Origin of the sequence: Kribbella sp. NPDC050241, assembly GCF_044459685.1 — a bacterium.
Taxonomy (GTDB): Bacteria; Actinomycetota; Actinomycetes; order Propionibacteriales; family Kribbellaceae; genus Kribbella.
This window is the reverse complement of sequence record NZ_JBITJE010000006.1, coordinates 110610-166663: the sequence shown is the minus strand read 5'-3', so window position 1 is coordinate 166663 and position 56054 is coordinate 110610. Positions and strand designations below refer to the sequence as shown.

Below are 56054 nucleotides of genomic sequence, written 5' to 3'. Positions count from 1 at the left end.
CACCACAAGACCGACGGGTCGAAGGCCGCGGTGGCCGGACTGATCGAGTTGCTGGACGACGAGTACGCCGCCGACCGGGTGCTCGACATCCAGTGGGTGACGGACCACCTGGCGACGCTCGGCGCAGTCTCGATACCGCGCGAGGTCTATGTACGCCGGGTCGCGCAGGCCGTCACAGTGCCGCTGCCCAAGGCCTTCAGCTGAGGCCGATGAACTTCGCCATCTGCCGGGTGGCCGCGTCGTAGAAGTCGTCCGCCGGATCCATCGTCCCGACCAGCTGACCGAACAGCTCGAAGCTGATCATCCCGAACAGCTGCGTCCAGGCGATCACCACTCGCAGCAGGATCCGGTGCGGTACGCCGGGAGCGATCGCCGCAATCACGTCGAGCTGTTCGGGCAGCTTGCCGGTGGGCTCCGGCGCGTCGCCGAGAAGCTTGAGCCAGCCTTCCGCGTGGGCCTGGCTAACGATGCGCAGCAGGACGATCGGCGTCCGCGCGGCGGGCTCGACCGTCGCCTGCGGTGCCTGGTAGCCACTGATCGGTGAGCCGTAGATGAGGGCGTACTCGTGTGGGTTGGCCCGTGCCCACTCGCGGAGAGCGGCGCACACCGCCAGCCAGGCCTGGATCGGGTGCTCGTAGTCCTTCGCCGCGGCCGACTCGGCCGCCGTACCGAGCGCGTCGTACGCGTCGATGATCAGGGCGGTGAGTAGGTCGTCGCGGCTCGGGAAGTACCGGTAGAGGGCGGACGAGACCATGCCGAGCTCGCGGGAGATCGCGCGCAGCGACAGCGACTCGGCTCCCTCGGTGGCGAGTTGCCGGCGGGCGGCTGCCTTGATCTCCTCGGTCAGCTCGGCGCGGGCTCTCTCGCGTGCGGTGCGTCCGGCGTTCATAGAGGAAGTGTGCCACAAAACCGAGAGCAGTGCTCTTGACAGGGAGCGGTGCTCCGGTATTCACTGATCACAACAGAGAGCACCGCTCTCGCAGACTTGGAGAGGCACCACGATGCCGGAGTACAAGCAGACCTACGACGCCAACCGCGTGATCACCGCTGCCGACGGCAGCATGCGGATCTTCAACCGGATCGTCGCGCGCTTCACCAAGCTCGGGATCAGCCTGATGGGCAGCCGGGTCCTGTCGGTTCGCGGCCGTAAGACCGGCGACTGGCGGAGCACCCCCGTCAACCTCCTGGTCCTCGACGGACAGCGCTACCTGGTGGCGCCCCGCGGCCACACCCAGTGGGTGAAGAACCTCCGCGCCAGCAACGAGGGCCGGCTCCAACTGGGCCGCAAGATCGAGACCTTCCGCGCCGAAGAGATCCCTGACGCCGACAAGCTCCCCGTCCTCCGCCTCTACCTGAAGAAGTGGGCCTGGGAGGTAGGGACCTTCTTCTCCGGCGACGTCACCAAGAACTCCCCCGAAGAAACCCTCCTCCACATCGCCCCCGGCGTCCCCGTCTTCAAGATCCACGCTGTGTGAGCCGGCATCAGTGGTACGCGGTGGCCTGGATCCGATACAGCTCGGCGTACTGACCGTTGCGCGCCATGAGCTCGTCGTGCGTTCCCGTCTCGACCAACCGGGCACCGTCCAGGACGACGATCAGATCGGCCATTCGCACCGTCGAGAAGCGGTGTGAGACCAGAATCGTGATCCGTCCGTCCGTGCTGTTCCTGGCCGCCGCCGCATAGCGTTCGAACAGGGCATGTTCGGTCTCGGCATCCAGCGCCGCGGTCGGTTCGTCGAGCACCAGAAGCAGTGGCCGATCCCGCATGAAGCCCCGGGCCAGTGCCAGCTTCTGCCACTGCCCGAAGCTGATCTCGGCTCCATCCGGCCAGGTCGAACCGAGCTGGGTGTTCAGCCCGGCCTCGAGCCGCTCCACGACGTCCTCGGCACCGGCACGGCCGACAGCGGAGGTGACGGCCGCTTCATCGTCCAGCCTCGGCAGATCCCCGAGCCCGACGCTGTGGTCGGCCCGGAACTCGAACCGGAAGAAGTCCTGGAAAGCGCCGGCGATCTTCAGCCGCCACGCCTCGGCCGGCATCCGGTCCAGTGGCAGGCCGTCAATCAGAACCCGTCCATCGGTCGGCTCGTACATCTTGCAGATCAGCTTCACCAGGGTGGACTTGCCGGCGCCGTTCTCCCCGACGACGGCGATCACCTTGCCCGCCGGCAGTCGCAGCTCGACGTCATCCAGCGCAGGCTGGTCGGATCCGGCATAGGCGAACGAGAGGTGCTCCAGCCGGATGCCGTCGGTGAGCTGGTCGGGCGCAGCCAGATCCGCGGTGGTGTCGAACGAGGCCGCGTAGTTCTCCAGCCAGACCAGCCGCCGGGATCCGTCCAGCCAGATCCCGCGCAGGAAGCCGATCTCGCCGACTGTCGCACCGATGTACGACGACAACCGCGCACCGGCCGCGAGGATCAGCAACACCTGACCGACCGAGCCGTTCAGTCCGGATGCGACGAACAGCACGGCACCAACGTAGGCCGCGCCGAACACGGCCCAGGCGGCGGCATGCCAGGCGGCGCTGGTCCAGCGGGCCGCGGCCATCGGGGCGTACCACCGCTCCCACTCGCGACGACGGTTCACCACCAGGTCCCGGCCGATGCCGAGCACGCGGACCTCTTTGCCGGGAGCGGGTGTGGTCGCGGTCTTGAACAGGTGCTCGGCCAGGCGGCTGTCGGCGGCGTACCGCTCCTCGACCGCGCGCTCGACGCCCGGCCGCCAGCTCGAGCTGAGGACGGTGGGCAGCGCGAACACCAGCAGGAGCACCAGCACCGGATCGATCGACATCAGCAGAGCGACAGTCACCCCGAGCCGCAGGATCCAGCCGCAGGTGGAGAACAGCGACATATACATGTGGTCGAGCACGAACACCTGTTTGCGCAGGACCGACAGGCGGTCCAGGAAGTCGCGGTGTTCGTGGTGCTCGACGGTGGCGACGGACGCCTGCAGCCGGGCCACGTGCGCCTCGAGCATGATCGTGACGCGGTCCCGGAATCGCCGGGAGACTCGGGCCGACAGCGTCCGCAGGAACCAGGTCGCCGTGACGGAGAGCGCGAGCCCACTCACGGCCACCAGAACGGCTCGTCGGTCGTCCTGCAGAACACCCTCAGCGAGCACCGCGAGCCACAACGCGAGCAACGCGTCCGGCAGTGCTGCCAGCAAAGTCATCCCGAAGGCGAAGATCAGGAGCCTCGGCTCGTGCTGATAGCCCAGTCGGCACAGCCGCCACATCGCCGGCAGTGCCTTGGGCAGGTCGTCGATCTCAGAGCGTGTCATAGCTCATCCCTTGTTCGTCGACCTCCGCGGTGAAGCGTTGGGCCTGGAGATCGAACATCGTCCGGTATCGCCCACCGAGGTCCATCAGTTCCTCGTGGCTGCCGAGCTCGACGACTCGGCCGGCCTCGAGGACACAGATCCGATCGGCATGGCGGACGGTCGAGAACCGGTGCGAGATCAGGATCGTGGTGACATCGCGGGTCGCCGTCAGAATGCGGTCGAAGATCGCCGCCTCGCCCCGGACATCCAGTTGCGCCGTCGGCTCGTCGAGCAGCACCAGTCCGGCGCCCTGCCGGACGGCGCACAGCGCCCGCGCCAGCGCGATCCGTTGCCACTGACCTCCGGACAGGTCGATGCCGTCGCCGTAGCCCGTGGCCAGCCGGGTGTCGAGGCCGGCCAGGTCGCCGGCACCGGCGTCCGCGAGTGCGGCCAGGATGTCCGCCTCCGGAGCACCGGCCGGTGCGACGTTGTCCCGCACGGGGAGCTCGAGCCGCAGGAAGTCCTGGAAGACCGCGGCGACTCGGGTCCGCCAGCCGTCGGTGTCGAGGTCACGCAGGTCGTCCCCGTCGACCTCGATCGATCCGGCGTCGGGGTCGTACAACCGGCACAGCAGCTTGGCCAGCGTGGTCTTGCCGGCGCCGTTCTGGCCGACGACGGCCAGCGACGAGCCGGCCGGCACGGTCAGATCGAGTCCGTCGAAGACCGGCTGGGTGGCGTGCGGATACCGGAAACTCAGATCACGGATCTCGATCGCGACCGCTCCCCGGCGTACGGGCGTAGCATCGCCGGCCGGTCGCCGGGCGGGCGTCAGCGCACCGGCCGGTGCCATCGCAGGCTCCAGCCGCCGTACTGCGACCACTGGTGCCGCCGCTCCGTCGAGGACCCAGTTCAGCCCACCGAACGCGATCATGCTGACCCCGATCGCGACCTGGGCGAAGACCACCAGCCGGTCGAGATCCAGCCGGCCGTCGATCGCGGCCGCTCCGAGCGCCCAGAAGACGAGGCCGTTGGCCACTGTGACGATCAGCAGACACCAGATCATCGGGCGTTCTCGCAGTCGCGTCGCGGCGTGCTGCAACTCGAACAGGCGCCGGCGCCGATCGGTGAACCGCTGCACGGTCCACTCGGCCAGGCCGAACAGCCGCACCTCCTTCGCGGCGTCCGGCTCGACGGCCAGCCGATAGGCGTAGTCGGCGTGCCGCTGCGCCGATCGAACCTCGGTCGTGTTCCGGTCCCGCCAGACACCACTTTCCCGGAGCAGCCAGTGCGTCGCCGACCAGGCGCCGACGAGCAGCAACGGCGCCCACCAGTTGAACCCGAACAGCACCACCGCGGACGCGACACCACCGGCGAGCTCGACCAGGCCGCCCGCGGCGAAGTCGACGTTCATGTACATCGGTGGCCCGGTCTGGCCGCGGTCGAACTCCCGCGCCACGGTCAGGTCCTCGGCGAGCTCCGGGTCCTCGAGGTGGCCGATCCCCGGCGGTCCCACACAGGCCTCCGCGAGAGCGTCGTTGAGCCAGGCGGCGACCCGGCTGCCGAGGTTGGCGCTGACGGCCTGGTGAACGGGCGTGAGCACTTGGAGCAGGACGAACGTCGTACCCATCAAGGTCAGCGGAGCGGCCAGAGCAGACCCGTGCTGGACCGCACCGACCATCGACCCCATCGCGATCGCGAACACCGCGGGCAGCGCGCCACGGGCCAGTAGCAGCAGCCACCAGACCGTAGCCAGCACCGGATCCGCCTTGGGCAGAACCGCGAAGAACTGCCATTCGGGGCGGCGACGCAGGCGGCTCATCATTTCCTCACCATGGCACGCCGCACCGACGGAAATCTTGAACATTTGCCGGATCCCTCGGTGCTGGCACCATGGCGGCATGATTACTCCCGAGCAGTTGAGCGCGGCGCCGAAGGTTCTTCTGCACGACCACCTGGATGGTGGAGTGCGGCCGGAGACGGTGCTGGAGCTGGCGAAGGAGATCGGGCATGTGCTGCCGCGGTCCGATGCCGGGGAGCTCGGGGAGTGGTTTGTCGAGTCGGCGGACTCGGGATCGCTGGAGCGGTACCTGGAGACCTTCGACCACACGGTCGCGGTGATGCAGAACGCCGACGCGATCAAGCGCGTGGCGAGCGAGTGTGTGCAGGACCTCGCTGCGGACGGCGTGGTGTACGCCGAGGTGCGGTACGCGCCGGAGCAGCACCTGAACGGCGGGCTGTCGCTGGAGGACGTCGTCGACGCGGTCCATGAGGGTTTCGAGCACGGCATGGCGAGAGCGGAGCGGCCGATCGTCGCGCGCCAGTTGCTGACCGCCATGCGGCACAAGGCCCGTTCGATGGAGATCGCCCAGCTCGCGGTCGCGTACCGCGATGACGGGGTGGTCGGGTTCGACATCGCCGGCGCCGAGGCCGGCTACCCGCCCACCCGTCACCTGGACGCATTCGAGTACCTGCAGCGGGAGAACGCGCACTTCACCATCCACGCCGGTGAGGCGTTCGGCCTGCCGTCGATCTGGCAGGCGATCCAGTGGTGCGGCGCCGACCGGCTGGGCCACGGCGTCCGGATCATCGACGACATCAACTACGACCCGGACACCGGCAAGGCTGAGCTCGGCCTGCTGGCGGCGTACGTGCGGGACCGGCGCATCCCGCTGGAGATGTGCCCGAGCTCGAACCTGCAGACCGGCGCGGCCGAGTCGATCGCCGACCACCCGATCGGCCTGCTCGCCAAGCTCCGGTTCCGGGTCACGGTCAACACCGACAACCGCCTGATGAGCGGTACGTCGATGAGCCGCGAACTGACCCTGCTCGCCGAGGCCTTCGACTACGGGCTGGCCGACTTCCGCTGGTTCGCCATCAACGCGATGAAGTCCGCGTTCCTCCCCTTCGACGAACGCCTCGCGATCATCGACCAGGTCATCAAGCCCTGGTACGCCGACGCCCTAGCCGAGGCGAAGTAGCATCTTGCCCGCGGTGGATCCGGCCGCCCGGATCGCCGCGGGAGCGTCGTCCAGGTCGGCCGTACCTGCGATGAGCGGCGACAGATCGATGCCCTTGGCAAGTAGCTCGACCGCCTCGGTGATCTCGTCGACGAAGCGGTAGGAGCCGGTCCAGGTGATCTCGCGGGTGACGAGGTCGGCCAGTACGGCCGGGGTCGGGGCGATCGGGAGATTGCCGACCTGCACGACGGTCCCACCGCGCGCGGTAGCGCGCAGGAGTGGACCGAGGGCATCGGGTACGCCGGATGCCTCGACAACAAGCTCGACGTCCTCGGGGAGCTCGGTCGAGGAGAACACGTCGTCGGCGCCCACCATCCGCGCTTGATCCAGCGCCGCCACGCTCACATCCGCCGCGACCACCCGGCCCGCGCCGCGGGCCTTCAAAGCCGCAACCACCAGGCACCCGATCGACCCGGCGCCATTCACCAGCACCTCGCGATCGTCCAGCGGACCGAGCCGCCCGACCGCATGCAACGCCACACCCAGCGGCTCGGCCAACGCGCCGAGCTGAGTGCTGACGCCGGGTGCAAGCGCCCGAAGCTGCGAGGCCCGCACCACCTTGTATGTCGAGAAGCCGCCGTCGACATGCGGATCGAAGGCGGCGGACCCCAGATACCGGACCTCACGGTGCAGGTTCGTCCGCCCCATCAACCGTGCGGGCAGCGGCTCGTCCGACGGAGTCGCCGGATGCACAGTCACCGCATCACCAACGGCGTACGACGTCACTCCTTCACCCAGTACGGCGACCCGCCCGGCGACCTCATGCCCGAGCACCAAGGGATGGCGCAGTACGGCGGTCCCGGACGCGCCGTGCAGCGCGTACGAGATGTCGCTCCCGCACACCCCGCCCCACTCCATCGCCACCAGAACATCGCCACGGCCGGGTGACGGATCGGGCCGTTCCTCGACCCGTACGTCACCCGGTCCGTGGACCACGACTGCTCTCATGCACCGATCATGCTCACACCGAGCGCTGGTAGGTGCGGAACGCGCGCGTCGACAGCCAGCCGACGAACAGGGTGAAAGCCAGCAGCGAACCGGAGTGGCGCAGGACCGACGACCAGTCCGGGTCGGCCGCCAGGGCCTGGCGGGCGGCGATCGCGGCCCAGTCCACCGGGTTGAAGCGCGCCGCAACGCTCACCCAGTGCGGTGCCACCGACGGGTCGATCATGATCGACGACATGAACGTCAGCGGCAGCGAGACGAACTGCGAGATCCCGATCAGCGCCTCCTGCTGCCGCGTCAGCAGCGCCACCGCGTTGGACAGCGAGCCGAACCCGATGCCGACCAGCATCGACACCCCGATCGTGACCAGGTAGCCGGCCGCGCCGCCGTCGTACCGAGCGCCCGCGGCCATACCGATCGCGAACACCAGGATGGTCTGGATCAGCGTCGTGGTCGCGTTGCTGATCAGCTGACCGGCCATCAGGCCGCCACGGCTGACCGGCGAGGCGAGCATCCGGTCCATCACGCCGCGCTCCATGTCCGCGATGAACGTCGTACCGCTCCAGCCGCTCGTCATGAGCGCGGTCATCATCACGATCCCGGGCGTCAGGAACGCGATGTACGACGAGTCGCTGAAGCCCGGGATGTTCACGACACCCTCGAACAGCTGCCCGAACAACAGCAGCCAGATCGCCGGCTGGACCAGGGTGAACGCGATCAACGCCGGCTGCCGGTACTGCGCCCGCAGCCACCGGCCGGTGATGAAGCGAGTGTGCGACGTGAATCCCGGAACTGCAGTCGACATCACGCAGCCTCCTCTTCCACCGCACGGAACGTGCGTCCCGTGTACTGCAGGTACACGTCGTCGAGCGACGGCCGGGACACAGTCACCGCGGCGACCGGAATCGCCTTGTCCTCAAGGGCTCCCAGTACGGCGGGAACCGCGGTCGCGCCTCGGTCCACCCGGGCGCGCAGGGCGTTGCCCTCGACAACGATCTCGCCGATGCCGGCGAGCCCGCTGAGCAGCGCGCGGACGCTGCCGTCGAGGTCCGGGTCGACCAGCTCGACGTGCACCGAGTCGCCGCGCAGCTCCGCCTTCAGCGCCTCCGGGGTGCCTTCGGCAACGATCTTGCCGTGGTCGACGATGGCGAGCCGACCGGCCAGCCGGTCCGCCTCTTCGAGGTAGTGGGTGGTGAGCAACACCGTCAGGCCTTCGTCGCCGGACAGCCGGCCGACCTCGTTCCACAGATCGGCGCGGGCCTCGGGATCGAGACCGGTGGTCGGCTCGTCCAGGAACAGCACCCGCGGCCGGTGCACCAGCCCGAGCGCGACGTCCAGCTTGCGCTGCATGCCGCCGGAGTACGTCTTGACCTGACGATCGCCGAACTCGGTCAGCCCGAACCGCTCGAGCAGTTCCGCGGCCCGGCGTACGGCGTCCGTCCGGGACAGGCCGTAGATCCGGCCGCTGAGCACGAGGTTCTCGACGCCGGTGGCCATCGGATCCGAGCTGGACTTCTGCGGTACGTACCCGATCGCGCGACGGACCTGGTCCTGCTCGCCGCCGACGTCGTACCCCGCGACCCGCGCCGTACCGGAGTCGGCGCGAGAGAGCGTGGTGAGGATCTTGACGGTGGTGGACTTGCCGGCGCCGTTCGGGCCGAGAAGGCCGAGGACGATGCCTTCCGGGACACTGAACGTCAGCCCGTCCAGTGCGCGCAGCGGAGGCTTCTTGCGGCCGGCCGGGTACGTCTTGACCAGGTCGACCGCCTCGAGGGCATGCGTAACCATCTGGTGACTCCCTTGTGGGTGATGGGAGCCGGTCCGCTGCTGGCTATCCTGATGGTTGCGCCTTGGGTGCCAGGTCTTCGGACCGACTCGAGGAACTGCGGCCCTTGACCCTGGTGTTGCCGCACCGTGGGTCGGGGGCCGTCTCGTACAGTTACCGGGCTTCCGGTGGCATCGCCCGCATCCACTCGAACTCGGTCCCGAAGTACTTGACCGGGTCCTTGAGCTGCTCGGCCGGGGTGATGCCGTCCTCCTCGAAGAGCTTCCAGGCCTTGCGCCAGAAGGCGGAGCCGCCCAGCGTGTCGGTGCGGATCTCCTCGGCGAGTTGGTGCACGTACTCCGACTCGGCCTTGAGCAGCGCGAGCCGGAACTCCGACTCGACCCAGAAGATGCGCGGGAAGTCGATCGACGCCATCTGCTCGTGCAGTGCGGTCGTCTCCTCGATGTCCGCGTCGATCGCCCTGGCGCGCTGCTCCAGCAGCTCGGCCGCGCGGTCGGGTCGCAGGCCCGGCAGGTACGCCAGGCCGGCCTCGAGGGGATGGAACTCGCGGGTGGCCGTGCCGACCAGCTCGGTCAGCCAGTCGTCGAACTCGGCCTGCCCGGTGCCGGTGATCTGGTACACCGTCCGCTCCGGGCGATTGCCCTCCCGGACCGTCTCCAGCGCCTCGATGAAGCCGTTCTTCTCCAGTGCCGCGACGACCGAGTAGAGCGAGCCGTAGTTCATCTTGATGCTCTGGTCCTTGCCACGGGCCCGGAGCATCGTGGAGATCTCGTACGGGTGCATCGGCCGCTCGCCCAGACTCCCGAGCACGGCGAACGCCAGGGGATTCCCGACCTTCCGCTTGGCCATCGGACCCTCCTCGATCTCAATTACTCGAAATCGAGTATTAGTCCGAGGGTATCCGATGTCAAGTATTCGAGAGCGGCTTGACCCAGCGGGACCACTCGGGCTGCGGCGCGTACCCGGCGGTCGACCAGACACCGTGTGCCTGGGCGTTGTCGTCGAGCACCATCGCGTCCGCTCGCGTCCCGCCGTACGCCGCGAACCGGGCCTCGGCCCTCGCGACAAGCTCCCGTCCGATGCCTCGGCGGCGGTGGGTCGGGGCGACTGCCAGGCGGTACAGGTGGCAGCGCCAGCCGTCCCAGCCGACGATGATCGAGCCGACGACCGTGTCGTCGTCGACGGCAAGGATCAGCGCCTCAGGGTCGCGGGCGATCAACCGCAGCACGGCCTCGGGTGAATCCGGCGGGCGGTGAGAGTCCTCGGCGGCGATGGCCCAGAAGGCCATCACGTCGTTCGCATCGGCAGCGACCGCGGCGCGGTAGGTGAGCATCAGCTCGCGGTCTGGAACGTACGGCGATAGTCCTGTGGTGGCACGCCCACCACCCTACGGAAATGGTGGCGGAGCAGGGCTGCCGTCCCGAATCCTGATTCGGCGGCGATCTGCTCGATGCCCATCCGCGTCTGCTCGAGCAGGGTGCGGGCGCGGAGGACGCGCTGGGTGGTGACCCACTTGAGCGGCGTCGTGCCTGTCTCGGCGACGAAGCGGCGTGCGAACGTGCGCTCGGACATCTGGGCGCGGCGGGCCAGCGCGGGCACGGTGTGCTCGATGGTCAGGTTGTCGACCATCCAGTCGAGCACCGGCTGCATGCTCTCGCTCGACGACTCCGGCACCGGGACGTCGACGTACTGCCGCTGGCCGCCGTCGCGCTGGGGTGGCACGACCATCCGGCGGGCGATCCGGGTCGCGACCGCGCTGCCGAGCTCACGGCGGACCAGGTGCAGGCACGCGTCGATCCCGGCCGCGGTGCCGGCGCTGGTGATGATGTTGCCGTCGTCGACGAACAGCACGTCCGCATCCAGCTTCGCCAGCGGGAACTGCTCCTGAAACTTCTTCTCGTAGCGCCAGTGCGTCGTACACGGCCGCCCGTCCAGCAGGCCCGCCTTGCCGAGCACGAACGCGCCCGAGCAGACCGTCAGCAGGATCGCCCCGCGGGCCTCGGCCCGCCGCAGCGCCTCGAGAATGCGCTCGTCGTACTCCTCCCGCCAGGTCGTCGCCGGCAGCGCGACCAGGTCGGCGTCCTCGAGCTCCTCCAGCCCGTACGGCGCGATCACCGCGGAGTGACTGCTGCTCCGCAGCGGCTGGCCGGGCGTGGTCGAGCACACCTTGAAGTCGAACGCGGGCACACCGTCATCGGTCCGGTCGAGCCCGAACACCTCCGACACCACCCCGAACTCGAACATGGCGACGTCTTCCATCAGCACGACGGCGATCTTTTCCAGCATGGAACCAGTATGGCAGTAATTTGTGGAACTATGTCAATAGTGCCAATGGTGGCTGGATCTAGTTGGTAGCATGATTACTGCCATGACCGGATACATCGTTCTCGTAGTACTCGTGCTGGCCGTGATCGCGGCTCTGGAGTTCAGCAACAGGCGCCACTCGACCGGTCTGTCCACCGGTCCGGACGGTTCCTGGGTTGCTGACGACCGCGACCTGGCCCGGACCAAGCTCGACCTGCTCGCCCTCGGCAGCAAGGCCGAACCCTTCAATCACAAGCCCGTGACGACCTCCGGCTCCGTGCACACGATCCGCCGGACCCGTCTCATCACGCACCACGGCCGTCACGCGGCCTGACCGATACATCAGAAAGGCCCGCCGGGACTTCCCGGCGGGCCTTCTGTTTGATCAAACCCCGCCTACTTTGATCAAACCCTGCTGAGCCGGCGCCGCCAGGTCGGCGCGGTGGCGTTGGTGATCGCCCGCAGTACGCCTTCCACGGGTCCGTAGCCGTAGCGGTTCAACCAGAGGTGGCTCAGCACCACCTGTACGGCGAAGATCGCCACCGCGATGCCCATGGTCGCGAGCGGCGACACCTGCCCGACGAGACCAAGTCCGACGCCGGTGAAGATCAGCACCGTCGCCACCGATTGACCCAGGTAGTTGGACAGTGCCATCCGCCCGGCCGGTGCCAGCAGGCGGCGGACGTCCTGACCTCGGTCGGAGTGCATGACCCTGAGCAGCGTTGCGACGTACGCCGCGGTCAGGAAGGGCGCGGTCAGCACGCTGGCCAGTACGGCGCCGGTGTCGCCGTTCCCACCCGCGGACGCGTAGACGATCCCACCGGTGATGCCGATGGTGAAGCCGAGCAGTTGAATCAGCCGTAGTACTGCCTCGGTGCCGGTGACGTTCGCGAGCATCCGGCGGCGGCCGAGCACCATGCCGATCAGGAACGCGGCCAGAGTCGTCGGGCCTTGCACAGTCAGCAGCGACAGGCCGTACGTCGGCATGGCCCGGACATGCTCGCCGATGACACCGCTGAACGAGCCGGCCAGGTTGGCCGCGGTCTGCTGTGCCGAGGCGACGGCCGTGGTCGGGTCGATGACAGCCGACGTGTCCATGAACAGCACCGCCGCACCCAGCGTGATGAACAGGTAGGCGTAGATGGAGCCGGCGACGATCAGCGCCGTCCGGTCCGACACCCGTCGCATGGCCAGCAGGACCAGACCGATCAGCGCGTACACGCTGAGGATGTCACCGGTGATCAGGAAGATCCCGTGCAGTGCCCCGATCACGAACAGGCCGCCGAGCCGCCGCAGCATCCGCGGCTTGAACGCGGCGCCGGCCTTCTGCGCCGCCTCCATCTGCAACTGGAAGCTGTACCCGAACAGGAACGAGAACAGCAGATAGAACTTCATGTCGACGAACGCCGCCGACAACCAGTGCACCGTTTGATCCAGCCACGAGTGGTACGCCGGATCCTCGGCCAGGTGGATCGGGAAGCCCGAGGCGGCGAAGGTGATGTTCACGATCAAGATGCCCAGCAGGGCGAAACCACGCAGCGCGTCGATGTCCTGGATCCGCGTCCGATCGAGTCCCTGGCTCATGTGCTCCAGCACACCAACCCCAGCCCCCGGGCACACTCACCCTGCCCCCTCCCCTAGGGGTGGACTTTCACCTACCCCGGGGAATCGGCGCACTGAAGTGGCCTCCCGGTCTGATGACCGAGGACGAGGCCGGAGAGTGGCGTCTGACGGAGAATCCGAACCGGCTCCCCGCCACCTACACCCTCCAGGCCCACAAGCCTGCCTACTGCGCCCGCCGCTGCTGCATCTTCTGGAACGCTTCCTTGATCTTCCGCTGGTTCTCCGGCTTGCTCAGCTCACGCTGGGCGATCTGGGCCAGCTTGGCGACGACGGCACCCTTCACCAACGTCTTCACGAACCCCATGAGGGCCTCCCTACTCTGTTGGCACCGACGGTAGCCGTCCGGCACAACTGTCTCCAATAGGTGATTCACCGGAGAACCCCGGGAAACTGTCCCTGGCTTCGGGCACACTGGGACGGTGCCAGAGTTGCCGGAGGTGGAGTCGCTGGCGGTGTTCCTGCGGGAGCGAGCCGTCGGCCGGGCGTTCGTGCGTGCGGACATCACCGCGATCAGTGCGTTGAAGACGTACGATCCGCCGATCTCGTCGCTGGTCGGGCTGCTGATCGACGACGTCCAGCGGCACGGGAAGTTCCTGGACATCTCGGCTCAGGGTGTGCACCTGGTGATCCACCTGGCGCGCGCCGGCTGGCTGCGGTGGCGGGAGGAGCAATCGACCGGGCTGGTGCGGCCGGGGAAGGGTCCGATCGCGCTGCGGACGGTGCTGGACGACGGTTCCGGGTTCGACCTGACCGAGGCCGGCACGCAGAAGAAGCTCGCGGTGTACGTCGTCCGCGACCCGGCCGAGGTCCCTGGGATCGCGCGGCTCGGGCCGGATCCGTTCACCCTGTCACCGGCCGATTTCAGCGACATCCTCAAGCGCCAGGGCCGGGTCCAGCTCAAAGGCGTCCTGCGGAACCAGTCGGTCATCGCCGGCATCGGCAACGCCTACTCCGACGAGATCCTGCACGTCGCGAAGATGAGCCCGTTCAAACCCGCCTCGAATCTGTCCGAGGACGAGCTGAAGACTCTGTACGACGCGATGCGCGAAACCCTCCAGGACGCCGTCGACCGGTCCGCCGGGCTCGCGGTCCAGGACCTGAAGTCGGAGAAGAAGTCCGGCCTGCGGGTGCACGGCCGCAAGGGCCAGAAGTGCCCGATCTGCGGTGACATCGTCCGCGAGGTGAGCTTCGCCGACTCCGCGCTGCAGTACTGCGCCACCTGCCAGACAGGCGGCAAGCCGCTGGCCGACCGCCGCCTGTCCAAGCTCCTGAAATAGGAGCAGTCAAGCTCCTGAAATAGCTGCTACGTCGTCATCAGATCGAACATCGTCTTCACGTCGGCCGAGTTCGGTGTCGACAGCAACGTCGGCGTACCGCTGGTCGTCCGTCGTGACGTCACCGCGAACACGTACCCGAGGTTCACGTCGATCCGGTCCTTCAACCACGGACCTCCGCTCGCGCCGCCGTTCATCGAGCAGGTGAGAGCGGCGTCGGAGCCGCCCCACGCGAACGTGTCGCCGTCGCAGTAGTACGGCACCTCACCGTTGTACGGCGGCTCGGCCGGCCAACCCCAGATCCGGGCACCAGGCTGGTTCTGGCTGTTGCCCCAGACCAGTCCGTTCCCGCCGACCGCGTCGATCAGGTTGGCGCCGTTGCGCTGCTGCAGCGTGACGAACGCCTGGTCGTGGGTGAAGTCGCTGCTGTTCATCCACGAGTTGAACGTGCGCGCCTGGCTCCAGTTCCACAGGCCGTAGCCCGACTGGCCGTTGTAGTACGCCGGCGCGAACACGATGTTCGAGTGCCACGCGCCACCGCCGCCGCTGTGGACGCAGTGGCCGGCGGTGATGATCAGGTTCTTGTAGTTGTTGTTGATCGTGGATGCCGAGCACACGTAGTTGAGCCCGTTGTCGACGAAGAACAACTTGCCCGCCGTACTCGGAACGACGTCGTTCGCGAGCGTGTGGCCGAGCGGCGCGACCGGCTTCGAGGCGACGCCACTCGACGTGGAAGGCCCTTGTTTTGCTGGTGTTGCGGCGTCACCCGGCAGATCGGCCGGAATGGCGTTCTTCAGCTTCTCGGCGGTCCAGTAGCCGGTCGCGTCTAGCGCACCGGCCGGAACCTTCGACGGCAGCGCAGGAGCCTGTACGGCCGTTGTTGCGGCTGCAGGTGTGGATGGGGGAGAGACTGCGGCGGCTGTGCTGACGACGCCGCCGGTGAGCAGGATGCCGGCGGCCACAAGCCGGAGGGTTCTGGGCAGGGCATTGCGCATGGGTGACTCCTCGATCGGGGCGGAAGATCGATCAGCCTCAGTACAGGGGAACCGTTGCCGGAATTCAACCCATCACAGGTGAATCGACAACGGCGACGAGGCCGAGCGACGCCCGGCGTCCAGCCGGGCTTCGAGGACGTACACGCCCGGCCGTCCGGTGATCGCGGCGGTCCACCCCGTCGACCCGCCGGGCTCGAGCTCCTCGAAGGTCCAGCGGCAGGTCCCCGTGGGCAGGGCCAGCTCGACCTCCCCCTGAGCGACCGTGCGGCCGAAGTTCGTGACGCGGACAACCAGCTCGCCGGCAGAACCGCAGGCGTGGATCGACGCCAGTACTGTGCCGACCGGCGCGACGAGCACCCGACGTACGCCGGCCGGAAGCGTGAGCGGGACGACGAGGCCGGCCGGCACCTGGAACGGACCGATGGTCCGGCCGAGGTGATCGATTGGCAGCGACTGGTTCGCCAGCTCGATCTCGCCGGTCGCCTCGCCGAAGACGCGGACTGCGACGTCCGCGGAGCGGCGGGCGACAAGGTGGGCCGTCGTACCGGGCGGCGTGACGTCCCAGACGCCGTCCGCGTTGGCGGTGACCGTGTCCGGCGGGACGATCCGCAGCTTGCCCTCCAGCGAGACCCGGACGACGGCGCGCTCGGTGGACTCGGGCAGGCGGACGAGTAGGTCGTCGCCATCGTGCCGCCAGGTCAGCGCCTTGCCGGTACCGTCCTCGACCACGTGCCGCGGCGTGGTCGCCAGGCCCGGCAGCCGGACCTCGTGGTTGGGGGGACGGCGGGTGATCCGGAGCAGCAGGAGCTCGCCGTTCCGCAGGATCGCCTCGCCCCACGGCTGCGGCCCGAACTCGCCGGGGATGCCCTGAATCAGTGCCAACGCCGCCGCCTCCTCCGATCTACGTTCCGCAATCGGGTCTGCCGGTGTCAACGCGATTTCCACGCCTCGGCCCGCCGTGGCCGGATCGCGTCACCGGCGTCTGGGATGATCGGAGGCATGTTCCAGAATCAGCAGATCCCCTCGGTCGTGGTGGCCGAACTCGACGACACCTTGCTGGCGGAGGCGTTCGTGCTCGACGTACGCGAGCCGGACGAGTGGGACCGCGGGCACATCCAGGGCGCCGTGCACATCCCGCTCGGCGACCTGCAGCAGCGGGTCGGCGAGGTGCCGGCGGACCAGAAGGTGCTCTGCGTCTGCGCGGTCGGCGGACGGTCCGGGATGGCCACCCAGTTCCTGAACTCGATCGGCCGCGAGGCGATCAACCTGGACGGCGGCATGCACGCGTGGCAAGTGTCGGGGCGCCCGGTCAGCACCAACTGATTCGATCAGTAAGAGAAGAAAACCTTCCGGTCAGCCTCTGGAGACGTTACTTTGTCACCGGTCGGTTGACCGGCGTACACCTGTGCCTCATGTGGCGGTAGGGCGCACCGCGTCGGATGGCCGCGTCCGTCCACGTTGGGGAGGCTCCCGTGTCGCTCTTCCGTCCCTTGACCACAGCCATCGGCGTGGGTGGCCTGCTGGCCGGTGTCGTCGTCAGCCCGTCCCACGCGCAGACCGCGGACGACCCGATCCCGGATGCCGGGATCGCCGGCGACGGCGTACTGACGACGCGCGAGGACAGCCCGGTCGCGCCCGGCGTGAACTACACGTCGTTCGAGCGACTGGACCCCAAGGGCTGGCAGCGCGGCGACATCCTGACCACCGACCTGGACAAGCACGGCGTGACGGTCGACTACGTCAACACCGGCAAGGTCTCCGGCGGTACGCCGCTCAGCCAGCAGCTGGCGAGCCGGGGTGCGATCGCCGGCGTCAACGGCGACTTCTTCGACATCAACGACACCACCGCACCGCTCGGTGTCGGCGTACAGCGGGACGGCCGGCTGATCAACGCGCCGGCCACCGGCCACAACGACACAGCGGTGATCGGCAAGGACGGCCTTGGCCAGATCGCGCAGCTCTTCCTGCAGGGCAGTGCGACCGACGACGACGCGACCAAGCTCGAGCTGACCAACCTGAACTCGCCGGCCGTCAACTCCGGCGGCATCGGCCTCTACACGCCGGAGTGGGGTGACGCGGCCCGGACCCGGACCGTCGACGGCCTGCCGACCGTACGCGAGGTGATCCTTCGCGACGGGTTGGTCGTCTCCTCGGCCGCCACTCCGGGCACCACTCCGCTGGCCGCGAACGAGCAGGCGCTGATCGGCCGGGAGGCGGGCGCCGACGCCCTCACCGCCTTCGAGGTCGGCGACAAGGTCGACGTCGAGTACGGCCTGCGCCCGGATGCAGCGAACGTCGCGGTCGGCATCAGCGGCAACTACCAGTTGGCCAAGGACGGTGTGGTCCCCGCCGACGTACCGGACGCCGACCTCGCACCGCGCACCGCGGTCGGTTTCGACCAGGACGGCAGCAGGATGTTCCTGCTGACCGTCGATGGCCGGGCGACCGGCTCCCGCGGCCTGTCGCTCAAGGAGATGGGCGAGCTGATGATCGGCCTCGGTGCCGACGATGCGCTCAACCTGGACGGCGGCGGCTCGTCCACGATGCTGGCCCGCTCGCCCGGAGAGGCCGGCCCGCACGTGGTGAACGACCCGTCCGACGGCGGCGAGCGCCTGATCCCGAACGGCCTCGGACTCCTTCCGGTGAAGGGCTCCGGCAGGCTGAAGGGCTACCAGGTCGAGGCTCTGGGTACGGCGGCCGACGGCCCGGACGCCGATGTGTCACGCAGCTCCCGCGTCCTCACCGGCCTCAGCCGCGTTCTCACCGCCACCGGCCACGACGAGACCTACGCTCCCGCGACAGGTACGCCGTACTGGTTCGCCGGGAGCAATGTCGGTGTCGACCAGCAGGGCGTGGTGACAGGACGGCGAGCCGGCGATGTGGTGGTCACAGCGGCTCGCGGCTCCGCGAACGGGAGGTTCCCCATGACGGTCCTCGGTACGCCGGCTCGCCTGGCACCGTCGACGCGGCAGGTGTCGCTTGCGGACTCCGCCGCGAAGGGTTTCTTCGAGGTCGACGGGTACGACGCCGACGGGTTCTCCACCTGGATCGAGCCGCGGGACGTCGAGCTGACCTATGACCCGGCCGTCGTCAAGGTGGTTGCCAAGGGCAAGGGGTTCGAGGTCAACGTGCTCAGCGACGAGGCGGTCTCGACGGTGGTCACGGCCAAGGTCGGTGACCTGACCACGCAGCTCAGTGTCACCGCCGGTCTGAGTAGCACGGTCGTGGACGAGGTCGACGACCTGACCAAGTGGGCCGCGAACGCCGTACCGGTCGGTGCGGCGACGGCATCGGCGTCCGCCGCCGAAGGGCATGACGGCGGCCAGGCGATCGCGCTCGACTACTCGCTGACCGGCAGTACGGCGACGCGAGCGGCGTACCTCTCGCAGACGCCGCAGCAGACGCTGCCCGGGCAGCCGCAGAAGCTCGGCGCCTGGGTCTACGGCGACGGCAAGGGCGCGTGGCTGCGGGCGAACGCGTACGACGCTGCCGGTGGTACCGCGCAGACGCTGAACCTCGCGGCCACGGTGGATTGGACCGGCTGGAAGTATGTCGAGGCGGACATCCCGCCCGGTCTGGCCATGCCGCTGCGGTTCTGGCGGATCTATGTGGTGGAGACCGTGCCGACCCGGCAGTACTCCGGACGAATCATCGTCGACGACCTGACCGTTCGCAGCGCGCCGCCGGTGACCGTGGCGCCGCCGGCGAAGGTGATCGACCCGATGGTGGTCACGGACGGCACGGTGACCGGCGGTGGTCGCTGGCGCTTCGCGGTGATGTCGGACGCGCAGTTCACCTCCGACGACCCGAACTCCGACTACGTCAAGCAGGCCCGGCGCACCATCCGCGAGGCACTCGCGCAGCACCCGGACTTCCTGGTGATCAACGGCGACTTCGTCGACCGGGCCTTCCCGAACGACATCGCGCTGGCCAAGCAGATCATCGACGAGGAGGTGGCCGGCAAGGTGCCGGTCCACTACGTGCCCGGCAACCACGAGAGCTACGGGCCGGGTGACCTGTCCGAGTGGACCAAGGTGTTCGGGTCGCCGACCAGCACCTTCGACCACAAGGGCACGCGGTTCGTCCTGCGTGATTCCTCGCTCGGTTCGCTGCGGGCCGGTGGGTTCGATCAGATCCGCGACCTGCGCGCGCAACTGGATGACGCGGCCCGGAACGAGTCGATCCGGAACGTTGTGGTCATGGCGCACCACCCGATCGACGACCCGTCCCCGACGGCCAACTCGCAGCTCGGTGACCGCAAGGAAGCGGCGATGGTGGTGAAGTGGCTGGCCGACTTCCGCGCGCAGACCGGCAAGGGAGCGGCGTACATGGCAGCGCATGCCGGGACGTTCGCCGCCACCCGGACGGACGGCGTACTGCTGCCGCTGACCGGCAACTCGGGCAAGAGCCCGGCCGCGGCACCGGACGCGGGTGGCTTCACCGGCTGGGCGCTGGTCGGGATCGACCCGAACGCCGCGGCCGCGCCGGCCGGCGAGCGGAAGTGGTCGGCGCCGGAGCGGTCCTGGTTCCAGGTCGAGCTGCGGCCGCACGTGGACTCGCTCGAGCTCGCGGCGCCTGCGACGCTGCACCGAGGTGAGACGGGTTCGGCGGCCGCAACGGTGGTCCAGGACGAGCGCCGGGTGCCGGTTGCGTTCCCGGTGTCGTCCGACTGGTTCGGCTCGGCGCTCCTCCACATCGGTCCGGCCAACACCGCGCCGTTCTGGGCCGTCGCGTCGTACGACCCGGCCACCGGCAAGGTGACCGGCATCCGCCCAGGCACGGTCCAGCTGGGCGTCACCGTCAACAGCGTCTCCAAGACCACCACAATCGAGGTCACTTGGTAGCCCCTCTCGTGGGTTGACCCATCTCTGGTAGGCCCATCTCGTGGGTTGACCCACGAGAGTGTGGGTTGACCCATGGCGTGCGGTTGGCCGACCCACCGGCTGGTGGGCCTACCCATCGGAGGGGGACGGGCGGGGGCGGCGTTGGCCCCTGTCGTGGGTTGACCCACGAGAGTGTGGGTTGACCCATGGCGTGCGGTTGGCCGACCCACCGGCTGGTGGGCCTACCCATCGGAGGGGACGCTCGTGGGGCTACCCATCACAGGGCGCGCTGGTGGGCCTACCCATCGGAGGGGGACGGGCGGGGGCGGCGTCGGGCGGGGTAGCGTTCCGCGGATGACTGACGTGACGACGCCTGCGAGGCTGCAGGCTGGAGACCGGGTGGCTGTGGTGGCGCCGTCCGGGCGGGTGCAGGCGGATCGGCTCGAGGTGGGTACGGCGTACCTGAGGGCCTGGGGGCTCGAGGTCGAGGTGATGCCGTCAGTGCTGGCCGGGCATGAGCGGCTGACCTACCTGGCCGCCGACGACAAGGCCCGGGCCGAGGACCTGCGGACGGCCTGGCTGGACTCACGCTTCGCCGCGGTCTTCTGCGCGCGCGGCGGGTACGGCGTCCAGCGGATGCTCGAGTACGTCGACTTCGACGATCTCGTGGCCGTGCCGAAATGGTTCATCGGGTTCAGCGACATCACCGCGCTGCACGAGCCGTTGAACGCCCGCGGCCTCGTCACCATCCACGGACCGATGGCCGCCGCTGTCGAGCAGCTGGGCGCGGCGGACGGCCGGGAGCGGCTGCGCGAGCTGCTGTTCGAGCCCGAGAAGGTGACCGACCTCCTCGCGCCCGCAGGTGCCCGGACTGTGGTCGGCGGCGTCGCCGAAGGACCGCTGCGCGGTGGCAACCTCGCGATGCTCGCAGCAAGCATCGGTACGCCGACCTACGAGCCGCCGACCGGGATCGTGGTGCTGGAGGACGTGAGCGAGGACGCCTACCGGGTGGACCGGCTGCTGACGCAGCTGCTCCGCTCTGGCTGGTTCGCCGGTGTTGCCGGGTTGGTGATCGGCGACTTCAGTGGAGCGGACGACGCGGACCTGGTGAACGCGGTGATGCGCGATCGGTTGGATCCGCTCGGTCTGCCGATGGTCGAGGGCGCCGCGATCGGGCATGAGGACCTGAACCTCGCCGTACCGCTCGGACTGCCGGCGCGACTGGACGCTACGGCTGGAACACTCGCACCGCTGTTCAGCTGACCAGATGCCGGCGTAGGAACGCCAACGCCTGCGGGTACGCATCGAGTTTGTTCTTCAGCTTCGCCAGGCCGTGGCCCTCGTCGTCGTACACCAGGACCTGACAGGGCACGCCGCGCTTCGTCAGCGCATCGCCGACCTGCTCGGTCTCCGACAACGGCACCCGCGGGTCGTTGGCGCCGTGGATGACGAACAGCGGCGCACGGATGTCGTCGACCCGGTTCAACGGGCTGGCGGACTCCAGGAACTCCCGGTCGGTGGCGAGATACCCGTACTCGCGCTCACGCATCGCGCGGCGGTAGTCCGAGGTGTTCTCCAGGAACGTGACCAGCGAGGCGATCCCGACGATGTCCACACCGGCAGCCCACAGCTCCGGCTGGAACGCGAGCCCGGCGAGCACCATGTAGCCGCCGTACGAACCACCCCACAGCGCTGTCCGCTTCGGGTCGGAGCCGATCGTCGGCAGCCACGCGTGGATCGCGGCCAGGTCCTTCACCGAGTCCAGCCGCAGCTCCCGGTCGTCCAGCGAGTACCACCGCTTCCCGTACCCCGCCGATCCGCGCACGTTCGGTACGACGACCGTGTGGCCATCGGCGGCGAGGGCGGAGACGATCGGAGCCCAGTTGCGCATCGCCGCGCCCTCCGGACCGCCATGCACGTGGACGATGGTGGTCCCCAGGTCGGGGCCGGTCGGCCGGAACACGAACACCGGCACCTGCTCACCGTCGAACGACGGCACCAGCAAGCTCTCCGGGTACGTGAGCTGCGCTGGCGCCTCCGGCATCTCCGGCGGCCGCACCTCCAGCAGGTCCCGGGACGCCGGGACGTAGCGGAACACGGTCGGCGGACAGACCGGCGAACTGTACGTGATCGCCGCGAACGAGCCGTCCGGGGACCAGTGCGGATCAGGCGTCAGCATCAGCAGCCCGGCGCAACCGCCCGCGGGCAGACCGACCGGGGCGACCTCGGAGCCGTCGTCGAGCCGATGCAGGGCCAGCGACACCTCGCCGTCGTGCACCACACCGACCAGCAGGTCCTCGCCATTGGGAGAGGCCCAGCCGGCCAGATCGCGGGAGTCGTCCACGAGTACGTCGTTCCACGCCCGGTCGCCGAGGTCGTACCGCCGTACGGCCATCCGGTCCCGGTCCGCGTTCGTCGACACCAGGAACCCGGTCGAGTCCGGCAGCCAGGACACCGCCGCCTGGTCGTTGTGCGCGTCGTACGGCGTGAGCTCGGTGACGGACCGGGTCCCGGAGTCGACCAGGAGGAGCTGGATGGAGTTCGCCGGGGCGCTGGCCAGCGACAGCACCACCCACTTGTCGTCCGGGGACGGGGTCACGCCCATCACCCAGCCGCCGCCGTCGTACAGGGCCGTGTCCCTGTCGCTGCCCAGGTCGTGGGCGACCAGGTCGAAGTCCGTGCCGTTGCGCCGGTTCGTCGTGAACAGGACGCGGCCGGGCTTGGCATCGACCAGGTGGTGGACGTACTCCGGGTCGTGGACGAGCGGGGTCAACGTGGGGAGACCGGGCTCGTCGAGGTCGAGCAGTGAGAGCTGACCGAGCTCACTGCCGCCGTCGTCGTGCTCCACGACGACCTGGCTGCTCTCCGGGATGAACCGTGCGCCGCGGACGGTGTCGTCCAGCGCGGTCAACGCCCGCCAGGTCCCGTCCGGTGCCACGTGGTGCACCTGCCGGGTGCCGCTTCCGTCGTACAGGACGAGCAGTGCACCCTCGTCGTTCACATCGAGAGCGGTCGTGGACGGGAGTGAGAACAGCGTTGTCAGCACAGGTTCATCCTCACACGCGACAGGTCCGGGGGCAGGCCCAACGGCCTGCCCCCCGAGCCCGGCCTCAGCGATCGCCGTGCCAGGAGTGCCAGAGCGCCGCATAGGGGCCCTGGGCATCGACCAGTTCGTCGTGACCGCCGAGCTCGACGATCCTGCCGTCCTCGACGACGGCGATCACGTCCGCGTCGTGCGCGGTGTGCAGCCGGTGCGCGATCGCCACCACGGTCCGGCCTTCCAGTACGCCGGCCAGCGACCGCTCCAGGTGCCGCGCGGCGCGCGGGTCCATCAATGAGGTCGCCTCGTCCAGGACCAGCGTGTGCGGGTCGGCCAGCACCAGCCGGGCCAGCGCGACCTGCTGCGCCTGCGCCGGCGTCAGCGAGATCCCTCCGGAACCCACCTCGGTGTCCAGCCCGTTGTCGAACCCGGCGACCCAGCCGTCGGCGTCGACGGAGCGCAGCGCCGCCCAGAGGTCGGCGTCGGACGCCTCCGGCCGGGCCAGCCGCAGGTTGTCCCGGACGCTGCCCACGAACACGTGGTGCTCCTGGTTGACCAGCGCCACATGGCTGCGGACCTGTTCGGCAGACATCTTGTCGAGGGTGGCACCACCCAAGGTGATGTCACCGAGCCGCGGCGAGTAGATGCCGGCCAGCAACCGGCCCAGGGTCGACTTCCCCGCACCCGAAGGCCCTACCAGCGCGACCCGCGCACCTGGCTCGACCGTCAGCGTCACGCCGTGCAGGACGTCGCGGCCCTCCAGATAACCGAACCGCACCTCGTCGGCGAGCACCCGCCTACCCTCGGGCTCGGCCTGCTCGTCGGCCGCGGCCGCCTCGATCTCACGGACCCCGACCAGCCGGGCCACCGACACCTGCGCCACCTGGAGCTCGTCGTACCAGCGGATCATCATGTTGACCGGCTCGACCAGCATCTGGATGTACAGCGCGCCCGTGGTGAGGGCGCCGACGGTGAGCCAGCCCTGGATGGCGAAGCCGCCACCGATCACCAGCACCGCGGCCAGCGCGACCGTGTGGGTCATGTTGATCACCGGGAACAGAATCATCCGCAGGTACAGCGTGTACCGCTCCCAGGCGACCCACTGACCGATCCGGGTGTCGCCCAGGCTGATCCGGCGGTCGCCGAGCCGGTGCGACTCCACGGTCCGGCCGGCGTCGACGGTCTCGGCCAGGCCCGAGGCCACCGCGGCGTACCCGGCGGCCTCCGACCGGTACGCCGACGGCGCCCGGCGGAAGTACCAGCGGGCACCGATGATCAGGATCGGCATCGCGATCACCACGGCGACGGCCAGCGGCGGCGCGGTGATGATCAGCGCGCCGATCAGCAGCCCCGCCCAGATCACCGCGATGGTCAGCTGCGGTACGGCGTCCCGCATCGCGTGCGAGAGCCGGTCGATGTCCGTGGTGATCCGGGACAGCAGGTCACCGGTCCCGGCCCGCTCCAGGACACCCGGCGGCAGTCCGACCGCGCGGACCAGGAAGTCCTCGCGCAGGTCGGCGAGCATCTCCTCGCCGAGCACCGCACCACGCAACCGGGTCAGCCGGACGAACACTGTCTGCACCAGCAGCGCGCAGACGAAGCCGACCACGACGTACGGCAGGTCGACGTCGCTCTTGCCCTGCGACAGCTTCTCCACCACGTTGCCGAGCAGCCAGGGCCCGACCATCCCGCTCAGCGCCGCCACTGTGTTCACCAGCGTCAGCCAGGCGAACGCACGGCGGTGCCGGCGGAACAGCATCTTCAGATAGGCGCGCACGGTCGCGCTGCCTGCCACCGGCAGCCGCGCCGCTTCCTGCGGCGCCGCCGGGTCGTACTCGGGGCGCTTCACGCCGACTCCTCTTCGAAGGTTGGCTCGTCCTCACGGGTGACCGCTGCGCGGTAGCGCCGGTTGGTGTGCACCAGCTCGTGGTGGGTCCCGACCGCCTCGACGCGGCCCTCCGGCACGAACACCACGCGCTCTGCGCGGTCCAGCATCAGCGGGCTGGAGGAGAACACGACAGTGGTCCGGCCGCCCCGCAGCAGCCGGAGACCGTCGGCGATCCGGGCCTCGGTGTGCGCGTCCACCGCACTGGTCGGCTCGTCCAGCACCAGCACCTGCGGGTCGACGTACAGCGAACGGGCCAATGCCACTCGCTGCCGCTGCCCACCGGACAGGGACCGTCCCCGCTCGGTCAGCACCGCCTGCATCGGGTCCGACACGCCAGCCGGCAGCGTCTGCCGCAGTACGTCGAGAATGTCCTCGCACTGCGCCGCATCGAGTGCCGTCTCTGGAGAGACCGCGCCACTGGCCGGTACGTCGAACAGCTGGCGCACGGTCCCGGACAGCAGCACCGGGTCCTTGTCCTGCACGAGTACGACGGTCCGCGCGGACTCCAACGGGAGGTCGTCCAGCGGTACGCCGTCCAGCAGCACCGACGCCTGGTTGTCCTCGGCGCCCGGGCTGTGACCGCCCAGACGATCGGCCAGCCGGCCGCCCGCGTCCGGGTCACCGCAGACGACCGCGGTGAAGCTCCCGGCCTGCACATGCAGACCGGTGACCGGGTCCAGCAGGTCACCCTCGGGTAGCTGCGCCTCGGCGGTGCCCATGGTCTCGTCGGTCCGCTGCAGCGCCAGCACGCGCGCGGCCCGGCGGGCCGACACCTTCGAGAAGATGAAGGCACTCGCCGTCTCCTCGAACGTGTGCAGCGGCACCAGCATGAACGTGATGAACCCGTACGTCGTGACGAGCTCGCCGACCGTGATCCGGCCGGACGTCACCAGCCGGACACCCATCCAGACGGCCAGCACCAGGAACAGTCCGAACAGCAGCACCTGGAGAGCCGCGATCAGCGACCACATCCGGGCACTCCGGACCGCACTGGCGCGGTAGTCCTGTGAGGCGTCGCGGTAGCGATCGAGGAACAGTTGTTCGCCGCCGATGCCACGCAGTACACGCAGACCGGCCACAGTGTCCGCGGCCAGCTCGGTCGCGCGGCCGCCCTTGGCGCGCTGCACGTCCGCACGACGCTCGGCCGGTCCCATTAGCGGGACGATCGAGAACGCCAGCACCGGTACGGCGATGGCGACGACCAGGCCGAGCTGCGGCTCGTAGAACAGCAGCCCGATGACCACGGCGAAGCACGTCAGGAGTGCGGCCGCGAACCGGCCGAGCACCTCGACGAACCAGCCGATCTTCTCGACGTCGCCGCTGCTCACCGCAACCACTTCACCGGCAGCGATCCGGCGGGTGAGCAGCGAACCCAGCTCCGCGGCCTTGCGGAACAGCAGTTGCTGCAGGCGTGCCGCCGTACTGATCCAGTTGGTCACCACGGCGCGGTGGAAGAACGAGTCGGCGCCGGCCTTGGCCGCGCCAAAGACAAGCAGCAGCACCCCGGCCAGGATGAGCTTGGCCCAGGACAGGTCGATCACCGCCTGGACGGCGAGACCGACGGCGACCGGAGCGGCTGCGATGCCGCCGAAATAGAGCAGCCCCCAGAACACGGCGAGGGCTTGCCCGCGCAGCTGCTGGTGCTCCAGCCAGATGATGAGTCGGAGACCGGACCGGGTGTCCGGCACACCCGGGTCGGCGAACGGAATGAGGCGCAGGGACATGACGTCTCACAAAGAGGCATAGAAGGATGGAGAAGGCACCTGACCAGGCGAATGGATCAAGCCTAGGCGGGGCCGCCGACAGTCCGCCAACCGTTTTCGGCCGGGCCGGTCCCGGGCGCTGGGCCAGCGGAAATCGCTCCCGGCCGACGGTTGTACAGTCTTCAAGTAGTGTCGGAGGGAGCGGGGTGGAGGAACTGACGCGCAGGCGGCGGTTGCTGATCCTCGGTATCTGCTGCTCCAGCCTCTTCATCGTCGGCCTGGACTCCACCATCGTGAACCTGGCCCTGCCGGCCATCCGGTCCGAGCTGGGCGCCTCGGTCACCAAGCTGCAATGGACCATCGACGCGTACACGCTGGTGCTGGCCAGCCTGCTGATGGTCTCCGGCTCGACCGCGGACCGGGTCGGCCGGCGACGGACGTTCCAGGCCGGGCTGGTGGTGTTCGGGCTCGGGTCGCTGCTGTGCGGAGTCGCGCCGACCATCGACCTGCTGATCCTGTTCCGGATGCTGCAGGCGATCGGTGGCTCGATGCTCAACCCGGTGGCGATGTCGATCATCACCAACACCTTCACCGACCCACGCGAGCGCGCCCAGGCGATCGGGGTCTGGGGTGGCGTGGTCGGGCTCAGCTTGGCGGTCGGGCCGGTGGTCGGTGGAGCACTCGTCGACGCAGCGGGCTGGCGGTTGATCTTCTGGATCAACGTGCCGGTGACGGTGGCCGCCGTACTGATGACGGCGCGGTTCGTGCCGGAGTCGCGGGCCGCGGTGCCGCGGCGGATGGATCCGGTCGGGCAGATCCTGGTGGTCCTGCTGCTCAGCGGGCTGACGTACGGGATCATTGAGGGCCGGTCGGCCGGGTGGACCTCGCCGCTGATCATCGGGTGCTTCGTGGTGACGGTCGCGTCCTTGGTGTCTCTGGTGTTGTACGAGCGGCGACGGGAGCAACCGTTGCTGGAGCCGCGGTTCTTCCGGAGTGCGCCGTTCTCGGGTGCGACGCTGATCGCGGTCGCGGGATTCTCGGCGCTGTCCGGATTCCTGTTCCTGAACTCGCTCTATCTGCAGTCGGTGCGTGGGTTCTCGGCGCTGCATGCCGGGTTGCTGACGCTTCCGATGGCGGCGATGACTGTGGTGTTCGCACCCTTGTCCGGATGGCTCGTCGGACACCGCGGTCCACGACTACCGCTGGTCGTTGCCGGCAGCATGCTTACTGTTTCCGGGCTGGTGCTGTCGCGGTTGAGTCTGACCACGTCGACCGAGATGCTGCTGGTCGGCTACCTGATCTTCGGTCTGGGCTTCGGGATGCTGAACGCGCCGATCACCAATGCGGCGGTGTCCGGGATGCCGCGCTCCCAAGCCGGCGTCGCCGCGGCGATCGCGTCGACCAGCCGTCAGGTCGGGGCCTCCCTGGGTGTGGCGATCGCGGGGACGATCCTCACCGCCCGTCTGGTGGGCACGCTGGAGAGCGGCTTCGTCGACGCGGCCAAGCTCTGCTGGTTCGTGATCGCCGGCTGCGGCGTACTCGTCCTCGTGCTCGGCCTCATCACCACCGGCGCCTGGGCCCGCCGTACCGCCGAGGCCGTCGCGGAGGACCTGGTCAGGACTCGGTGATCCCTGCGCGCGTGAGTGCCTTGAGGCGGCCGCGGAGGATCTTCTGGCGGCGTTCCTCGTCCGGGAACAGGTCGACGTACGCCGTACCCTTCGCGGCCAGCAGGTCGTCGTCGAGGCGGCGGACCGTGCCGGCCGGGAAGCGGTGGGTCATCGCGGCCTGGACCGCGGAGCTGTCGATGCCGGTCAGGAGTTCGGTGAGCTGTTCCTCGGTGGTGACGCCGAGCCGGGCCAGGATGCCGAGGATCCACGTGTAGTGGTTCGTCTTGGCGTGCGGCGCGTCCGGATAGCGCCGGGTCAGGTACGTCGTCAGCGTCGCGGTGGTCAGGTCGCGCGGGGTCTTGTCCGGTTCGGCCGCCGCGAGCTCGCGGTACAGCCGGTCGATCTCCGTGAACTCGTTGTCCACCAACTCCATCAGCGCCGCCGCCAGCAGGAACCGCCGGTCGAATTCCGGCTTGCGACCCGGCGGGATGTCCAGCTTGTACCGGATGTCGTGCTCGAACTCCGCCCACGCGTGCTGGACCGCGGTCCGAACCTGGATCTCCATCACCAGATTCTTCAGTACGGCGTACTCCGGCAGCTCGCGGCGAGTCGCGTTCAGCCGGACCAGGTAATGCTTGCTGGCATACCCGAACACACCCTGCGCCCGGGTGTGCGCACCCATGTCGGTGTGCTCGACGATCTCGAACTCGGCCTCGATCACCTCGCAGACCCGATCCACCGCCTCGGCCAGGAACGTGATCACCCGAGCCGCGACCAGGTCGGTGATCTGGTTCAGCGGGTCGTCGTACTTCGGCCGGGCCGGGTCGTCCGGATGCGGCTTCGACGCCTTGTCCAGGAACGACTCCGGATCCTTCGCCCGGGCGGTCGCGCTGAGGTAGTTGATGCCCTCCTCGTCACCGATCAGCTCGTCGATGAGCGCCTCGAGCTTGCGCGCACCACCGACGTACTGCTGATGCATCCGCTCGTACAGGGCTCCTGCTTGCCGAGCCCACTCCACCCGCCCAACCATGACAGGACGATAGTGCTCCCGCAGGCCCAGTCGCCTGCAAGACTCCCACCAGGCCGCCCTCGTCTGCTTCACCGAGCCCGGTGCACAGCAGCCGGAGATCTCCGCTCAGGACGACGCAGAGGTCCAGGGATTGCTGGAAGGGTGGAGGGTGGAGCGCCTCGACGAGGTGGAGTACGACGTTGTGGCTAGGCGGGTCTAGGAGTTTCTAGCGGAATTGCTAGAAAGCTGTAGACAAGGGTCGCGACACGCTCTGGCGGTTGCTAGCGAAATCTAAGGAAAACGCTAGACGCGCTCATACAGTGACAGCATGGATCCGATCCGGAATCCCTATGCGCCCGGCGCCGGTCAGCGGCCGCCTGAGCTGGCCGGACGCGACATCGAGGTGCGGCAGTTCGAAGTGGTACTCGAACGGGTCGCGGCAGGCAGGCCGGAGCGGAGTCTGGTGCTGAGTGGACTCCGCGGCGTCGGTAAGACCGTGTTGCTGAACACCTTGCGCAGCCAGGCGATCAAGCGCGCCTGGGGTACCGGGAAGATCGAGGCCCGGCCGGACCAGAGCATCCGGTTGCCGATCGCGCAGGCACTGCACACCGCGATGCGCGAACTGGGCCACCGGCACCGCGACGACGAGCGGGTCGACAGCTTCAGCGCCGTACTGAAGGCGTTCGCGCTGCGCACCGCGGCCAACGACCGCAAGGGCATCCGCTGGCATCCGCCGGTCGACGTGGCCGCTGCGAAGGGCCGCGCGGATTCCGGTGACCTCGAGATGGACCTGATCGAGCTGTTCACCGACGCGGCCGACCTGGCCGGCGATCTGTCCGTCGGCGTCGGATTGTTCATCGACGAGATGCAGGACATCAGTCCCGACGACCTGTCCGCGCTGTGCGCCGCCTGCCACGAGATCTCCCAGCAGAGCGCGCCGCTGGTCGTCGTCGGCGCCGGCCTCCCGCATCTGCCCGCCGTACTGTCCGCCAGCAAGTCGTACTCCGAGCGGTTGTTCCGCTACATCCGCGTCGACCGTCTCGCCCGCGACGCGTGTGACCGCGCGCTGATGATCCCCGCGGAGAGCGAGGGCGTCCAGTACGACGACGAGGCGCTGGACGAGCTGTATGCCCAGACCGATGGCTATCCGTACTTCGTCCAGGCCTTCGCGCACGCCACCTGGGACCACGCTCCGACCTCACCGATCACCATCAAGGACGTCGCCGTCGCGGGCCCGGAGGCCTCCGCCGAACTCACTGTCGGCTTCTTCGGCTCCCGCTACGAACGCGCCACCCCGGCCGAACGCGAGTACATGCGCGCGATGGCCGAGCTCGGCATCGGCGTCGACGACGGATCGGTCCCCACCGCCGAGGTCGCCAGCACGCTGAACCGCAAACCGCAGTCGCTCTCCCCGGCCCGCGACGGCCTGATCAAGAAGGGCCTCGTCTTCTCCGCCGAACGCGGCACCGTCGCCTTCACCGTCCCCCACTTCGGTAAGTTCCTCCGCACCCGCACGGCCTGACATATGACAAGCACGAATGAGTCAACGCGAAGCTGGGTGGGGAATCAATCGGCCGCGCGCAGGAGACGATCGGCGCCCTCGACGATAGCGTCTGAATCCGCCGCGGAAACAATTTGGACGCCAAGACGTTCCCAGCCATCCATTGCGATCTCAAGCTGTTCCTCGCCTGCGCTGCTGTCCGGAGGCGTAAACACTGCATTGATCTCCACCGCCGCTGGTATTTCAACCCATCCTTCGCCGCTTCTTGGAACGAGTCGACCACCATCTGCTCGCAGCAGCCCGACCAAGTAGTTCCATGCCTGAATCTGGATCTGAAGGTTCCGTGTGTCCTTCAGATCAAAGGCCCAAACCTGAGACAGTTGCTGAACACTGCGGCTCTTCACCGCGAAGTCGATAGTTGTCTCCTGCGCTCCAACAGTAGCGGTTTGGAACCTGGCAACGTGTCTGAGCAGCTCAGGACGCAGATCGAACGCGTCTCTTAGCCTGTGTACTACTAGAGTGCGCGTCCGATGGCGGACCTCGGTGTCCGAGTCCACGATCATCAACTCGAATGCCATGTCTGCAGCTTGCGCCGCGGAATCAGCAAGAACCGGCCTCGCGTCTGAAAGTTGAACTATGTTGTTCATTCGGACCCGGAGATCCTCGACGTCGCCCCTGTTGAAAAGCGCCGCGCCAGCGGGCATAAGCGCCGCGACCGAGTCGAGTCGGGCGCTGATTGCGTCCTCGATTCGCTTCAGGAAGGAATCGGTCAGTGACGGTGATCCGCCCAGACGTGCCGCGCGCCGCAAGTTGCCGACGCGACGGAAGGCCCAGTCGTCATCGCGTCCGGTGATCACGCCGATGTTGACAAACTCGCCGCGAATGGGGTCAGGCACATAGCGTATGACCCAGTAGTCGTAACGCACTTGGCCCCCTTTCATGAGCGCTGTCCCGCTGCGTCCCGAAGCCTTGCCGCGACTAGGGCGCGACGTTCAAATATGAACCGAGCCAGAGTGCGCAAGGCGTCGTCTGCAACACCCCACTCTAGCGGCACCTGGCTCATCACGGTGGCCAGATCTCCGCACGAGAGGTCGTCAACTGCGTCCGCCGCGCTCTGGAGGGCTGCGGTGTCGAGACTCGTCGCGTGTACGTCGGTAGGCCACGGCCACAGCTCGCCCACACGTCGCTCCAGGAGTGTGGGAGTCCAGTCGCCCTCAAGGCTGTCAAACCATAGACCGTGGTCAATTGACCAGACCTGGTCATGCTGAGCCACGTGGTAAAGCAGTTGAAGGTCGCTGCCAAGACAGAGGTCCCAGAGGGCGAGGTAGCTTGCGAACCGGGCCGCGTTGCCGTCTCTTGCGATACGCGTGATCGCTGTATGCTCTTCGACGTCGCTCAGCAATTGGGATCCGATATATATGCCGCCCGGTGGGCGGGTTCCGTTCACCCGGATGTCCTGTACCAGCGCCTCGTCCACTCGGATCAGAGTTGTCGGTCTGACAGGCGCCGCCAGATGCGAGCCGAGGCGCGCAACGACAAGTTCGTGTACCAGCGACAGGTTGCCGTGTGGATTCCCTGGCCATTTCATCCAATAACGCTGCCCATCGTCGGTCACGGCAAGGATCGGTCGCGCTCCTGTATCGGCAATCTGGAGAACTAGCCGAGCGGATACCTGAGGCGACCCGCGAGACGAGCTCCTGAAGGCGGCCGTCATCGATGTGTCTGACCACCCCCCTCCGTCAGGCGCCATTCACTCTCCTGAATCAATCGTCGGGCTAACAACTGCCAACAGTAGTGGACACTTGGGGAGTTGCTCGGAGAGCCGGTGGCATTCATGGAGCGTACCGGGCGATTCGCAAATGGGAAGCGGCGCGGCGGTGCGATCTTTCGCTTGAGCAGGACGACTCGTCTGAGAACCGCATTCATAAGTGTGACGTCGATCAGTCCGCCACTGGATACTCAGTGTGTCTAAAGGTGCCTGTCACGCTACTCTCGGTGAGTGATCCCTTGGATGTCTCCGGAGACGCTCGCGGGCGGCTATCTCGGTCATCGGGAGAGCAGCCGGGTCGAGTGGCTCCGATTCACGAATCGCTTCGCCGCGGCGGTGTTCGTCTACCGCACAGTGGTGGCGGCCGTGCTTGGGTACGGCGAGTTCGAGGACGAGTTGGTCCGGATCGCGGCCAGGGCGACGATCGGCGCGGCGACCGCTGCGCTCGAACGGTTCCTGAACGAGACGGTCGGTGCACTGACCGGCGGGCTCGCGCAACAGGTCGAACTGTTGCTGGCCGCCACCGAATGCTCGCGCGCACAGCGCGTCGAGATCGTGGAACTGCGGGCCCGAGTCCTCTCGCGCCGTACCGCCGTCACGCACTCGACCGAGAAGCTGGATCTGTCCGCCGACGGGGTCGAGCAGGCCTTGCGAGACGTCGGCTCGCTCGCGTCGATGCTCGGCGCATTGGTCGAGCCGGACGAGCAGCAGCGGGTCACCGACCTGATGACAGGCTGGTTCGTCGACCTCTGATCGGCCACGTGGCCTTCGGTTCGTTGGTGTTGCACGTCATGAATCTGCCCTTTCGTGGAGTGGTGCTGGCTCTGTAGGGTGAATCGTCATGACCACCGGGCGGACTGGCCAGCAGGCGGACGCGCGTGTCCGTAAGCGCGGTGGCCGTCACAGCCGGAAGAAGTCACACAAGGCGCAATGGTTCTCGGTGACCGCGCTGGCAGTGCTCGGGACCGTGGTGGTCATGCACCCGGACGCCGCCGGCCGGCGGAGCCTCGCGGCCGAGATCGTTGCCGGCACCAGCACTCCGGTCGCCTCGACTCCGGTGGCGACTCCCGCACCGGCACCGATCGCCACACCGACGCAGAAGTTCACCACCCCGTTGCGCCCGGCACCGAGTCTGACCCGGAAGCCGAAGAGCTCGAAGCCGAACGTCACCCTCTCCACCGGCCGGCTCGCGGTCGTGCCAGGGTTCGCCAAGGCCAGCGGCGTGAAGGACAAACTGACCTACCGGGTCGAGATCGAGCAGGGCCTGTCGCTGAACGGCGCCGCGGTCGCCGCGATCATCCACCAGACGCTGACCGATCCGCGCGGCTGGCAGGCGATCCACCCGGTCAACTTCGAGCGCACCGACAAGGTCGACGCCGACCTGCGGATCATCCTGGCCACGCCGGTCCTGACCGACAAGCTGTGCCTGCCGCTCGACACCGGCGGCGAGGTGTCCTGCCGCGTCGACGACCGCGTCGTCCTGAACGCCAAGCGGTGGGTGTACGCGGTTCCGGCGTACGGCGGGAACGTCGCCCTGTACCGGAACTACCTGGTCAACCACGAGGTCGGGCACGCGCTCGGCCACGGCCACTCCACCTGCACCCAGGCGAAGACCCCCGCGCCGGTCATGATGCAGCAGACCAAGGGCCTGGGCGGCTGTCTGCCGAATGCGTGGCCCACGATCAAGGCAACCTGAGCCGTCCGTGAGAAGCTGAGTCGGAGGGGAGGGAGCAGCGATGTCGTCACAGGATTTCCCGACCTACGGCCGGGGCGATGAGCCCGAGCAGTCCGGCGAGGACCACCACTACGCCAAACCTGCCCCGTACGGCGGCGGCACGTTCGGCTCCGGACCGCAGAGCGCCCCCGAGCAAAGCCACTACGCCCCGCCCCAGCCCTACAGTTCCCCACCAGGCCAGTACGGCGCCCCACCCGGCGGCGCTGGGCCAGGTCAGCCGCAGGGGCAGCCCGACTCCGGCGGACCGCCGTACAACCAGCCGCCGAACTACCGGCCTGGCACTCCGTACGGCCCGCCCGCGCATCCGCAGCAGCATGAGCTGCCGACGTACGGGCGGGATCAACCCGTCGCGCCCCGCGATCCCCGCGCCGCCCGGGTCGTCCTGCTCGCCGCGATCATCGCCGGCGTCTACGGCCTGCTGGTCATCTCGATCCAGCGGGTTGCCCTCCGGGAGATCTCCCAGGCTCCTGGCTCGCCGCTCAACCACCCGCTGCGCACCGACGTGATCGACACGATCGGCCAGCTCCTGCTGCTCCTGGTCGGCGCGGTCGCGCTCTGGATGTGGGGCCGGGACGTGCTCGCCCGCCGGAGGGCCGGCCGCCAGCCGGATCCGGTCGAGCTCGGCGGACTGCTGCTGGTCGCGGTGTCGATGGTCCCGATCCTGATCTGGCTGATCATGATCCTGTCGACCGGCATGGGCGCGATCGACGACTCGCTGCACCGGCTGCCCACGGCGTACGGCTGGGGTGGTCTCGGCCTGCTGATCCTCGCGGCCGGCTTCGCCCTCGGCTACCGCGAACTCAAACCGGAGCTCGGCAACCCGGTCGTCCAGGCCCGCCCGGACCGGCCACCCTGGGAGTGAACGTCCCCGTCGTCCTGGTCCCGGGTCTCGGCCTCGGGCCGGCGTCGTACGACCGAACCGTCGAGCACCTCACCACGCCGTACCACCTGGTCAGCCTGCCCGGGTACGGCGAACCGGCCGGTGCCAGGGAGGATCTGCGTCCACAGGCTCTCGGGACGGCGCTGGCGGACAAGATCCGGGAGCGGGCGGTCCTGGTCGGGCACTCGGCCAGCTGCCAGATCGTGGTCGAGACCGCGATCGCCTTCCCCGAACTGGTCCACGCCCTGGTCCTGGTCGCACCGACCGGGGACATTCGGGCGTCGAGCTGGGTGGACCTGGCCGCCCGCTGGCTGGGTTCCGCCGTACCGGATTCGCCACGGCTGATCCGGGTCGTCACCCCGCAGTACGCCCGTACGACGCTGTCCTCGATCGCGCGCGCCGGCGACGCGGCCAGGCGCCACGATCTGGCCGCGGTCATCGGCAGGGTGCGGGCGCCGGTGATGATCGTGCGCGGCCGGCACGATCTGGTGTCCACGGCCGAGTGGGTCGCACGGCTGGCCGAGCTGTGCCACGGTGAGGCGCGGACGCTGCCGACCGGCGCGCACATGCCGGTGGTGACCAACGGTCCGGAGCTGGCCGCTCTCATCCAGCGGGCGGCCGCCGCGCCGGATCCTGCCTGACGCGTTATCGTTGACGCGGTAGCAATCCTTGCGGGAGCTCGCACCGAACGCGCGGGCTGAGAGGGCGACGAGCTGAGGACAGCCGGGTCGCCGACCGCCTGAACCTGACCGGGTAATGCCGGCGTAGGGAGCGGGTCACCATGACCAGTACTGCTGTTCGTCCTGCCGATCAGACCGAGGCGCCACTCGTCCTCACCACGGACTCTCCGCGCACGCTCGGGTTCCTGGACCAGTTCACCCTCTGGGGGAACTTCGGCATCTCGCTGTTCGGCCCGGTCACCGGTGCGCTGGTGGCGGCGTACACGGGCTCACTCGCACAGGGTCTGCTCGCGGTCGTCGTCGGCTGCGGGATCGGCGCGCTCGTGCTCGGCGGCGCAGCCGTGTTCGGCTCGCAGACCGGCGCACCGGCGATGGCGAGTCTGCGCGGTCTGTTCGGCCGTCGCGGTTCGATCGCGCCGACCGTGCTGAACATTGCCCAGAACGTCGGCTGGGCCACGATGGAGATCATCGTCATCGCGCAGGCCGCGGTCGCGGTCACGAGCGAGCGGTGGCGCTGGCTGTTCGTCCTGGTGGCGGGAGTGATCGCCACGGCGATGGCGGTACGACCACTGGGCAGCGTGAAGGTGCTGCGGAAGTTCATGGTCTGGCTGGTGCTGATCGCGTCGGTCTACTTGTTCGTGCAGGTGCTCAGCAAGCCGGTGCATGATCTGCCGCAGGACAGCGTGTTCGGCTTCTGGCCGGCCGTCGACCTGGCCGCCGCCGGTGTGGTGTCGTTCGCGCCGCTGGCCGCCGACTACACCCGGCACTCGCGCACGAACAAGGCAGCCTTCGGTGGCTCTGCACTCGGCTACGGCCTGGCCGCGATCGCGTACTACGCCTTGGGCGTCTTCGCGGTCGCCACTCTGCAGACCAACAGCGAGGACGTGATCACCGCGCTGGTCACGCTGCCCGCCGGTGCGATCGCGCTGCTCGTGCTGCTGGTGGACGAGGTGGACGAGGCCTACGCGAACGTCTACTCGACCACGATGGCCACGCACAACCTGATCGGTCACGTCGACCGCCGGTGGATCTCGGTCGGCATCGGCGTGGTAGCAACGGCCATCGCACTGTTGGTTGACCTAGGCAACTACACGGAGTTCCTCTACCTGATCGGCTCGGTCTTCATCCCCTTGTTCGCGGTCGCGATCGCCGACTTCTTCGTGGTCAGCAAGATGAACTGGGACGTGTCCGGTACGGCGCGCTTCCGCTGGCAGCCGGCCGTCGCCTGGCTGATCGGCTTCGTCTCGTACCAACTGGTCAACCCCGGCACGGTGTCCGGCTGGTCGCCGTTCTGGACCGAGGTCCAGCAGCGGCTCTTCAACGACCAGCCCGTGCCCTCCTGGCTCGGAGCGACGTACACCTCGATCGTGGTCTCGATGCTGGCCGCGGTGGTGCTGGGCAGGATCGGGCGCCGCCGCTGGACAACTGACCCGGAGTAACCGGGATACTTGCGGTCATGCTGAACTCCGCACTGCGTAGCCGGGCCGAGTACGCGGAACTCGGGGCCGAAGGACTGGCCGCGCGTACCACGCCCGAGCGGGACGCGGCGATCGTCACGGCCGTCGAGGAGTTGCTCGAGAAGCGCGAGTCGGTGCTCGACCTGTGCTGTGGCTACGGCCGGGTCGCGCTGCCCTTGCGCCGGGCCGGCAAGACCGTGCGCGCACTCGACATCTCCCCGAACCTGATCGAGGCCGGCCGGGCGCAGGCGGCCGAGGAGGAATTGTCGATCGACTGGGCGATCGGCTCGATGACCGACCTGCCGTACAAGTGGGACTCGTTCGACGCGGTGATCTGTCTGTGGACAGCGTTCCACGAACTGTTCGGCGAGGAGGAGCAACTGTCGACGATCTGTGAGATCTCCCGGGTGCTGAAGCCGGGCGGGATGGCGATCATCGAGGGGCCGGCCTGGGGGCCTGCGACGGCGGGCGAGATCGCCAACGGGATGCGCCAGGGTCCCGAGCACCGGATCGTCACCACCGAGCACTTCGGCACCAGCAGCGTGCACTTCATCCACGACGAAATCAGCTACGGCCGGCTCTGTGCGGCCGCCGGAATTGAGAACTTCAAGGTCTACAAACGGGACTGGGGCGGCCGCCGCCGGCTTATCCTGGAGATCCATCAACCGGCAACTGACTGACTCGTCAGGTATTCCATCAGCCCTTGCAGGCAAGGGAAAACAAAGAAGCAGATCCCCACTCCACACTGGGGATCTGCTCCTTTCTATTCCGAGTGTAAATCCCGCTCGGGCGATTCCGGAAAACCTAGCTTTTCGATTCAAGATTCAGCAGAAAACGCTTCGCGTCGAGTCCGCCGGCGTATCCGGTCAGTGCACCGCTCGCGCCGATCACCCGGTGGCACGGCAGTACGACGCACACCGGATTCGCGCCCAGCGCCGTACCGACCGCACGGGCCGCCTTCGGCTTGTGGATCTCCCCCGCGACCCGCCCGTACGTCGTCGTGGCGCCGTAGCTGGTGTGCACCGGCAGATCGGTCAGCACAAGCCGCTGGAACGGCGTCGCCAGTGCGAGGTCCACCTCCAGCTCGAACTCGTGACGGCGTCCGTCCAGATACTCGTCGAGCTGCCGTCGTACGTCGTCCAGTGCGCGGGGCTGCCGCAGGACGCGCGGGGACACCGAGCGGGCCAGGCGGTTCGTCATGGTCTCCTCGTCGCCGAAGGAGCTGGCCACTACGCGGCCGTTCGCGATCGCGAGCAGCATGGTGCCGATCGGGGTGTCGTGCAGGGTGTAGGCGACGTCAGCGTCCGGGAGGACAGGTGGTTTCAGGTCTGGGATGGCGAACCGGGTCAGCCGGCTCTCGAGGTCGTTCATGCGTTCACTCCGAGTTTGCTGCGCAAGGCCGCGAGCGCGTCGCTGACGAGCCGGCGCGATGCGGCGGGCGTGGTGTCGAGGGCGGCGGCCACGCCGTGGTGGTCCAGGTCGCCGACATATTTGAGCGTGATGGCGAAGCGCTGGCGTTCGGGCAGTTCGTTGACCGCCTGCCAGAGGTCGGGATCCGGCCAGTCGGCGGCATCCGGGCCTTCGACCGCGACCGGCGGCGCTTCGTCCAGAGGTCTTTGTGGTTTGCGCGCCCGGTGCACGTCGGTTGCGCAGCGGGCGGTGATGGTCAGGAGCCAGCTGCGCAGGTTCTTCGCCGACGTCAGGCCGGGGTAGGCGGCGAACGCCTTCTCCCACGCGCGCTGGGCCACGTCGTCGCCGTCCACCGGTCCTGCCAGGGCTCGCGCCAGCCGTGCCACGTCTCGCCAGTGCTCGTCGACAAGCGCCTGGAACGGTGGCAGCAAGACCTTCTCCGGAGCCATCACGACAGTAGAACGCATCCCGACCCCCGAATGTGAGGGAGCCCGGTCCCCGCGGGCCGTCGAGTCGTGGATTGCGGTCCGGGATCGGGCGATTTGCCGACCTGGATCCACGACTCGGTGTGCCATCGTCCGTTTGGGGTGGTCCGGATTCCGAGATTGTCGAGTAGTCCAGTAGACATTGGTGAGAAGATGGCTGACATGACGACGACCTTGCTGACCCGCCGTCGCGTCATCGATCTGCTCCGGACGGCGAGCGCCACCTGTCGGTGATCCCCGCCCCCGTTGTCCCGGCGGTGTTCCCGCCGTACGAGGCCTGCTGATCCGCCTCCCACACTCCGCCCGGCCGGGCCGCTTCGTGCTGCCCGCTACCGGTCGCCGCTGTCCCGCCTCCGAGGGAGAGACATGTCTGTTCCTGCCTTGAACCGTCCTGCCCTGTCCGTGGTTCCCGACCGCACCGAGGAGCGGATCGTCGACGCCGACGTCTACCGCTCCGTCTTCCGCCGCCACGCCGCCGGTGTCGTGGTGATCACCGCGGACGCCGGCCACGGTCCGGCCGGGTTCACCGCCACCTCACTGGTGTCGGTCAGCCTGCTGCCGCCGCTGGTCTCGTTCGCGATCGCGACCACCGCGTCCAGCTGGCCGACCGTCAGCACCGCCGGCAGCGTGGTGATCAACTTCCTGTCCGCCGAACAGCACGCCATCGCCGGCTGGTTCGCCACCAGCGGCATCGACCGCTTCGGCGAGCCGACCCGCTGGTCGCGGCTGCACACCGGCGAGCCGGTCCTCGACGAGGCGCCGAGCTACCTGCGCGCCCAGGTCGAGCACCGCTTCGCCGTCGGCGACCACTGCTTGGTCGTCGCCCGTCTCGCGACCCACACCGAACGACGTGAGCACGAGCCGCTGCTCTACCACGACGGCCGCTACGTCACCGCCACTCCGAACCCGAAGGCCCACCATGCCTAGAACCCACAAGTACGCCGTACTGGCCGCAGCCCTCGTCACCTTGCTGGCCGGCTGCGGTGGTGCCGCGAAGGCCGGTGGCGCGGCGCTCTCGCTGGACGCCGCGCTGCCGACGACCGTCCCGGACGGCGCCAAGATCGTCGTCGGCGATCCGGCCACCGAGGTGGCGCTGAAGCTGTCCGGTCAGTTCGACAAGGTGTCGAAGTACGTCCAGTTCGCCAATCTGAGCGGCGGTCCACAGACCACCGAGGCGTTCCGGGCGCACGCGCTCGACCTCGGCTCGGTGGCAGAGATCCCGCCGATCCACGCGACCTGGACCGGGCTGCACGTGAAGATCGTCGCGTCGAAGTTCCGGCAGGACCCGCTCGATCACCCGATCTACCAGCTGGGCATCGCACCTGGCGTGACCGTGAAGACGCTCGCCGACCTGCGCGGGAAGAAGGTTGCCTACAGCCCCGGTCAGGCGCAGGGCGCGCTGGTGCTCAAGGTGCTGAAGAAGGCAGGGCTGTCCAAGGAGGACGTGAAGCTGGTCGAGCTGCCCAGCACGGGTGACGTGTACTCCAACGCCCTGTCCGCGAAGCAGGTCGACGTCGCCCCGATCGGCGGCGTACAGATCAAGCGGTACCTGGCCAAGTACGGCAAGGACGGTGCGAGCACGATCCCGCACGGACTGCGCGACGACGCCGGGCATCTGTATGTGCTGACCGAGTCGCTGGAGGACCCGGGCAAGGCGGCCGCGATCCGTGCGTACGTCGCCGCCTGGGGCGTTGCCCAGCAGTGGATCGACACGCATCCGAAGGAATGGATCCAGGGGTACTACGTGAAGGACCAGGGCCTGACCGAGTCCGACGGCCAGTGGCTGGTCGACAACGCCGGCCACCCGGACATCAGCGCTGACTGGAGCGATGCGATCGAACGGCAGCAGGAGACGATCGACCTGCTCGCCAAGGAGACCGGCAACCCGGTGATCCAGGCCAAGGACCTGTACGACCTGCGCTTCCAGACCGTGGCGGCGGACGCGATCAAGGCGGGGGTGGCCAAATGAGTGCCACGACGCTGCCCGGTCTGCGCACCGCCGAGCAGGCCACTCCCGTCGTACGGCGCCGTCGGCTCGGACCGGGCAAGCCGATCAGGTTCGGCGCCGCTCTCGGACCGCTGCTGCTCCTCGTGCTGTGGAGCATCGGGTCGGCCACCGGCTGGCTCGACCAGCGAGTGCTGTCGGCGCCGTGGACCGTGGTCACCACGGCCGGCGACCTGATCGCCGACGGTCGACTGCAATCGAACCTCTGGACCTCTACTCAGCGAGCCTTCATCGGTCTCGGCCTCGGGATCGTGCTCGGCGTGGCCCTCGCGCTGCTGTCCGGGCTGTCGCGTGTCGGCGAGGCGCTTCTCGACGGGCCGATCCAGATCAAGCGGGCGATCCCGTCACTGGCCCTGCTGCCGCTGCTGATCCTCTGGCTCGGCATCGGTGAGTCGATGAAGATCGTCACCATCCTGCTCGGGGTGTTCGTACCGATCTACATCCACACCCACAACGGCCTCCGCACGATCGACAGCCGGTACGTCGAACTCGCGCAGACCGTCGGGTTGTCGCAGTGGGACTTCATCCGCCGCGTCGTCCTGCCGGGTGCGCTGCCCGGATTCCTGCTCGGCCTGCGGTTCGCCGTGACCGGCGCCTGGCTGTCGCTGGTCGTGGTCGAGCAGATCAACTCCACCAGCGGTATCGGCTACATGATGGAACTGGCCCGGACGTACGGACAGACCGACATCATCATCGTCGGCCTGGTCCTGTACGGCGTCCTCGGCCTGCTGTCCGACGGCGCCGTCCGCCTGATCCAGAGGAGGGCCCTCTCATGGCGCCGCACACTGGCCTCCTGACCGCCGCGGTCCAGGTCCGAGGTCTGGTCCGCCGCTACGACGAACGCGCCGTCCTCGACGGGGTGGATCTGGAGATCGCGCCGGGTGAGTTCGTTGCCCTGCTGGGAAAGAGCGGATCCGGGAAGAGCACGTTGCTGCGGGCGTTGGCCGGGCTGGACTCCGCTGTCGCCGGCACCGGGGATCTCGTCGTACCGGCTCAGGTGTCGGTGGTCTTCCAGGACTCCCGGCTGTTGCCGTGGGCAAGAGTCTTGGACAACGTCGTACTCGGGCTGAACGGCGCCGGTGAACGCGGCCGGCAGAGTCTCGAGGAGGTCGGGCTGGCCGGGCGCGAGAATGCCTGGCCGAACGAGTTGTCCGGTGGTGAGCAGCAGCGGGTCGCCTTGGCGCGGTCGCTCGTGCGCGAGCCGGAGCTGCTGCTGGCGGACGAGCCGTTCGGAGCGCTGGATGCGCTGACTCGGCTGAAGATGCACGCATTGCTGCGCAAGCTGTGCGCGGCACACCAGCCGGCCGTCCTGCTGGTGACGCACGACGTCGACGAGGCGATCGTGCTGGCCGACCGGGTGATCGTGCTCGACCAAGGGCGGTTGATCGCCCAGGAACAGATCGAACTGGCCGCGCCGCGCAGCCCGGCCGATCCAGGATTCGCCGCGGTCCGCGCGCGGCTTCTCGACGCTTTGGGGGTTTCGTGGTGAGCAGGCAGTTGCATTTGAACGCGTTCCTGATGAGTACCGGGCACCACGAGGCCTCGTGGCGGCTGCCGGAGAGCAATCCGTTCGCGAACACGTCGGTGGAGCACTATCAGGAGTTGGCGCGGATCGCCGAACGCGGTCGCTTCGACTCGGTGTTCTTCGCCGATTCGCCGGTGCTGATCGGAGATGTCGGCCGGCGGCCCGCCGGGTCGTTGGAGCCGACCGTGTTGCTGACCGCGCTTGCTGCGGTGACGTCTCGGATCGGGCTGATCGCCACGGCGTCGACGACGTACAACGATCCGTTCAACCTCGCGCGGCGGTTCGCCAGCGTCGACCACGTGAGCGGAGGGCGCGCGGGCTGGAACGTGGTGACGACGGCCGGTCCGGAGGCGGCGCTGAACTTCAATCTCGCGCAGCAGCCGGCACACGCGGAGCGGTACGAGCGGGCGGCGGAGTTCCTCGAGGTCGCCTACAAGCTGTGGGACTCGTGGCAGGACGACGCCGCGATCGCGGACAAGGGGGAAGGCGTCTGGGCGGTCAACGACCGGGTGGTGCCGATCGACCACGTCGGGCGGCACTTCCAGGTCCGCGGCCCGCTCAACCTGCCGCGGTCTCCGCAAGGGCGTCCACTGATCGTGCAGGCCGGGTCGTCCGAGGACGGCAAAGGGCTGGCCGCGCGGTACGCCGAGGCGGTGTTCACCGCGCAGCAGACCCTGGAGGACGCGCAGGCGTTCTACCAGGATCTGAAGGCGCGGACGGCAGCGCTGGGGCGTGACCCGTCGACGATCAAGATCCTGCCCGGGATCGTTCCGGTGATCGGCGGCACGGTTGAGGAGGCGCAGCGGCTGGAACGTCAGCTGGACGAGCTGATCCGGCCGGAGTACGCGCGGGCCCAGTTGGCGAAGACGCTGCGGGTGGCGCCGGAGGACCTGCCGCTCGACCGGCAACTCCCGGCCGACCTGCCGGACGAGGACGAGATCGAGGGGGCGAAGAGCCGCTACACGCTGATCGTCACCCTGGCCCGTCGCGAGAAGCTGACCGTTTGCGAACTGATCGGCCGGCTCGGTGGCGGGCGTGGTCACCGGACCTTCACCGGTACGCCGGAACAGGTCGCGGACGCGATCCAGCACTGGTTCGAGGCCGGCGCCGCCGACGGCTTCAACATCATGCCGCCGGTCCTTCCGTCCGGCCTCGCCGCGTTCGTCGACGAGGTCATCCCGATCCTGCAGGCCCGGGACCTCTTCCGCACCGAGTACACGGGCACGACCTTGCGCGACCACTACGGCCTGGCCCGTCCCGCCTCGTTGCAGAAGGCAACGGTCTGAATCAGGTGCCGGGCCCTCCAGGTGGCGGGCCCGGCACCGTCAGTCGACCCGGACGACGAGCTTCCCGACCGCCTTGCCGTCCTGCATGATCCGGTGCGCCGCGCCGATCTCGTCCATCCTGAAGACCCGGTCGATCCGGATCGGGAGCTTGCCTTCGGCCACCAGGTCGACGTACCGCTGGAACGCCTCCGCCGGCAGGTCGGTGCTCTCACCGCCGTACGCGGTCAACCGGACGCCGTTGGGCAGATAGCCGATCGGGTAGAAATGCGGGATCGTCCAGTGGTCACTCAGCATTCCAGTGAAACAGACCGTGCCGTGGACTGCGGTCGCCTTCAGGGTGTCCGGCAGGACATTCGTGCCGACGAGTTCGAGGGCCGCATTCACGCCGTCCGGCAGGATTTCCCGGACCTTCGCCGCAACGTTGCCATCGTCAACGATCGGGTGGTCCACCCCGAGATCCCGCACTACGGCGGTCCGCTCCGGACTCCGGGTGGTCGAGAAGACCGTCAGCCCGTGCTCCTTGGCCAGCACGGCCGCGGCCACCCCGACCGACGACGTACCTCCCCTGATCAGCACGGTCTGACCGGGCTCGATCGCGAGGCCGGTGTGCAGCGAGCCGTGCGCGGTCTGCAGCATCTCCGGCAGCGCCCCGAGGGTGGCCCAGTCGAGCCCGGTGCGCACCGGGATGACGCAGGCCGCCGGTACGACGGTGTACTCGGCGTACCCGCCGTCGAACTCGCGGCCCATCCCGCCCATCATCGCGACCACCTGCTGCCCCGGCGCGAACTCGCGGCCCGGCGCCGCGTCCACCGTCCCGGTCGCCTCGATGCCCGGGATCACGGGGAACCGTGCGTTCGTCGCCAGCCCGGCCCGCAGGTGGTACTCCGACCGGTTCAGCCCGAACGCCTCCACCTTGATCCGGACCCATCCCGGCTCCGGATCAGGGACCGGGACCCGTCGTACCCGCAGGTCCTCCGGCTCGCCCGGCCCGTCCAGCACGATCGCCCGCATCTCCATGCCGGTCATCCTCTCCTGACGGTCCGACAGGGCCGGGCCGGTGAATGCGGTCGTGAACAAGAAACCGTTTTCCAACGCACCGGCGAGCCTGCGTGACTTGTTCTCCGAACGGCGTGACAGAGTTTGTTCTATGGCGAAACGCCCCAGGGTGGTAGCTCATCGTGGCGCGAGTGATGTCAGTCCCGAGCACACGCTGGCGGCGTACCGCCGGGCGGTCGCGGCGGGGGCCGACGGACTCGAGTGCGACGTCAGGCTCACCGCCGACGGACATCTGGTCTGCGTCCACGACCGCCGGATCGAACGCACCTCCAACGGCCGCGGCGTGCTCTCGACGATGAGCCTCGATGAGCTCGAGTCGTTCGACTGGGGGTCCTGGAAGAACCCGTGGGCGGACCTCGACGAGGACGCCGACCTTCCGGACCCGGACCTGCGCAAGGTCCTCACCCTGGACGCGCTGCTTTCCGCCGTCCGGGACGCGGGCCGGCCGGTCGAGCTGGCGATCGAGACCAAGCACCCGACCCGGTACGCCGGCCTGGTCGAACGCCGGCTGATCGAGGCACTCGACCGCTACGGCTGGGCGCACCCGAAGGTGGGTACAGAGTCCCCTGTCCGCGTGATGAGCTTCTCCTGGCTGTCCCTGCGCCGGATGCGCACGATGGCCCCCGGCCTCCGCACCGTGCTGCTGATGGACCGCGTCCCGCTCCGGTTCCGCGACGGCTCACTGCCGACCGGAGTCTCGTACGCCGGTCCCAGCCTGGAGATCGTCACCGCCCACCCGGAGTACGTCGACCGGGCGCACAAGCACGGCCACCAGGTCCACGTCTGGACCGTGAACGCCGATCCGGACATCCGCCATTGCCGCGACATCGGGGTCGACGCGATCATCACCGACCGCCCGGAGGCCGCCCTCAAGACCCTCGCGGAGCCCCCGGCCGCACCGGTCCCCACTGTGACGTATCCGCCGCGGCGCAGGCCCCGCCGTCACACCTAGTAGGTCGGATGTGGGACTTGCCACTTCGGATTGAAGTGACTGGTGCGGATACGTAGTGGGATGAATGCGGCCCGTTATTGCAACGTTCAATTCTGTCGATTTCGTCTCGGTTTCCTGGCAAAACCTGTGATCTACGCCGGGGCAATGTAACGGAATGCGTGCGGGTGTTTTCCGGGGCCGGAAGCTGGGCAGATCTCCGTATGGCTGTTCCGATGAACGAGGAGACCCTGCTTGTCCTCTGCGACCCTGCCTGCCGACGTTAGCGTCGTGGACGTCGTCCTGCCGCATGAAGTGTCAGCGGTAGCGGACGCCCGTCGCCGTCTGGCCGCCTATCTGAAGCGGTACCGGATCACCGAAACCGCGTCCGACGACGCGCAGCTGGTGCTGTCCGAGCTGCTCTCCAACGCCATCCGGTACGCGCCGCCGCTGCCGGCCGGTGAGGTGCGCGCGGCCTGGTGGATCGACAGGTCAGGGATCCACGTCGAGGTCACCGACGGTCGTGGTGACACCGAACCGCAGCGCATCAGCGACACCCATCCGGAATCGATCGGGGGCCGGGGTCTGGCCATCGTCGACATGCTCACCTCGACCTGGGACGTCCGTACCGCCGCCACTCACCGCACCGTCCACGCCATCATCCCGAACTGAGCCAGCACCCCGGACTGAGCTGGTTGGCCGCGGGGTGCGGTGGGCTGCAAGACTGCGCCCATGGGAAAGAAGTCGCGGCAGCGCACGAAGAACACGACGACCGTCACGCTGGACCCGGCCGATCTGGTCGATGTCGGGCCGCGGGAGCCCTGCCCGTGTGGCTCGGGCAAGCGGTTCAAGCAGTGCCACGGCCGTGAGCGAGCCCAGGCCGCGGACACCTTCGTGGTGCGGCCGTTCGAAGGCCTGCCGGCCGAGTGCGACCTGATCGCCTTCCGCGAGATCGTTCCCTCGGGTACGGCGGAGGTCGAGCTGACCGGTGATCACGCGGGCACGGTGGTCAACCTGGTCACCCTGCTGCCGATGGCGATGCCGGGCCTGGTCCGCGACGACGAGTCGATCTGGATCGGCCTGCAGACGCACGCGTCGTCGGGCGACCCGAGCCGCGACCTCGGCCACGCGATCACCGCCGCACTGAACACCGAACCGGGCAACCCGATCCAGCTCGGCGACCTGATGAAGGACGGTCCCCGGCTGCAGGACCTGATCGACACCTCGAAGCCGATCGAGGTGAAGGTGCACGAGGGGTTCGACTTCTGGGTCGGAGAGAACGTCGAGGACCCGACCGGCGAGGTCGCCGCGGGCCTGGAGCGCGCGAACGCGGCCGCTGCTCCGACGGTGCGGCTGGAGTCGGTCGACGCGGCGTACTGGACGCAGATCGGTGACCGGCGGTACCTGCGCTGGGTGATGCCGCACAGCGAGGACACCCTGCTCAACGCTCTGGCGCGGCTGCACGCGGCGGGCTCGTCGGCGCTGATCGAGGGCAGCCGCCTGATCGGCTCGTTCCGGGCCCTGGGCGTCCTGGCGCCGGTCTGGGAGCTCCCGGCGGACGCCGAGGCGGCCGATGTCGAGAAGCCGGCGGGCGAGTTCGCCGTGGCGCTCGAGAAGGCGCTCGCCACCGAGGCTCCGCTCACCACCGAGGAGCGGGCTGCACGGGCCGGTCTGGCCAGCCGTCAGCTCACCATCCGCTGACATGCGAAACGCCCGGGTGCACCGCACCCGGGCGTTCGGCTGGAGAATGTGGACGGCCCAAGTCCTGCTGACGGGGGAGCAACAGGGCCTGGGCCTAGGCATGAAGAGTACTCAGATCGGTCGTCCGCCACAAGCCCCGATTTCACTGCGCGTGTCGTAGGCCTTACTTGACCGGTGCGCGCAGTACCGGACACGACATGCAGCGGGGTCCACCGCGGCCGGAGCCGAGCTCGGACCCGGAGATCCGGATGACGTCGATCCCCGACTCCTCCAGGCGCGCGTTCGTCTCCACCGTCCGTTCGTAGGCGATGCAGACCCGCGGCGCCAGCGCGAGGGTGTTGTTGCCGTCGTCCCACTGCTCGCGTTCGGCGGTCACCGGGTCCAGCCCGGTATCGATCCGGCGCAGCGTGTCGATGCCCAGCGCCTTCGCCGCGGCCACCAGGAACGGCTCCGGCTCGGCGACGTGCAGTTGGTCGCCGTCGGTGGTCACCGCGAGCGCACGCATCTCCTCGGCCATGTTCGGATACATCAGCACCGCGTCGACGTCGACCATCGTGCACACGGTGTCGAGGTGCATCGTGGCTCGCTGCTGCGCGATCGGTACTGCGAGCACGGTGTGGGCCAGGTCCTTGGCGAACACCCGTCGGGCCAGCCGCTCGACACCGGCGGGCGTCGTACGCTCGCCGACTCCAACGGCCAGGACGCCGGGACCGAGCGCCAGGACGTCACCGCCCTCGACGTGCTCGAGCTGGTGGTCGTACACCTTGTCGGCGCCGGCGAAGCGCGGGTGGAAGCCGTAGATCAGCTCGGTCAGCTGCGTCTCGCGCATCCGGGCCGGCATCGCCAGCGAGGTGACCGCGACCGAGTCCCGGATCCAGACGCTGGAGTCGCGTGTGAAGAGCAGGTTCGGCAGCGGGTCGATCAGGAAGTCCTCGTGCGCCAGCAGGGATGTCACCAGCCCGCCGGCCCGGACCTCGTCGTTGCGTACGCCGGCCATCAGGGCCTCCGCGAGCCGGGCCGGATCGAGAGCGGCGAGCGAGGAGCGGAGGTAGTCACGCAGGGTGTCGCCCAGCCTGAGGTCCTCGGTGGTGCCCTTCACCGCGCGGGCGCGGGCGTCAGGGTCGCCGAGCGCCTCGGTCAGCAGCTCGCCGAGGTACAGGACCTCGACGTCGCGGTCCCGCAGCGCCTGGGCGAAGGCGTCGTGCTCCTCCTGAGCCCGGCCGACCCAGGGGATGCCGTCGAACAGCAGCTTGTCGTTGTTCCGTGGGGTCAGCCGGCGGAGCTCGTTCCCCGGGCGGTGCAGCATCACCGTCCGCAGCGGACCGACCTCACTGTCGACGCCGTACGCCCTGCCGGCTTCCTGCGCCTCGGTCATGGGCCTCCCCTTTCGTCCGGTCGTTCCAACCAAGCTACGGCAGCCACGCCCCGAGCGGAGGACGCCATACCAATCTGTCAGATTGTCCGACAATATCCCTGGATCGCCAAGTCGTACGAAAGAACGAGATATCCACAGCAGCCGGACGCTGACGAGGTCGATCGGCTGTGGAGGAACTAGGCTGCGGTGCTGTGTCCGGTCATGACCTGCCTTCCGAGCCGTTCGAGCGTGCCGTCGCCTGTGTGATCCCGGCGAAGGACGAAGCGGACCGGATCGCGGCCACCGTGGACGCGGTGCACAAGATCATCGGGGTGGACCTGGTCGTGGTCGTGGACGACGGCTCGGCGGACGGTACGGCGGGAGCCGCCGAGCGCGCCGGAGCCGTCGTCGTACGGCACGACCGGAACCGGGGGAAGGCGGCGGCGATGGAGACCGGGGCGGCGGCGGTCGCGGCGCGTGACGGGGCCCGGCCCCGGCACCTGCTGTTCCTGGACGCCGACCTGACCGACTCCGCGACCGCGGCGGCGCCACTGATCGAGCCGGTGCAGAACGGTACGGCGGACATGACCATCGGCACCCTGCCGGCGCAGGTCCGGGCCGACGGGTCCAAGGCCGGCGGACACGGGTTCGTCGTACGGCTCGCTCGTGCCGGCGTCGAGGAGGCGACCGGCTGGGCGCCGGAGCAGCCGCTGTCGGGGCAGCGATGCCTGACCCGGGCCGCCTTCGACTCCGCGGTCCCGCTGGCCGCCGGGTTCGGCGTCGAGACCGCGCTCAGCATCGACCTCGGCCGCAAGGGGTTCCGCATCCTGGAGGTCCCGATCGAGGTCCGGCACCGGGCCACCGGGACCGACCTGCGCGGCCAGCTGCACCGCGCGAAGCAGTACCTGCACGTCCGTCGCGCCCTGGCCGCGCGGAGCGCCCTGCCCGCCGACGGAGGCGGTCCGTCGCTCCGCAGCCTGTTCCCGCGGAAGTCGGGGCAATGAGCACGCCAGACGTCACCCCGGACACCGTTGACGCGACGATCGACCAGAGGCTGGGCAATCGCTACGGCCGCTGGGCCGTTGCCCTCTACCTCGCCTGTACGGCGCTGATCGTCGGCGCCGGCCTGCTCGGTCCGTCCGTGGTCGTGCTGACGCTGACGAACCGGCACGCGTGGCTCCCGTCGTACTGGTGGGACACGAAGCCGAACGACTGGCTCGTCACGGTGATGATCTACGTGGCCATCCTCCTCGGTGGGTACGGCGTCTTCCTCGCCACCAAGGCCCTGAAGAACGGCTGGGCCCCACGGGTCGACCGATTGATTGCCCTAGGCATCGGTACGACGGCGGCCATCACGCTGGTCCCGCCGATGGCCTCGGGCGACGTCCTGATCTATGCGGCGTACGGGCGGATCATGTCGCTCGGCGGCGACCCGTACACGACGGCGCCGGCGGACACGATCCGGCTCGGGTACGACCCGGTGATCGCGGCGACCGAGCGGCCCTGGCAGGGCGCGAAGAGCGTGTACGGCCCGATCGCGACCTGGGTCCAGTGGCTGTCGTCGCTGATCGGTGGCGACTCGATGCAACTGACGGTGTGGATGCTGCAGTTGTCGGTCGCGATCAGCCTGGTCGTCACCGGACTGCTGCTGGTCAAGCTGGTCGGCCCCAACCTGCCGAACCGGCGCCGCGTGATCATGCTCGGCCTGGCCAACCCGCTGATCCTGTGGACCGTTCTGGCGGGTGCGCACAACGACGCGATCGCGGTGATGTTCGCGGTGATCGCGCTGGTGCTGTTCCGGCGCCACATCTTCTGGGCCGGCATCATGATCGGCGTCGCCGGCTGCACCAAGCTGTCCATCGGCTTGGTCGGTGTGGCGATGCTTTGGGCGCTGCACCACGACCGGCGCAAGGCCGCGATCTTCTGCGGTGGTGGCGCACTCGCGATGGGCGGTCTGTACGCGTTCGTCGGCCTGCAGGCGTTCCAGCAGGCCCGCTCGCAGACGTCGTTCATCTCCACCGGTACACCGCACAAGGTGCTGCTGAGCTTCTTCACCCTGTTCCTGCCGAACGGACTGGTGCGGACGGTCCTGGCGATCCTTGCCTGGGTCGGCCTGATCGTGGTCGCGATCCTGCTGACGCAGGTGTTCCCGAAGTCGCTGGTCCCACAGACCCACCCGGACGACCCGACGCCGGCCGCAATCCGGTACACGGCGATCTACGCGATCGCGTGGATCCTGACCGCGATGTACTCGCTGCCCTGGTACGACCTGATCGCCTGGGTCGCGCTGGCCGCGGTCGCCGCGTCGAAGGTCGACGGGCTGATGGTGGTCCGGACGACCATGCTCGCGATCGCCTACGTGCCCGGACGCGATCCGAACGCTCGGCAGGTGGCGGCGAGCCTGTCCGACTCACTGGAGTGGTTCAGCGCAAGGCTGCGGGACACGATCTGCCCGGCCGTCGAGCTGGCGGTCCTGGTCGGCCTGATCATCTGGGCCCGCCGGGGCGGGGCGCAGTGGTGGCCGTACGACTGGCCGCGCCGCAAGTCGAAGTCCGTGCCGCAGCAAACCACTAGTCTCCCTGGATGAAGAAACTGGTGGGGGCGGGCGTCTTCGTACGCCGCGAGCCGAACGACTACGTGGAACAGTTGCGGACCTCGGCCATGTCCGTAGGCACCTACTCGATCCCAGCCGGCGGCTTGGACGACCAGGCACCGCACCACGAGGACGAGATCTACGTCGTCACGACCGGCCGGGCGACCCTGGTGACGCCGGGCGGGACCGAGGCGGTCGGTCCCGGCGACGTGCTGTTCGTGCCGGCCGGAGAGGAGCACCGGTTCACCGACGTGACCGAGGATCTGGCCCTGCTGGTGTTCTTCGCCCCTCCCTACAGCGGTCGCTGAGCCTCAGCTCCAGAGGTCGTGGCCGGCCGCGATCGCCTTGGCCAGCACGGTTTTGACGGGTTTCTTGAGATTCGACGCGGCGGCGGCCACATCGTCGTACTCCGGCTGGACGTTGACCACCTGACCGCCGTACCGGGCGATCTTGACGCGGATGCGCTGGCCTTCGACGTCGACGCTGGCGAACTCGCGGTCCGCGGCATGCTTGCGGATCGCGAACTCACGCAGCCCGATCGCCGAGGTCTCGGCCAGGATCACGGAGCGGACCACTTCGGCGTTCGCGCTGCCGACCAGGACCGACAGGGTGTGCGCGGGCCGTCCCTTCTTCATCAGGATCGGGGTCAGCCACGCGTCGGCCGCGCCGGCCTCCATCAACCGGGCGAGCACCTGCGGCCAGATCCGCGGGTCCAGGTCGTCGACGTTCGTCTCGTAGACGAGTTCGGTGCTTTGGCCGTCGATCGCCTCACCCACCACCACGCGCACGAGGTTCGGCACTTCGACCGGGTCACGGCCGCCCGCGCCCACACCGGTCTGCTCGATCCGCATCGCCGGCAGCAGCCCGAAATCGTCCGCGAGGGAGGCCAGCAGCGCCGCTCCGGTCGGCGTCGTCATCTCGTACGGCGCTGTGCCGCCGATCACCGGTGCGTCGGCCTCGGACAACAGGTGCAGCACCGCCGGACCCGGAATCGGGATGCCGCCGTGTTGCCCGCGCGCCTGCCGCCCACCTCCGAGCGCGATCGTCGACACCACGACGCGGTCGATCTCGAGGGCCACCGAGGCCGCCGCGACGCCGACGATATCCGCGATCGCGTCCAACGCACCGACCTCGTGGAAATGCACCTCATCCGGAGACACCCCGTGCGCGGCCGCCTCGGCCCGGGCCAGCCGGGCAAACGTGTCCAACGCCCGATCCCGAACTGCCCCATCCAGCGCGGCCTCCTGAAGCATCCGGCGCACCTCCGCCCAAGGCCGAGTGTGCTGATGGCCATCACCAGCCGGCTCCTCGTGGCCGTGGCCGTGACCATGTCCGTGGCCGGCCGGGCTGTTCTCCGGGTGGGGAGTGCCGTCTACGCGGACGGTGGCTTTGGCGGCGGCTATCTGGTGGCGCGCGGTGCGTTCGAGCGTCACCGAGAGGGACGGGTCCACCGCGGCGACCGCGGTGTTGACCACACCGAGGTCGGCACCGGCGTCCAGGAACGCGCCGAGGAGCATGTCGCCAGAGGCGCCGGCCGAGCAGTCGATCCAGGCAATCCTCATGACTGCTCCTTCGCTTCCCGCGGAGCCGCACGCCGCGCCACCCGGGCCGCGAACACACCGGCCCCGAAACCGTTGTCGATGTTCACCACGGACACACCAGGCGCACACGAGTTCAGCATCGCCAGCAACGCCGCCACCCCACCGAAGGAGGCGCCGTACCCGACCGACGTCGGTACGGCGACCAGCGGTACGCCGACGAGTCCGCCGACGACACTGGCCAGCGCGCCCTCCATGCCGGCCACCACTACCAGGCAGTCGGCCGCGTCGAGCCGTTCCCGAACACCCATCACGCGGTGCAGCCCCGCTACACCGACATCGGTGATGAGATCCACCTCGGCCCCGAACACCCGAGCCGTCGTCGCCGCCTCGGCCGCTACCGGCGCATCCGACGTACCTGCCGACACCACCGCCACGGTGCCGCGCAGGACGGGCGGCGTACCGAGGACCGCCGTACGGCCGACCGGGTCGACCACTGCGGACGGATGCGCCGCGGCGACCGCTTCCTGGGCCTCCTCGCTCAGCCGGGTCGCGAGTACGGCGTGATCCGGGTGGGTCTCGTGCAGCGTACGCAGCAGTTCCACTATCTGGGCAGGCGTCTTGCCGGCTCCGTAGACCACCTCGGCGTCGCCGGTGCGCTCCAGCCGGTCGGTGTCGAGCCGTGCGTATCCGAGGTCGTGGACGCCCGGTTGTGGACCTTGATCAGGCAAATGTGTCACGCCGTGAATCTACGTGGCGCCCGGCCGTGGTACCTCGTCCGGTCCACCGATGAACCAACGCCACGCACTCTCCGCAATCGCCTGAGTACTCAGACATACCACGCGATGCCTTAGGCTCTCGTGCGTGTCTTCGACGTTAGCCGGTGCTCTCGGAATCGCCGCCCTGTTCGTGGCAGTGCTCGCCCTGGTGTTCGCCATCCAGGCCCTCCGAACGCAGTCCGGTACGTCCAGATCGTCCAGACTGCCCGCCACACCGACCCCGGAGGCCGAACCTCAGCCGCACCAGCCGGAGGCCAAGCAGGGCACGGTCCGGTCCGAGCTCAAGAAGCTGGGCAAGGAGCTTGAGGTGACCCGCGGGGAGCTGCGGGGGACGCTGCAGCACCTCGCCGTGGTCCGGTACGACGCGTTCGGCGACACCGGCGGCAAGCTGTCCTGGTCGATGGCGTTGCTCGATGACCAGGGCGACGGCGTCGTACTGACGTCGATCAACAGCCGGGCGGACGCGCGGACGTATGCCAAGGAGATCAAGGCGTTCGCGAGCGAGGCGAAGCTGTCGCCGGAAGAGGAAGAGGCGATCGACACCCTCCGCAAGGAATCCGGCCCCACCGTCGACGACTAGCTCCCCCGCCCGCCCACCGCACCGCCCCCGCCCACCCCACCGCACTCTGCGCCCCCGCACCCGCGCACGCCACCGCACCCTCCGACCCCCGCCCTCTCTGGTGGGCTGACCCACCACCCTGTGGGTTGGCCAGCTGTACGCCGGTGGCCAACCCACACTCTCGTGGGTCAACCCACCGCGCCCGCCCACCCCACCGCACTCTGCGCCCCCGCCCCCGCACCCGCGCACGCCACCGCACCCTCCGACCGCCGCCCCCTTCTGGTGGGCTGACCCACCACCCTGTGGGTTGGCCAGCTGTACGCCGGTGGCCAACCCACACTCTCGTGGGTCAACCCACCGCGCGGGGCGAGGTGAGGTGGCGCGGGGGCGCGTCAGCGGCGTTTCGGGACGCGGGCGAGCAGGGCGCCGGGCTCGATCTCGGCGGTCAGGGACCGGCCGGGGCCGATCGGATCGCCGTCCAGTTGCCGCTGTACGTCGACCGCCGCGGTGATCTCCACCTTCCGCCCGGTGAACCGCTCCAGGTACATGTCGGTCCGGTTCGTCCGCGTCATCAGCCGCCAGAGCACGATCGGCCACTGTGTCACCCGTCGTGGCGCGATCACCACCACGTCGAGCAGGCCGTCGTCCGGCCGGGCGTCCGGGAGCAGCGGGATGTTCGCCTGCAGCATGCCGACGTTCCCGATCACGACCGTGCGCACCCGCCGCTCGATCGGTTCCTCGTCGTCGAGCGTGAGCTGCACCCGCACCGACGGGTGGTTGATGTTCTTCGCCGCCGACACCAGGTACGCCGTCCAGCCGATCTGCGCCTTCAGATGCGGCGGCGCGCCGGAGATGATCGCCGCGTCCAGCCCCAGCCCGGCCATCACCGCGAACCGGTCGGTGTCGAGTTCGTCACCGTGCACCTTGACCAGGTCGATCCGCCGCTCGCGGCCCTCCAGGATCCGCTCCAGCGCGTCGTCCAGGTCGAGCGGGATGTGCAGGTTCCGGGCCAGCAGGTTGCCGGTGCCGGCCGGGATCACCCCGACCGGGATGCCGGTGTACGCCAGCGCCGCGCAGACCACGCGGACCGTCCCGTCGCCGCCGGCCACCAGGACCAGGTCGGACTCGTTCTCGATCGCTCGCTTGGCCATCGCGTTGCCGGCGTCGTCCACCCGCGTCTCCAGCCACAGCGGGTCGTCGAACCCGCGGACCGCCAGCGCCCGGGTCACCTTTCGGCGGAACGCCACCCCATCGCCGACCTTGATGGGGTTCACGATCACGGCGGCCCGCGGCGGGGTCGTCGTACCGTCGCCGTCCGACGGGGTACGACGCCTGCGTCGCCGGAGTCCCGGCCGCAGCCCGAAGCCGATCGAGGTGGCGGTCAGGATCGCCAGGCCGAGTGCCCATCCGCCCAGGACGTCCGACACGAACTGCACGTTCAGCGCGATCCGATCCGCGGACGCGATCCACACCACCGCGATGACCGGCACCAGCACCAGCAAGCGGAACCGTCGCCGCCACCCGCGCACCGAGGGCAGGACGACG

54 protein-coding genes and 1 riboswitch (2 of these 55 cut by a window edge) are annotated in these 56054 nt (G+C 68.8%); of the genes, 28 read left to right on the top strand and 26 right to left on the bottom strand.

All coding sequences use genetic code 11. The features are described from left to right. On the top strand, positions 1-204 hold the 3' portion of the coding sequence (aat, locus tag ACIBG5_RS27555) for a leucyl/phenylalanyl-tRNA--protein transferase (protein WP_396394344.1). The gene continues 462 nt to the left of window position 1, outside the view; only the last 204 of its 666 coding nucleotides appear in the window; the start codon falls outside the window, past its left edge; it ends in the stop codon at positions 202-204. On the opposite strand, the gene ACIBG5_RS27550 is transcribed toward aat, so the two are convergent. Further along, entirely contained in the window at positions 197-889 is a 693-nt protein-coding gene (locus ACIBG5_RS27550) for a TetR/AcrR family transcriptional regulator (RefSeq protein WP_396394343.1), read from the bottom strand. The two genes, aat and ACIBG5_RS27550, sit on opposite strands and share 8 nt — an antisense overlap. Positions 890-1001: 112 nt before the next feature. Between ACIBG5_RS27550 and ACIBG5_RS27545 the strand changes: the two genes are divergently transcribed. After that, complete coding sequence (locus ACIBG5_RS27545; protein ID WP_396394342.1) at positions 1002-1475, top strand: nitroreductase family deazaflavin-dependent oxidoreductase; 474 nt, start codon at positions 1002-1004, stop codon at positions 1473-1475. A 7-nt stretch (positions 1476-1482) separates the two neighbouring features. On the opposite strand, the gene ACIBG5_RS27540 is transcribed toward ACIBG5_RS27545, so the two are convergent. Then, positions 1483-3276: an ABC transporter ATP-binding protein gene (locus ACIBG5_RS27540; protein ID WP_396394341.1), complete on the bottom strand. Its 1794-nt coding sequence runs from the start codon at positions 3274-3276 to the stop codon at positions 1483-1485. Further along, on the bottom strand, positions 3263-5119 hold the full coding sequence (locus ACIBG5_RS27535; RefSeq protein ID WP_396394340.1) for an ABC transporter ATP-binding protein: 1857 nt from the start codon (positions 5117-5119) through the stop codon (positions 3263-3265). The genes ACIBG5_RS27540 and ACIBG5_RS27535 overlap by 14 nt, the downstream gene beginning before the upstream one ends. Before the next feature lie 34 nt (positions 5120-5153). Between ACIBG5_RS27535 and ACIBG5_RS27530 the strand changes: the two genes are divergently transcribed. After that, on the top strand, positions 5154-6233 hold the full coding sequence (locus ACIBG5_RS27530) for an adenosine deaminase (RefSeq protein ID WP_396394339.1): 1080 nt from the start codon (positions 5154-5156) through the stop codon (positions 6231-6233). Here the strand turns inward: ACIBG5_RS27530 and ACIBG5_RS27525 are convergent. From ACIBG5_RS27525 to ACIBG5_RS27500, 6 genes are all read right to left on the bottom strand, one after another. Beyond that, positions 6216-7220, bottom strand: coding sequence for an L-idonate 5-dehydrogenase (locus tag ACIBG5_RS27525; protein WP_396394338.1), 1005 nt, complete (start codon positions 7218-7220; stop codon positions 6216-6218). The genes ACIBG5_RS27530 and ACIBG5_RS27525 overlap by 18 nt on opposite strands. 13 nt (positions 7221-7233) lie before the next feature. Next, positions 7234-8022, bottom strand: coding sequence for an ABC transporter permease (locus tag ACIBG5_RS27520; protein WP_396394337.1), 789 nt, complete (start codon positions 8020-8022; stop codon positions 7234-7236). After that, the gene (locus tag ACIBG5_RS27515; protein ID WP_396394336.1) at positions 8022-9005 is read right to left on the bottom strand and encodes an ATP-binding cassette domain-containing protein; all 984 of its coding nucleotides are present in this window, start codon (positions 9003-9005) and stop codon (positions 8022-8024) included. The genes ACIBG5_RS27520 and ACIBG5_RS27515 overlap by 1 nt, the downstream gene beginning before the upstream one ends. 151 nt (positions 9006-9156) lie before the next feature. Beyond that, a complete protein-coding gene (locus ACIBG5_RS27510) occupies positions 9157-9852 on the bottom strand; it encodes a PadR family transcriptional regulator (protein WP_396394335.1) in 696 nt (231 codons plus the stop codon). Between the two features lie 58 nt (positions 9853-9910). Continuing rightward, on the bottom strand, positions 9911-10336 hold the full coding sequence (locus tag ACIBG5_RS27505; RefSeq protein ID WP_396394334.1) for a GNAT family N-acetyltransferase: 426 nt from the start codon (positions 10334-10336) through the stop codon (positions 9911-9913). Further along, positions 10336-11289: a GlxA family transcriptional regulator gene (locus ACIBG5_RS27500; protein ID WP_396394333.1), complete on the bottom strand. Its 954-nt coding sequence runs from the start codon at positions 11287-11289 to the stop codon at positions 10336-10338. Before ACIBG5_RS27500 ends, ACIBG5_RS27505 begins: the two co-directional genes overlap by 1 nt. An 82-nt stretch (positions 11290-11371) precedes the next feature. Between ACIBG5_RS27500 and ACIBG5_RS27495 the strand changes: the two genes are divergently transcribed. Then, a complete protein-coding gene (locus tag ACIBG5_RS27495; RefSeq protein ID WP_396394332.1) occupies positions 11372-11641 on the top strand; it encodes a hypothetical protein in 270 nt (89 codons plus the stop codon). A gap of 71 nt (positions 11642-11712) precedes the next feature. Here ACIBG5_RS27495 and ACIBG5_RS27490 read toward each other — a convergent pair whose 3' ends face one another. Continuing rightward, positions 11713-12891, bottom strand: coding sequence for a DUF418 domain-containing protein (locus ACIBG5_RS27490; RefSeq protein WP_396394331.1), 1179 nt, complete (start codon positions 12889-12891; stop codon positions 11713-11715). Positions 12892-13093: 202 nt separating this feature from the next. Continuing rightward, complete coding sequence (locus ACIBG5_RS27485) at positions 13094-13234, bottom strand: hypothetical protein (protein WP_360437618.1); 141 nt, start codon at positions 13232-13234, stop codon at positions 13094-13096. Positions 13235-13349: 115 nt separating this feature from the next. Between ACIBG5_RS27485 and ACIBG5_RS27480 the strand changes: the two genes are divergently transcribed. Further along, complete coding sequence (locus ACIBG5_RS27480; RefSeq protein ID WP_360437615.1) at positions 13350-14207, top strand: DNA-formamidopyrimidine glycosylase family protein; 858 nt, start codon at positions 13350-13352, stop codon at positions 14205-14207. 26 nt (positions 14208-14233) lie between these two features. Here ACIBG5_RS27480 and ACIBG5_RS27475 read toward each other — a convergent pair whose 3' ends face one another. Together ACIBG5_RS27475 and ACIBG5_RS27470 are read right to left on the bottom strand one after the other, a co-directional pair. Further along, positions 14234-15199 (bottom strand): trypsin-like serine peptidase, encoded by a 966-nt coding sequence (locus tag ACIBG5_RS27475; protein ID WP_396394330.1) that lies wholly within the window; start codon positions 15197-15199, stop codon positions 14234-14236. 72 nt (positions 15200-15271) lie between these two features. Next, entirely contained in the window at positions 15272-16081 is an 810-nt protein-coding gene (locus tag ACIBG5_RS27470) for a hypothetical protein (protein ID WP_396394329.1), read from the bottom strand. Between the two features lie 117 nt (positions 16082-16198). Here ACIBG5_RS27470 and ACIBG5_RS27465 point away from each other — a divergent pair, with 117 nt between their 5' ends. The 3 genes from ACIBG5_RS27465 to ACIBG5_RS27455 all read left to right on the top strand — a co-directional run bounded on the left by ACIBG5_RS27465 (position 16199) and on the right by ACIBG5_RS27455 (position 21285). Next, positions 16199-16522 carry a rhodanese-like domain-containing protein gene (locus tag ACIBG5_RS27465; RefSeq protein ID WP_396394328.1) on the top strand — a complete coding sequence of 108 codons (324 nt, stop codon included), beginning with the start codon at positions 16199-16201 and terminating at the stop codon, positions 16520-16522. Positions 16523-16671: 149 nt separating this feature from the next. Further along, positions 16672-20043, top strand: coding sequence for a phosphodiester glycosidase family protein (locus tag ACIBG5_RS27460; protein ID WP_396394327.1), 3372 nt, complete (start codon positions 16672-16674; stop codon positions 20041-20043). Between the two features lie 333 nt (positions 20044-20376). Beyond that, the gene (locus ACIBG5_RS27455) at positions 20377-21285 is read left to right on the top strand and encodes an LD-carboxypeptidase (protein ID WP_396394326.1); all 909 of its coding nucleotides are present in this window, start codon (positions 20377-20379) and stop codon (positions 21283-21285) included. Here ACIBG5_RS27455 and ACIBG5_RS27450 read toward each other — a convergent pair. From ACIBG5_RS27450 to ACIBG5_RS27440, 3 genes are all read right to left on the bottom strand, one after another. Further along, positions 21278-23068 carry an alpha/beta fold hydrolase gene (locus ACIBG5_RS27450; protein ID WP_396394325.1) on the bottom strand — a complete coding sequence of 597 codons (1791 nt, stop codon included), beginning with the start codon at positions 23066-23068 and terminating at the stop codon, positions 21278-21280. The two genes, ACIBG5_RS27455 and ACIBG5_RS27450, sit on opposite strands and share 8 nt — an antisense overlap. 64 nt (positions 23069-23132) lie before the next feature. Next, positions 23133-24911 (bottom strand): ABC transporter ATP-binding protein, encoded by a 1779-nt coding sequence (locus ACIBG5_RS27445; protein WP_396394324.1) that lies wholly within the window; start codon positions 24909-24911, stop codon positions 23133-23135. After that, on the bottom strand, positions 24908-26674 hold the full coding sequence (locus ACIBG5_RS27440) for an ABC transporter transmembrane domain-containing protein (protein WP_396394323.1): 1767 nt from the start codon (positions 26672-26674) through the stop codon (positions 24908-24910). The genes ACIBG5_RS27445 and ACIBG5_RS27440 overlap by 4 nt, the downstream gene beginning before the upstream one ends. A 185-nt stretch (positions 26675-26859) precedes the next feature. On the opposite strand from ACIBG5_RS27440, the gene ACIBG5_RS27435 reads away from it, so the two are divergent. Continuing rightward, positions 26860-28281 (top strand): MFS transporter, encoded by a 1422-nt coding sequence (locus ACIBG5_RS27435; RefSeq protein ID WP_396394322.1) that lies wholly within the window; start codon positions 26860-26862, stop codon positions 28279-28281. Here the strand turns inward: ACIBG5_RS27435 and ACIBG5_RS27430 are convergent. Continuing rightward, complete coding sequence (locus tag ACIBG5_RS27430; protein WP_360437587.1) at positions 28268-29290, bottom strand: (p)ppGpp synthetase; 1023 nt, start codon at positions 29288-29290, stop codon at positions 28268-28270. The genes ACIBG5_RS27435 and ACIBG5_RS27430 overlap by 14 nt on opposite strands. 307 nt (positions 29291-29597) lie before the next feature. Between ACIBG5_RS27430 and ACIBG5_RS27425 the strand changes: the two genes are divergently transcribed. Beyond that, positions 29598-30791: an ATP-binding protein gene (locus ACIBG5_RS27425; protein ID WP_131362408.1), complete on the top strand. Its 1194-nt coding sequence runs from the start codon at positions 29598-29600 to the stop codon at positions 30789-30791. Positions 30792-30835: 44 nt separating this feature from the next. Here the strand turns inward: ACIBG5_RS27425 and ACIBG5_RS27420 are convergent, their stop codons facing one another. Beyond that, a complete protein-coding gene (locus ACIBG5_RS27420) occupies positions 30836-31696 on the bottom strand; it encodes a DUF3037 domain-containing protein (protein ID WP_396394320.1) in 861 nt (286 codons plus the stop codon). An 11-nt stretch (positions 31697-31707) separates the two neighbouring features. Beyond that, positions 31708-32247: a hypothetical protein gene (locus ACIBG5_RS27415; protein WP_396394319.1), complete on the bottom strand. Its 540-nt coding sequence runs from the start codon at positions 32245-32247 to the stop codon at positions 31708-31710. A gap of 522 nt (positions 32248-32769) precedes the next feature. On the opposite strand from ACIBG5_RS27415, the gene ACIBG5_RS27410 reads away from it, so the two are divergent. From ACIBG5_RS27410 to ACIBG5_RS27385, 6 genes are all read left to right on the top strand, one after another. After that, positions 32770-33291, top strand: a complete 522-nt coding sequence (locus ACIBG5_RS27410) for a hypothetical protein (protein ID WP_396394318.1) — start codon at positions 32770-32772, stop codon at positions 33289-33291. Between the two features lie 88 nt (positions 33292-33379). Continuing rightward, on the top strand, positions 33380-34234 hold the full coding sequence (locus ACIBG5_RS27405; protein WP_396394317.1) for a DUF3152 domain-containing protein: 855 nt from the start codon (positions 33380-33382) through the stop codon (positions 34232-34234). A gap of 40 nt (positions 34235-34274) precedes the next feature. Continuing rightward, a complete protein-coding gene (locus tag ACIBG5_RS27400; protein WP_396394316.1) occupies positions 34275-35135 on the top strand; it encodes a hypothetical protein in 861 nt (286 codons plus the stop codon). Next, positions 35132-35794, top strand: coding sequence for an alpha/beta fold hydrolase (locus tag ACIBG5_RS27395; RefSeq protein ID WP_396394315.1), 663 nt, complete (start codon positions 35132-35134; stop codon positions 35792-35794). The genes ACIBG5_RS27400 and ACIBG5_RS27395 overlap by 4 nt, the downstream gene beginning before the upstream one ends. A gap of 20 nt (positions 35795-35814) precedes the next feature. Further along, a riboswitch (TPP riboswitch) is annotated at positions 35815-35941 on the top strand. Further along, complete coding sequence (locus tag ACIBG5_RS27390; protein ID WP_396394314.1) at positions 35935-37272, top strand: purine-cytosine permease family protein; 1338 nt, start codon at positions 35935-35937, stop codon at positions 37270-37272. It overlaps the preceding riboswitch by 7 nt. Before the next feature lie 17 nt (positions 37273-37289). Beyond that, a complete protein-coding gene (locus tag ACIBG5_RS27385) occupies positions 37290-37970 on the top strand; it encodes a class I SAM-dependent methyltransferase (RefSeq protein ID WP_396394313.1) in 681 nt (226 codons plus the stop codon). Positions 37971-38094: 124 nt separating this feature from the next. Here ACIBG5_RS27385 and ACIBG5_RS27380 read toward each other — a convergent pair whose 3' ends face one another. Beyond that, positions 38095-38661, bottom strand: a complete 567-nt coding sequence (locus tag ACIBG5_RS27380; protein ID WP_396394312.1) for a methylated-DNA--[protein]-cysteine S-methyltransferase — start codon at positions 38659-38661, stop codon at positions 38095-38097. Next, positions 38658-39167, bottom strand: coding sequence for an RNA polymerase sigma factor (locus tag ACIBG5_RS27375; RefSeq protein WP_396394311.1), 510 nt, complete (start codon positions 39165-39167; stop codon positions 38658-38660). Before ACIBG5_RS27375 ends, ACIBG5_RS27380 begins: the two co-directional genes overlap by 4 nt. A gap of 384 nt (positions 39168-39551) precedes the next feature. Here ACIBG5_RS27375 and ACIBG5_RS27370 point away from each other — a divergent pair, with 384 nt between their 5' ends. The 5 genes from ACIBG5_RS27370 to ACIBG5_RS27350 are packed head-to-tail and all read left to right on the top strand — an operon-like array spanning position 39552 to position 44001. Next, entirely contained in the window at positions 39552-40112 is a 561-nt protein-coding gene (locus tag ACIBG5_RS27370; RefSeq protein WP_396394310.1) for a flavin reductase family protein, read from the top strand. Further along, positions 40105-41154, top strand: a complete 1050-nt coding sequence (locus ACIBG5_RS27365; RefSeq protein ID WP_396394308.1) for an ABC transporter substrate-binding protein — start codon at positions 40105-40107, stop codon at positions 41152-41154. Before ACIBG5_RS27370 ends, ACIBG5_RS27365 begins: the two co-directional genes overlap by 8 nt. Beyond that, positions 41151-41987, top strand: coding sequence for an ABC transporter permease (locus ACIBG5_RS27360; protein WP_393386377.1), 837 nt, complete (start codon positions 41151-41153; stop codon positions 41985-41987). The genes ACIBG5_RS27365 and ACIBG5_RS27360 overlap by 4 nt, the downstream gene beginning before the upstream one ends. Continuing rightward, on the top strand, positions 41963-42679 hold the full coding sequence (locus tag ACIBG5_RS27355) for an ABC transporter ATP-binding protein (RefSeq protein WP_396394306.1): 717 nt from the start codon (positions 41963-41965) through the stop codon (positions 42677-42679). Before ACIBG5_RS27360 ends, ACIBG5_RS27355 begins: the two co-directional genes overlap by 25 nt. Beyond that, positions 42676-44001: an LLM class flavin-dependent oxidoreductase gene (locus ACIBG5_RS27350; protein ID WP_396394305.1), complete on the top strand. Its 1326-nt coding sequence runs from the start codon at positions 42676-42678 to the stop codon at positions 43999-44001. The genes ACIBG5_RS27355 and ACIBG5_RS27350 overlap by 4 nt, the downstream gene beginning before the upstream one ends. A 39-nt stretch (positions 44002-44040) precedes the next feature. On the opposite strand, the gene ACIBG5_RS27345 is transcribed toward ACIBG5_RS27350, so the two are convergent. Then, positions 44041-45027 (bottom strand): zinc-binding alcohol dehydrogenase family protein, encoded by a 987-nt coding sequence (locus tag ACIBG5_RS27345; protein WP_396394304.1) that lies wholly within the window; start codon positions 45025-45027, stop codon positions 44041-44043. Between the two features lie 121 nt (positions 45028-45148). Between ACIBG5_RS27345 and ACIBG5_RS27340 the strand changes: the two genes are divergently transcribed. The 3 genes from ACIBG5_RS27340 to ACIBG5_RS27330 all read left to right on the top strand — a co-directional run bounded on the left by ACIBG5_RS27340 (position 45149) and on the right by ACIBG5_RS27330 (position 47686). After that, complete coding sequence (locus ACIBG5_RS27340) at positions 45149-46009, top strand: glycerophosphodiester phosphodiesterase (protein ID WP_396394303.1); 861 nt, start codon at positions 45149-45151, stop codon at positions 46007-46009. 267 nt (positions 46010-46276) lie between these two features. Then, the gene (locus ACIBG5_RS27335; protein ID WP_396394302.1) at positions 46277-46657 is read left to right on the top strand and encodes an ATP-binding protein; all 381 of its coding nucleotides are present in this window, start codon (positions 46277-46279) and stop codon (positions 46655-46657) included. A gap of 60 nt (positions 46658-46717) precedes the next feature. Then, positions 46718-47686: a DUF5926 family protein gene (locus ACIBG5_RS27330; protein WP_396394301.1), complete on the top strand. Its 969-nt coding sequence runs from the start codon at positions 46718-46720 to the stop codon at positions 47684-47686. 163 nt (positions 47687-47849) lie between these two features. Here ACIBG5_RS27330 and ACIBG5_RS27325 read toward each other — a convergent pair whose 3' ends face one another. Then, positions 47850-49061: an arginine deiminase gene (locus tag ACIBG5_RS27325; RefSeq protein WP_396394300.1), complete on the bottom strand. Its 1212-nt coding sequence runs from the start codon at positions 49059-49061 to the stop codon at positions 47850-47852. Positions 49062-49252: 191 nt separating this feature from the next. On the opposite strand from ACIBG5_RS27325, the gene ACIBG5_RS27320 reads away from it, so the two are divergent. From ACIBG5_RS27320 to ACIBG5_RS27310, 3 genes are read left to right on the top strand one after another with little or no spacing between them, the layout of a single operon-like run. Beyond that, positions 49253-50044, top strand: coding sequence for a glycosyltransferase family 2 protein (locus ACIBG5_RS27320; RefSeq protein ID WP_396394299.1), 792 nt, complete (start codon positions 49253-49255; stop codon positions 50042-50044). Next, positions 50041-51627, top strand: a complete 1587-nt coding sequence (locus ACIBG5_RS27315; protein ID WP_396394297.1) for a glycosyltransferase 87 family protein — start codon at positions 50041-50043, stop codon at positions 51625-51627. Before ACIBG5_RS27320 ends, ACIBG5_RS27315 begins: the two co-directional genes overlap by 4 nt. Further along, the gene (locus ACIBG5_RS27310) at positions 51624-51941 is read left to right on the top strand and encodes a cupin domain-containing protein (protein ID WP_393386406.1); all 318 of its coding nucleotides are present in this window, start codon (positions 51624-51626) and stop codon (positions 51939-51941) included. The genes ACIBG5_RS27315 and ACIBG5_RS27310 overlap by 4 nt, the downstream gene beginning before the upstream one ends. Positions 51942-51944: 3 nt before the next feature. Here the strand turns inward: ACIBG5_RS27310 and larC are convergent, their stop codons facing one another. After that, positions 51945-53195, bottom strand: coding sequence for a nickel pincer cofactor biosynthesis protein LarC (gene larC / locus ACIBG5_RS27305; RefSeq protein ID WP_396394296.1), 1251 nt, complete (start codon positions 53193-53195; stop codon positions 51945-51947). Further along, positions 53192-53911, bottom strand: coding sequence for a nickel pincer cofactor biosynthesis protein LarB (larB, locus tag ACIBG5_RS27300; RefSeq protein WP_396394295.1), 720 nt, complete (start codon positions 53909-53911; stop codon positions 53192-53194). The genes larC and larB overlap by 4 nt, the downstream gene beginning before the upstream one ends. A gap of 124 nt (positions 53912-54035) precedes the next feature. Here larB and ACIBG5_RS27295 point away from each other — a divergent pair, with 124 nt between their 5' ends. Further along, complete coding sequence (locus tag ACIBG5_RS27295) at positions 54036-54530, top strand: DUF4446 family protein (protein WP_396394293.1); 495 nt, start codon at positions 54036-54038, stop codon at positions 54528-54530. A 371-nt stretch (positions 54531-54901) separates the two neighbouring features. On the opposite strand, the gene ACIBG5_RS27290 is transcribed toward ACIBG5_RS27295, so the two are convergent. Then, positions 54902-56054: the 3' portion of a diacylglycerol kinase family protein gene (locus ACIBG5_RS27290; protein WP_396394291.1), read on the bottom strand. Its footprint extends 440 nt past the window's final position; 1153 of the gene's 1593 nt are visible here — the last part of the coding sequence; the start codon falls outside the window, past its right edge; its stop codon occupies positions 54902-54904.

Excerpts from the sequence above, each read along its gene's own strand:
- ACIBG5_RS27550 (WP_396394343.1), bottom strand. The coding sequence starts at position 889 with ATGAACGCCGGACGCACCGCACGCGAGAGAGCCCGCGCCGAGCTGACC.
- ACIBG5_RS27545 (WP_396394342.1), top strand. The coding sequence starts at position 1,002 with ATGCCGGAGTACAAGCAGACCTACGACGCCAACCGCGTGATCACCGCT.
- ACIBG5_RS27540 (WP_396394341.1), bottom strand. The coding sequence starts at position 3,276 with ATGACACGCTCTGAGATCGACGACCTGCCCAAGGCACTGCCGGCGATG.
- ACIBG5_RS27535 (WP_396394340.1), bottom strand. The coding sequence starts at position 5,119 with ATGTTCAAGATTTCCGTCGGTGCGGCGTGCCATGGTGAGGAAATGATG.
- ACIBG5_RS27530 (WP_396394339.1), top strand. The coding sequence starts at position 5,154 with ATGATTACTCCCGAGCAGTTGAGCGCGGCGCCGAAGGTTCTTCTGCAC.
- ACIBG5_RS27525 (WP_396394338.1), bottom strand. The coding sequence starts at position 7,220 with ATGAGAGCAGTCGTGGTCCACGGACCGGGTGACGTACGGGTCGAGGAA.
- ACIBG5_RS27520 (WP_396394337.1), bottom strand. The coding sequence starts at position 8,022 with ATGTCGACTGCAGTTCCGGGATTCACGTCGCACACTCGCTTCATCACC.
- ACIBG5_RS27515 (WP_396394336.1), bottom strand. The coding sequence starts at position 9,005 with ATGGTTACGCATGCCCTCGAGGCGGTCGACCTGGTCAAGACGTACCCG.
- ACIBG5_RS27510 (WP_396394335.1), bottom strand. The coding sequence starts at position 9,852 with ATGGCCAAGCGGAAGGTCGGGAATCCCCTGGCGTTCGCCGTGCTCGGG.
- ACIBG5_RS27505 (WP_396394334.1), bottom strand. The coding sequence starts at position 10,336 with ATGCTCACCTACCGCGCCGCGGTCGCTGCCGATGCGAACGACGTGATG.
- ACIBG5_RS27500 (WP_396394333.1), bottom strand. The coding sequence starts at position 11,289 with ATGCTGGAAAAGATCGCCGTCGTGCTGATGGAAGACGTCGCCATGTTC.
- ACIBG5_RS27495 (WP_396394332.1), top strand. The coding sequence starts at position 11,372 with ATGACCGGATACATCGTTCTCGTAGTACTCGTGCTGGCCGTGATCGCG.
- ACIBG5_RS27490 (WP_396394331.1), bottom strand. The coding sequence starts at position 12,891 with ATGAGCCAGGGACTCGATCGGACGCGGATCCAGGACATCGACGCGCTG.
- ACIBG5_RS27485 (WP_360437618.1), bottom strand. The coding sequence starts at position 13,234 with ATGGGGTTCGTGAAGACGTTGGTGAAGGGTGCCGTCGTCGCCAAGCTG.
- ACIBG5_RS27475 (WP_396394330.1), bottom strand. The coding sequence starts at position 15,199 with ATGCGCAATGCCCTGCCCAGAACCCTCCGGCTTGTGGCCGCCGGCATC.
- ACIBG5_RS27465 (WP_396394328.1), top strand. The coding sequence starts at position 16,199 with ATGTTCCAGAATCAGCAGATCCCCTCGGTCGTGGTGGCCGAACTCGAC.
- ACIBG5_RS27455 (WP_396394326.1), top strand. The coding sequence starts at position 20,377 with ATGACTGACGTGACGACGCCTGCGAGGCTGCAGGCTGGAGACCGGGTG.
- ACIBG5_RS27440 (WP_396394323.1), bottom strand. The coding sequence starts at position 26,674 with ATGTCCCTGCGCCTCATTCCGTTCGCCGACCCGGGTGTGCCGGACACC.
- ACIBG5_RS27430 (WP_360437587.1), bottom strand. The coding sequence starts at position 29,290 with ATGGTTGGGCGGGTGGAGTGGGCTCGGCAAGCAGGAGCCCTGTACGAG.
- ACIBG5_RS27425 (WP_131362408.1), top strand. The coding sequence starts at position 29,598 with ATGGATCCGATCCGGAATCCCTATGCGCCCGGCGCCGGTCAGCGGCCG.
- ACIBG5_RS27405 (WP_396394317.1), top strand. The coding sequence starts at position 33,380 with ATGACCACCGGGCGGACTGGCCAGCAGGCGGACGCGCGTGTCCGTAAG.
- ACIBG5_RS27400 (WP_396394316.1), top strand. The coding sequence starts at position 34,275 with ATGTCGTCACAGGATTTCCCGACCTACGGCCGGGGCGATGAGCCCGAG.
- ACIBG5_RS27390 (WP_396394314.1), top strand. The coding sequence starts at position 35,935 with ATGACCAGTACTGCTGTTCGTCCTGCCGATCAGACCGAGGCGCCACTC.
- ACIBG5_RS27385 (WP_396394313.1), top strand. The coding sequence starts at position 37,290 with ATGCTGAACTCCGCACTGCGTAGCCGGGCCGAGTACGCGGAACTCGGG.
- ACIBG5_RS27380 (WP_396394312.1), bottom strand. The coding sequence starts at position 38,661 with ATGAACGACCTCGAGAGCCGGCTGACCCGGTTCGCCATCCCAGACCTG.
- ACIBG5_RS27375 (WP_396394311.1), bottom strand. The coding sequence starts at position 39,167 with ATGCGTTCTACTGTCGTGATGGCTCCGGAGAAGGTCTTGCTGCCACCG.
- ACIBG5_RS27370 (WP_396394310.1), top strand. The coding sequence starts at position 39,552 with ATGTCTGTTCCTGCCTTGAACCGTCCTGCCCTGTCCGTGGTTCCCGAC.
- ACIBG5_RS27365 (WP_396394308.1), top strand. The coding sequence starts at position 40,105 with ATGCCTAGAACCCACAAGTACGCCGTACTGGCCGCAGCCCTCGTCACC.
- ACIBG5_RS27360 (WP_393386377.1), top strand. The coding sequence starts at position 41,151 with ATGAGTGCCACGACGCTGCCCGGTCTGCGCACCGCCGAGCAGGCCACT.
- ACIBG5_RS27355 (WP_396394306.1), top strand. The coding sequence starts at position 41,963 with ATGGCGCCGCACACTGGCCTCCTGACCGCCGCGGTCCAGGTCCGAGGT.
- ACIBG5_RS27345 (WP_396394304.1), bottom strand. The coding sequence starts at position 45,027 with ATGACCGGCATGGAGATGCGGGCGATCGTGCTGGACGGGCCGGGCGAG.
- ACIBG5_RS27340 (WP_396394303.1), top strand. The coding sequence starts at position 45,149 with ATGGCGAAACGCCCCAGGGTGGTAGCTCATCGTGGCGCGAGTGATGTC.
- ACIBG5_RS27330 (WP_396394301.1), top strand. The coding sequence starts at position 46,718 with ATGGGAAAGAAGTCGCGGCAGCGCACGAAGAACACGACGACCGTCACG.
- ACIBG5_RS27325 (WP_396394300.1), bottom strand. The coding sequence starts at position 49,061 with ATGACCGAGGCGCAGGAAGCCGGCAGGGCGTACGGCGTCGACAGTGAG.
- ACIBG5_RS27315 (WP_396394297.1), top strand. The coding sequence starts at position 50,041 with ATGAGCACGCCAGACGTCACCCCGGACACCGTTGACGCGACGATCGAC.
- ACIBG5_RS27310 (WP_393386406.1), top strand. The coding sequence starts at position 51,624 with ATGAAGAAACTGGTGGGGGCGGGCGTCTTCGTACGCCGCGAGCCGAAC.
- larC (WP_396394296.1), bottom strand. The coding sequence starts at position 53,195 with ATGAGGATTGCCTGGATCGACTGCTCGGCCGGCGCCTCTGGCGACATG.